The sequence below is a fragment of the Moritella viscosa genome (genome assembly GCF_900120065.1).
GTDB lineage: Bacteria > Pseudomonadota > Gammaproteobacteria > Enterobacterales > Moritellaceae > Moritella > Moritella viscosa.
Map to the genome: position 1 here is coordinate 1 of NZ_FPLG01000012.1, position 57,671 is coordinate 57,671.

Annotated in this window: 56 protein-coding genes and 1 pseudogene (1 of these 57 running past the window's edge); 36 read left to right on the top strand and 21 right to left on the bottom strand. The window is 39.0% G+C overall.

What is annotated here, in order from left to right:
- From BT797_RS01795 to fhuF, 5 genes are all read left to right on the top strand, one after another.
- On the top strand, positions 1-2,181 hold a 2,181-nt coding region (locus BT797_RS01795; RefSeq protein ID WP_211705418.1), incomplete at its 5' end, for a condensation domain-containing protein.
- A gap of 87 nt (positions 2,182-2,268) precedes the next feature.
- Entirely contained in the window at positions 2,269-4,536 is a 2,268-nt protein-coding gene (locus tag BT797_RS01800) for a TonB-dependent siderophore receptor (RefSeq protein WP_211705421.1), read from the top strand.
- The gene (locus BT797_RS01805; RefSeq protein ID WP_045109077.1) at positions 4,526-5,503 is read left to right on the top strand and encodes a GNAT family N-acetyltransferase; all 978 of its coding nucleotides are present in this window, start codon (positions 4,526-4,528) and stop codon (positions 5,501-5,503) included. Before BT797_RS01800 ends, BT797_RS01805 begins: the two co-directional genes overlap by 11 nt.
- Positions 5,504-5,575: 72 nt before the next feature.
- Entirely contained in the window at positions 5,576-6,871 is a 1,296-nt protein-coding gene (locus tag BT797_RS01810; RefSeq protein WP_045109078.1) for a lysine N(6)-hydroxylase/L-ornithine N(5)-oxygenase family protein, read from the top strand.
- A 14-nt stretch (positions 6,872-6,885) separates the two neighbouring features.
- Positions 6,886-7,599, top strand: a complete 714-nt coding sequence (fhuF, locus tag BT797_RS01815; RefSeq protein WP_075470955.1) for a siderophore-iron reductase FhuF — start codon at positions 6,886-6,888, stop codon at positions 7,597-7,599.
- Between the two features lie 43 nt (positions 7,600-7,642).
- On the opposite strand, the gene BT797_RS01820 is transcribed toward fhuF, so the two are convergent.
- Together BT797_RS01820 and BT797_RS01825 are read right to left on the bottom strand one after the other, a co-directional pair.
- Positions 7,643-9,076, bottom strand: a complete 1,434-nt coding sequence (locus tag BT797_RS01820) for an FAD-dependent oxidoreductase (RefSeq protein WP_045109080.1) — start codon at positions 9,074-9,076, stop codon at positions 7,643-7,645.
- Between the two features lie 130 nt (positions 9,077-9,206).
- Positions 9,207-9,830 (bottom strand): LysE family translocator, encoded by a 624-nt coding sequence (locus BT797_RS01825; protein WP_370429900.1) that lies wholly within the window; start codon positions 9,828-9,830, stop codon positions 9,207-9,209.
- 226 nt (positions 9,831-10,056) lie between these two features.
- Here BT797_RS01825 and BT797_RS01830 point away from each other — a divergent pair, with 226 nt between their 5' ends.
- Complete coding sequence (locus BT797_RS01830) at positions 10,057-11,247, top strand: hypothetical protein (RefSeq protein ID WP_045109082.1); 1,191 nt, start codon at positions 10,057-10,059, stop codon at positions 11,245-11,247.
- A gap of 86 nt (positions 11,248-11,333) precedes the next feature.
- Here the strand turns inward: BT797_RS01830 and BT797_RS01835 are convergent, their stop codons facing one another.
- The 6 genes and pseudogenes from BT797_RS01835 to BT797_RS01860 form a co-directional block, all read right to left on the bottom strand.
- A complete protein-coding gene (locus tag BT797_RS01835) occupies positions 11,334-12,719 on the bottom strand; it encodes a sodium-dependent transporter (protein ID WP_045109083.1) in 1,386 nt (461 codons plus the stop codon).
- Positions 12,720-13,090: 371 nt separating this feature from the next.
- Positions 13,091-13,573, bottom strand: coding sequence for an SRPBCC family protein (locus BT797_RS01840; protein WP_045109084.1), 483 nt, complete (start codon positions 13,571-13,573; stop codon positions 13,091-13,093).
- Between the two features lie 240 nt (positions 13,574-13,813).
- Entirely contained in the window at positions 13,814-14,248 is a 435-nt protein-coding gene (locus tag BT797_RS01845; RefSeq protein ID WP_045109085.1) for an Rrf2 family transcriptional regulator, read from the bottom strand.
- A gap of 58 nt (positions 14,249-14,306) precedes the next feature.
- Positions 14,307-14,807 (bottom strand): hypothetical protein, encoded by a 501-nt coding sequence (locus BT797_RS01850; RefSeq protein WP_045109086.1) that lies wholly within the window; start codon positions 14,805-14,807, stop codon positions 14,307-14,309.
- 165 nt (positions 14,808-14,972) lie between these two features.
- Positions 14,973-16,471 (bottom strand): annotated as a pseudogene (locus BT797_RS01855) (FMN-binding glutamate synthase family protein).
- A gap of 101 nt (positions 16,472-16,572) precedes the next feature.
- Entirely contained in the window at positions 16,573-17,103 is a 531-nt protein-coding gene (locus BT797_RS01860; protein ID WP_139291617.1) for an NUDIX hydrolase, read from the bottom strand.
- Positions 17,104-17,339: 236 nt separating this feature from the next.
- Here BT797_RS01860 and trpR point away from each other — a divergent pair, with 236 nt between their 5' ends.
- From trpR to BT797_RS01880, 4 genes are all read left to right on the top strand, one after another.
- Positions 17,340-17,669, top strand: a complete 330-nt coding sequence (gene trpR, locus BT797_RS01865) for a trp operon repressor (protein ID WP_244534092.1) — start codon at positions 17,340-17,342, stop codon at positions 17,667-17,669.
- A 4-nt stretch (positions 17,670-17,673) separates the two neighbouring features.
- Entirely contained in the window at positions 17,674-18,915 is a 1,242-nt protein-coding gene (locus BT797_RS01870) for an aromatic amino acid transporter (RefSeq protein WP_045109088.1), read from the top strand.
- 247 nt (positions 18,916-19,162) lie between these two features.
- The gene (locus BT797_RS01875) at positions 19,163-20,056 is read left to right on the top strand and encodes an endonuclease/exonuclease/phosphatase family protein (protein WP_075470957.1); all 894 of its coding nucleotides are present in this window, start codon (positions 19,163-19,165) and stop codon (positions 20,054-20,056) included.
- A gap of 36 nt (positions 20,057-20,092) precedes the next feature.
- Positions 20,093-20,533: an acyl-CoA thioesterase gene (locus tag BT797_RS01880; protein ID WP_075470958.1), complete on the top strand. Its 441-nt coding sequence runs from the start codon at positions 20,093-20,095 to the stop codon at positions 20,531-20,533.
- A 53-nt stretch (positions 20,534-20,586) separates the two neighbouring features.
- On the opposite strand, the gene BT797_RS01885 is transcribed toward BT797_RS01880, so the two are convergent.
- A complete protein-coding gene (locus BT797_RS01885; protein WP_244534093.1) occupies positions 20,587-21,030 on the bottom strand; it encodes a DUF3010 family protein in 444 nt (147 codons plus the stop codon).
- A 135-nt stretch (positions 21,031-21,165) separates the two neighbouring features.
- Here BT797_RS01885 and BT797_RS01890 point away from each other — a divergent pair, with 135 nt between their 5' ends.
- The gene (locus BT797_RS01890) at positions 21,166-21,831 is read left to right on the top strand and encodes an alpha/beta hydrolase (RefSeq protein WP_045109092.1); all 666 of its coding nucleotides are present in this window, start codon (positions 21,166-21,168) and stop codon (positions 21,829-21,831) included.
- 159 nt (positions 21,832-21,990) lie between these two features.
- Positions 21,991-22,443, top strand: coding sequence for a hypothetical protein (locus tag BT797_RS01895; RefSeq protein WP_075470960.1), 453 nt, complete (start codon positions 21,991-21,993; stop codon positions 22,441-22,443).
- A 54-nt stretch (positions 22,444-22,497) separates the two neighbouring features.
- Here the strand turns inward: BT797_RS01895 and BT797_RS01900 are convergent, their stop codons facing one another.
- On the bottom strand, positions 22,498-23,241 hold the full coding sequence (locus BT797_RS01900; RefSeq protein ID WP_045109094.1) for a methylenetetrahydrofolate reductase: 744 nt from the start codon (positions 23,239-23,241) through the stop codon (positions 22,498-22,500).
- A gap of 113 nt (positions 23,242-23,354) precedes the next feature.
- Positions 23,355-24,206 carry a deoxyribonuclease IV gene (nfo, locus tag BT797_RS01905; RefSeq protein WP_045112385.1) on the bottom strand — a complete coding sequence of 284 codons (852 nt, stop codon included), beginning with the start codon at positions 24,204-24,206 and terminating at the stop codon, positions 23,355-23,357.
- A gap of 121 nt (positions 24,207-24,327) precedes the next feature.
- Between nfo and ung the strand changes: the two genes are divergently transcribed.
- Both ung and BT797_RS01915 read left to right on the top strand, forming a co-directional pair.
- The gene (ung, locus tag BT797_RS01910) at positions 24,328-25,008 is read left to right on the top strand and encodes a uracil-DNA glycosylase (RefSeq protein ID WP_075470961.1); all 681 of its coding nucleotides are present in this window, start codon (positions 24,328-24,330) and stop codon (positions 25,006-25,008) included.
- Between the two features lie 87 nt (positions 25,009-25,095).
- Complete coding sequence (locus BT797_RS01915) at positions 25,096-25,677, top strand: hemerythrin domain-containing protein (protein WP_075470962.1); 582 nt, start codon at positions 25,096-25,098, stop codon at positions 25,675-25,677.
- Between the two features lie 57 nt (positions 25,678-25,734).
- Here the strand turns inward: BT797_RS01915 and BT797_RS01920 are convergent, their stop codons facing one another.
- Positions 25,735-25,902 carry a DUF3545 family protein gene (locus tag BT797_RS01920; protein WP_075470963.1) on the bottom strand — a complete coding sequence of 56 codons (168 nt, stop codon included), beginning with the start codon at positions 25,900-25,902 and terminating at the stop codon, positions 25,735-25,737.
- Positions 25,903-26,222: 320 nt separating this feature from the next.
- Between BT797_RS01920 and BT797_RS01925 the strand changes: the two genes are divergently transcribed.
- On the top strand, positions 26,223-27,638 hold the full coding sequence (locus tag BT797_RS01925) for an alanine/glycine:cation symporter family protein (RefSeq protein ID WP_045109097.1): 1,416 nt from the start codon (positions 26,223-26,225) through the stop codon (positions 27,636-27,638).
- Between the two features lie 199 nt (positions 27,639-27,837).
- Entirely contained in the window at positions 27,838-28,389 is a 552-nt protein-coding gene (locus BT797_RS01930; protein WP_045109098.1) for a chalcone isomerase family protein, read from the top strand.
- Positions 28,390-28,532: 143 nt separating this feature from the next.
- On the opposite strand, the gene BT797_RS01935 is transcribed toward BT797_RS01930, so the two are convergent.
- Together BT797_RS01935 and gloB are read right to left on the bottom strand one after the other, a co-directional pair.
- Positions 28,533-30,137, bottom strand: a complete 1,605-nt coding sequence (locus BT797_RS01935) for a LysM peptidoglycan-binding domain-containing protein (RefSeq protein WP_045109099.1) — start codon at positions 30,135-30,137, stop codon at positions 28,533-28,535.
- Between the two features lie 94 nt (positions 30,138-30,231).
- Positions 30,232-31,008 carry a hydroxyacylglutathione hydrolase gene (gloB, locus tag BT797_RS01940; protein ID WP_075470964.1) on the bottom strand — a complete coding sequence of 259 codons (777 nt, stop codon included), beginning with the start codon at positions 31,006-31,008 and terminating at the stop codon, positions 30,232-30,234.
- A 131-nt stretch (positions 31,009-31,139) separates the two neighbouring features.
- On the opposite strand from gloB, the gene BT797_RS01945 reads away from it, so the two are divergent.
- The 13 genes from BT797_RS01945 (at position 31,140) to BT797_RS02005 (ending at position 44,733) form a co-directional block, all read left to right on the top strand.
- The gene (locus BT797_RS01945) at positions 31,140-31,823 is read left to right on the top strand and encodes a class I SAM-dependent methyltransferase (RefSeq protein WP_045109101.1); all 684 of its coding nucleotides are present in this window, start codon (positions 31,140-31,142) and stop codon (positions 31,821-31,823) included.
- Between the two features lie 91 nt (positions 31,824-31,914).
- A complete protein-coding gene (dnaQ, locus tag BT797_RS01950; RefSeq protein ID WP_045109102.1) occupies positions 31,915-32,655 on the top strand; it encodes a DNA polymerase III subunit epsilon in 741 nt (246 codons plus the stop codon).
- Positions 32,656-32,668: 13 nt separating this feature from the next.
- Positions 32,669-34,006, top strand: coding sequence for a TIGR03503 family protein (locus BT797_RS01955; protein ID WP_075470965.1), 1,338 nt, complete (start codon positions 32,669-32,671; stop codon positions 34,004-34,006).
- Positions 34,007-34,234: 228 nt separating this feature from the next.
- Positions 34,235-34,660 (top strand): nucleoside-diphosphate kinase, encoded by a 426-nt coding sequence (ndk, locus tag BT797_RS01960; RefSeq protein ID WP_045109104.1) that lies wholly within the window; start codon positions 34,235-34,237, stop codon positions 34,658-34,660.
- Between the two features lie 369 nt (positions 34,661-35,029).
- Complete coding sequence (rlmN, locus tag BT797_RS01965; RefSeq protein ID WP_045109105.1) at positions 35,030-36,145, top strand: dual-specificity RNA methyltransferase RlmN; 1,116 nt, start codon at positions 35,030-35,032, stop codon at positions 36,143-36,145.
- A gap of 25 nt (positions 36,146-36,170) precedes the next feature.
- Positions 36,171-36,941 (top strand): type IV pilus biogenesis/stability protein PilW, encoded by a 771-nt coding sequence (pilW, locus tag BT797_RS01970; RefSeq protein ID WP_045109106.1) that lies wholly within the window; start codon positions 36,171-36,173, stop codon positions 36,939-36,941.
- Positions 36,931-37,857 (top strand): RodZ domain-containing protein, encoded by a 927-nt coding sequence (locus tag BT797_RS01975; protein WP_045109107.1) that lies wholly within the window; start codon positions 36,931-36,933, stop codon positions 37,855-37,857. The genes pilW and BT797_RS01975 overlap by 11 nt, the downstream gene beginning before the upstream one ends.
- Positions 37,858-37,873: 16 nt before the next feature.
- Entirely contained in the window at positions 37,874-38,992 is a 1,119-nt protein-coding gene (gene ispG, locus BT797_RS01980) for a flavodoxin-dependent (E)-4-hydroxy-3-methylbut-2-enyl-diphosphate synthase (protein ID WP_075470966.1), read from the top strand.
- A gap of 123 nt (positions 38,993-39,115) precedes the next feature.
- Entirely contained in the window at positions 39,116-40,396 is a 1,281-nt protein-coding gene (hisS, locus tag BT797_RS01985) for a histidine--tRNA ligase (protein WP_045109109.1), read from the top strand.
- A 41-nt stretch (positions 40,397-40,437) separates the two neighbouring features.
- Positions 40,438-41,109, top strand: a complete 672-nt coding sequence (locus tag BT797_RS01990) for a YfgM family protein (RefSeq protein ID WP_075470967.1) — start codon at positions 40,438-40,440, stop codon at positions 41,107-41,109.
- On the top strand, positions 41,099-42,289 hold the full coding sequence (gene bamB, locus BT797_RS01995; RefSeq protein WP_045109111.1) for an outer membrane protein assembly factor BamB: 1,191 nt from the start codon (positions 41,099-41,101) through the stop codon (positions 42,287-42,289). Before BT797_RS01990 ends, bamB begins: the two co-directional genes overlap by 11 nt.
- A gap of 111 nt (positions 42,290-42,400) precedes the next feature.
- On the top strand, positions 42,401-43,873 hold the full coding sequence (gene der / locus BT797_RS02000) for a ribosome biogenesis GTPase Der (protein ID WP_045109112.1): 1,473 nt from the start codon (positions 42,401-42,403) through the stop codon (positions 43,871-43,873).
- Positions 43,874-44,148: 275 nt separating this feature from the next.
- Positions 44,149-44,733 carry a flavodoxin family protein gene (locus BT797_RS02005; protein WP_045109113.1) on the top strand — a complete coding sequence of 195 codons (585 nt, stop codon included), beginning with the start codon at positions 44,149-44,151 and terminating at the stop codon, positions 44,731-44,733.
- 37 nt (positions 44,734-44,770) lie between these two features.
- On the opposite strand, the gene BT797_RS02010 is transcribed toward BT797_RS02005, so the two are convergent.
- A complete protein-coding gene (locus tag BT797_RS02010; protein ID WP_045109114.1) occupies positions 44,771-45,232 on the bottom strand; it encodes a GAF domain-containing protein in 462 nt (153 codons plus the stop codon).
- 303 nt (positions 45,233-45,535) lie between these two features.
- Here BT797_RS02010 and BT797_RS02015 point away from each other — a divergent pair, with 303 nt between their 5' ends.
- On the top strand, positions 45,536-45,997 hold the full coding sequence (locus BT797_RS02015; RefSeq protein WP_045109115.1) for a tRNA-uridine aminocarboxypropyltransferase: 462 nt from the start codon (positions 45,536-45,538) through the stop codon (positions 45,995-45,997).
- Here BT797_RS02015 and BT797_RS02020 read toward each other — a convergent pair.
- Positions 45,978-47,036 (bottom strand): AraC family transcriptional regulator, encoded by a 1,059-nt coding sequence (locus BT797_RS02020; protein ID WP_045112386.1) that lies wholly within the window; start codon positions 47,034-47,036, stop codon positions 45,978-45,980. The genes BT797_RS02015 and BT797_RS02020 overlap by 20 nt on opposite strands.
- A gap of 192 nt (positions 47,037-47,228) precedes the next feature.
- Here BT797_RS02020 and BT797_RS02025 point away from each other — a divergent pair, with 192 nt between their 5' ends.
- From BT797_RS02025 to BT797_RS02035, 3 genes are all read left to right on the top strand, one after another.
- Complete coding sequence (locus BT797_RS02025) at positions 47,229-49,271, top strand: oxidoreductase (RefSeq protein ID WP_045109116.1); 2,043 nt, start codon at positions 47,229-47,231, stop codon at positions 49,269-49,271.
- Positions 49,272-49,466: 195 nt separating this feature from the next.
- Positions 49,467-49,808 (top strand): hypothetical protein, encoded by a 342-nt coding sequence (locus BT797_RS02030; RefSeq protein ID WP_045112387.1) that lies wholly within the window; start codon positions 49,467-49,469, stop codon positions 49,806-49,808.
- 91 nt (positions 49,809-49,899) lie between these two features.
- A complete protein-coding gene (locus tag BT797_RS02035; RefSeq protein WP_369814937.1) occupies positions 49,900-50,166 on the top strand; it encodes a DUF5062 family protein in 267 nt (88 codons plus the stop codon).
- A 58-nt stretch (positions 50,167-50,224) separates the two neighbouring features.
- Here the strand turns inward: BT797_RS02035 and BT797_RS02040 are convergent, their stop codons facing one another.
- From BT797_RS02040 to BT797_RS02060, 5 genes are all read right to left on the bottom strand, one after another.
- A complete protein-coding gene (locus BT797_RS02040; protein WP_075470968.1) occupies positions 50,225-51,061 on the bottom strand; it encodes a patatin-like phospholipase family protein in 837 nt (278 codons plus the stop codon).
- Between the two features lie 243 nt (positions 51,062-51,304).
- Complete coding sequence (locus tag BT797_RS02045; protein ID WP_244534095.1) at positions 51,305-52,312, bottom strand: alpha/beta fold hydrolase; 1,008 nt, start codon at positions 52,310-52,312, stop codon at positions 51,305-51,307.
- A gap of 266 nt (positions 52,313-52,578) precedes the next feature.
- Positions 52,579-53,382 (bottom strand): inositol-1-monophosphatase, encoded by an 804-nt coding sequence (suhB, locus tag BT797_RS02050; protein ID WP_045109119.1) that lies wholly within the window; start codon positions 53,380-53,382, stop codon positions 52,579-52,581.
- Between the two features lie 191 nt (positions 53,383-53,573).
- Entirely contained in the window at positions 53,574-54,554 is a 981-nt protein-coding gene (locus BT797_RS02055) for a lipase secretion chaperone (RefSeq protein ID WP_045109120.1), read from the bottom strand.
- A gap of 2 nt (positions 54,555-54,556) precedes the next feature.
- The gene (locus tag BT797_RS02060; protein ID WP_045109121.1) at positions 54,557-55,501 is read right to left on the bottom strand and encodes an esterase/lipase family protein; all 945 of its coding nucleotides are present in this window, start codon (positions 55,499-55,501) and stop codon (positions 54,557-54,559) included.
- Positions 55,502-55,796: 295 nt separating this feature from the next.
- Between BT797_RS02060 and trmJ the strand changes: the two genes are divergently transcribed.
- The 3 genes from trmJ to BT797_RS02075 form a co-directional block, all read left to right on the top strand.
- Complete coding sequence (gene trmJ / locus BT797_RS02065; RefSeq protein WP_045109122.1) at positions 55,797-56,513, top strand: tRNA (cytosine(32)/uridine(32)-2'-O)-methyltransferase TrmJ; 717 nt, start codon at positions 55,797-55,799, stop codon at positions 56,511-56,513.
- A 112-nt stretch (positions 56,514-56,625) separates the two neighbouring features.
- Positions 56,626-57,099, top strand: coding sequence for an Rrf2 family transcriptional regulator (locus tag BT797_RS02070; protein WP_045109123.1), 474 nt, complete (start codon positions 56,626-56,628; stop codon positions 57,097-57,099).
- 88 nt (positions 57,100-57,187) lie between these two features.
- Positions 57,188-57,671, top strand: the beginning of a protein-coding gene (locus tag BT797_RS02075) for an IscS subfamily cysteine desulfurase (RefSeq protein WP_045109124.1). Its footprint extends 731 nt past the window's final position; 484 of the gene's 1,215 nt are visible here — the first part of the coding sequence; the start codon lies at positions 57,188-57,190; its stop codon lies beyond the right edge, outside the window.

The following is a 57,671-nucleotide window of genomic DNA, read 5'->3' on the forward strand; positions in this document are numbered from 1 at the left end:
TTAACGCCAAAAGATATTTTCGAACAGCCAGTTCTTAAACAGCTTGCAGCTTTGTTGCAAGAAATCACCGAACAGAAGGCACAGTTATTACCGACGTCTGAATTTGCATTAATGCCAATTCAACAACATTTTTTCTCACAACAACCAGCAGAACCGTCTCACTGGAACCAGCATGTTTGTGTTGAGTTAAAGCAAGATATGAATGTTGATGCGTTAGCTAAATCATTACATTCTGTTGTTGCCCATCATCCCGCACTTCGTCTTAAATTTAGTCATGGAAATAAAGGGTGGGTACAGCAATATACTGATGTTATTTCATCTGATTTATTATGGAACTGTAAGATTGATGATGATGCTGAATTTTCTGTATTAGCATTAGAACTACAGCAAAGTTTGAACATTTATAAAGGTGATTTGCTACGTGCTGCGCTAATAAAACAGCCACAAAAAGCGGACCGACTATTACTGGTTATTCATCACCTTGCTATAGATGGTTTTTCATGGCGAATATTGTTTGATGATTTATGGTCGGCTTATCAACAGCTCAGTACTATGCAAGAAATACAATTGCCTGCTGTGTCAGCAAATTATAATCAAGTCATTGAGCAACTGAATATTTGGACTCGAACCTTAGATATGCAACAGCAGCGTGAATATTGGTTTGCACAAGGGTCATCTTCATCTCTACCTCTTCCGATTTATAAGAATAGACGAACGGTAAGTGTCAAATTAGGTATTGAAGATACACAAATATTATTGCGTAAAACCGTCGGTCAATTAAATGTACCAACACCAAACCTATTAATTACCAGCTTAGTGCAAACGTTAGCATCGGTGGATAAACCAGATCTACATTTATATTTGGAAGGGCATGGTCGAGAAGAAAGCGTATTTGGTGCGCTTGATTTAAGCCGAACAATGGGTTGGATGACGAGTCTTTATCCGATTAAATTAAGTTGGTCTGCATATGCTGAGACTTGTCTAGAGTCGATAACTCAGCGCTTGAATGAGGCTCAACAAGATGGCGGTATTGGTTACGGTGCCGTGATGTCTTATGAATCTTCAAAGATCTCGGTTAATGCGGATATCACATTTAATTATTTAGGTCAGTATGTCGATAATGGTTTTTCACATTGGTGTAAACCGATTGTTGCTGGTGGCCCTCCACAATCTGATTTAAACCCAATGCTTACCCCGTTAGTTATTAATGCACAAATTACGGAAGGGCAATTAAGTTTAGATTGGGAATATGCACATACACACCATACTGAAAATGAAGTGACCCAGTGGGCGAATGACTTTGTCGTTAATTTACAAAAATGGCTAGGCCGTATCGGTAACAATACTGAGATTAAGGCAGATCTACGCCTATTAGAACCACTCAATCAACCTTGTGGTACTGAACCTGCTATTTTTTGTATTCATCCCGTTACGGGAAGAACGACAGGGTATCAATTGTTAGCTGAAAGATTAGCAGGTAAGCGCCATCTAATTGGTATCCAGTCACGGAGTTTTATTGACGATGGTTGGTTTGATGCATCTTTATCGGCGATGGCCGAGAGCTATTATCAAACGATTAAGTCGGTACAAAATGAAGGTCCTTATTATTTACTTGGTTGGTCTTTAGGCGGCGCGCTGTGTTTGGAAGTTGCAGCTAAGTTAGAAGCGAATAAACAGGACGTTGCTTTTATTGGATTACTTGATTGTTATGTACCTGGATTTGAGGTTGCTGACGATCAATGGGACTCACCTAAAGCGCAACAAAAACTGATGGAACATTTAAGTTTATTACTCTCCCCATTAAGTCAGTATCAGTCTCAGCAATGTCTTAAATTATTAAATGAAAGTAGTCCTGAACTGTGGCCTTCTCAGTTTGATATGTGGTTATCGACAATGCCTGTTTCTCGCCATATGGCAGAAAATGCACAGCAAGTCTTGTTTAGTTGGGCCATTGAGCAGCACATGAGAGCAATCTGTGCTGGCTATCAACTTGCTAGCGTGGATAGAAAAGTTGAAAGTTGGTGGGCTGCTAATCCTGAGGGGAGAGCTCAGCAGTTAAGCTCGGGACTAGAAAGTATTAACTCGCTAGAGTCTAAAAAAATTGTAAATAGCGATCATTTAGGCATTGTTCGAAATGAAGGCGTTATATCAGATTTAACTGTTCGTTTATTGAATCAGTAAACGGCGGTCATTTTAAAAGGTTAAACCTAACCTTTTAGCGGATTGATAATCATTATCAATATTATAATCATATGTATTGGAGTATTTATGTTGTTTAAAAACCAGCGGATGGACGCATTTGTTAGCCATAAATTTGTAAAAAAATCTTTGGCTACAGCTGTAATAATGGGATTAATGGTAAATTCTGTATCAGCAAATACGAATGAAAATTCGGAAGAAGAAATTGTTGTTACTGCAGAATTTAGTAATCCAATTGGCCCCGATTTTGGTTATGTTGGTGAAAATAGCATGACAGCAACCAAAACGGATATGCCAATAAGCAAAACGCCAAGAGCAGTATCTGTTGTGACAAGAGAACAGATGGATGATCGAGCGTCTGTGAGTGTGGCTGATGCTTTGCAATATACCCCGAGTATTCAGGCCAATTTTTATGGTGAAGATAACAAGCAAGATTGGTTTGTTATTCGTGGTTTTAATCAGGCTAATGATGGTTTGTATCAAGACGGAACGAGAGTCGATTCGTCAAGCTTTTATAGCTATCAAGTCGACCCGTTTGGCTTAGAACGTGTTGAGATATTACGTGGTCCAGCATCGGTATTGTACGGACAAAACCCTCCAGGCGGTGTGATTAATGTGATTAGTAAACGACCTCAACATGGTGGTAGTTTTGGCTTCGTATCGGTGGATTATGGCACCAATGATCGTCAGCAATTAAGCTTGGATCTTGGCAGTGATATCACTGATGACATCGCTTGGCGTTTAGTTGCTTTAGGTCGTAAAAATGGCACTGATGTTGACAATGTTGAAGCTGAACGAATCTATCTTGCCCCATCAGTGAGTGTTAACTTTAGTGACAATACTAACCTAACGGTACTTGCGAGTTATCAGAAAGACGACTCAGACCCTTATTTACAGTTTTTACCGATGGAAGGGTCATTAACTGAAAATGAGAATGGCTTCATTGGTGATGATGTTGCTATTGGTAACCCTGGTTATGAAAAATTTGAGCGTACTCAAGCTGCATTAGGTTATGAATTTAGTCATAAGTTTAATGAGTCAGTTCAGTTTGCTCAATCTGTGCGTTATAGCCAATTAGATATTGATTTAAAACAGATGTATGCACTTGGTTATGCTCAAGATTTTGGTCTGGAAGCAACAAGAACCAATATCGTACGAGGCTTATCAAGTGAAGAGGGGAAATCGAAAAGTTTTTCTGCGGATAATCGCTTAATTTATAAGTTTAATACGGGTAAATTAGAGCACACATTATTATCTGGTATTGATTATCGCTGGCTTGATATAAAAGGGCAAAGCTTTGGTGGTCGCGTTCTCGTCGCTGACGGAAATACGCCGATTAAAGTTCCAACCCCATATCCAGGTATATATCTTGATACTTATAATCCACTATTCAATCCGTACAATCCGAGTTATACAGACAATGTTACTTTATTAAATGGGACTACTTTCCAACCTGTAACAGATGCAGACCGTGAAACGAAAACAAGTGAAAAGCATCAACTGGGTGGTTATTTACAAGAGCATATGTTGATTAATGATAGAGTTGCTATCACGTTAGGTGTTCGTTTTGATGATACAAAATCTACCTTTGAAAATAAATCAACCAGTGCAAAGCAAGTAGTTAGTAACCAAGAGTGGACGAAAAGTGCAGGGGTGGCTTATATCTTTGAGAATGGATTAACGCCATATGCTAATTATGCCGAACACTTCCAACCGGTTCTTAAATTGGACAAAAATGGAAATTCAGCTCTACCAGAGAGCGGAGAACAATTTGAAATTGGTCTGAAATATTTACCACAATCTTTCGATGGTTCCTTTAATGCGGCGTTGTTCCAAATCAACAAAGAGAATATGGCGACCTCGGATGCAGCTGGTAATTTACTTCAAATTGGTGAAGTTGAAAATAAAGGTATTGAGTTAGAAGCCGTTGCTAATGTGACTTCGGGGCTAAGTTTAGTTGCTAATGCAACTTTCATGGACTCAGAAATTGTTAAAGATAATGATGCCTCTAAGGTGGGTAACCGTCCAATGCAGGTCGCGAATACACTTGCATCAGCTTGGGCTAACTATCGTTTCTTTGGTAACAGCCTAGAAGGTTTAGCGATTGGTGTTGGTGGCCGTTATGTTGGCGAAACTTATGCTGACGATACTGAAACAACAAAGGTAGCTGATTTTACGTTAATGGATGCAACGGTGAGTTACACCATTAACAATATGAAGATCCAAATTGCAGCTAAAAATCTTATGGATAAAGAGTATGTGTCAACTTGTGGTTATGGTAATTGTTTCTATGGTAATGGCCGTAATATGATTGCGAGCCTTAGCTATGCTTGGTAATTCTACCATTGAGTATCCGCAGCCTTCAGGGCTGCGGGTAACACTTGCTACACATAATCACTGGCAAGTTTACCAACAAGACCACGTTATATTCAGCGGCATTCTTATATCGCCGACTAAGTTTCAATTAAATAGAGAACATTTACAGGGGGCGTTATTGCTGCCTGTGTGTCATGCGATATTCAGTACTATCCCTACGCTTGAATGTATTAGTTTAGAGGCCGAAAATCCTTTGGTTAATACTGATTACATGCAAAGAACGTCGGATGGGGAATATTTGTTATTTAAGCCGATGTTATGGCAGTTAGGTGAGTTGTGGTTAGCACAACCTGAATCGAAGCCATTTCCACATATGCAAGTACTTGATAGTGCTGGTTATCACCCATTACGAGCGCACCCACTGACTGGCGACCTATATCACCGATATATTCCAGAGTTAAAGTCGTGGATAAAGTTGCGAACACTTGATATCGACAGAGATCTAGCGCTTTTTAACCGCTGGCAAAATGATGAGCGTGTTGCGGCTTTCTGGGAACAAAAAGGAACATTAGATGAACATCGGGATTATTTGCAAGCACAGCTAAACGATCCTAAAAATCAAATAATCATCGCTTCTTTTGACGAACAACCATTTGCTTATTTTGAAGTGTATTGGACCAAAGAAGATCGGATCGCGCCTTATTATACTGCTGGTGATTATGATCGTGGTATTCACATGCTTGTTGGAGAGGATAAACATCGAGGTCCGCATAAAGTATCAGCTTGGTTAAGCTCGTTGTGCCATTACATTTATTTATCTGATCCCCGTACATTGAGAATCGTCAGTGAACCGAGAGCAGATAATGAAAAAATGATTAATTATTTACAACAACAGCATTTCTCTAAGCAAAAAGAATTTTTATTTTCGCATAAACGAGCAGCATTGATGCTGCAGTTTAGAGACAGTTTTTTTACTCAGTTTAAATAAACATAAAAGTATATAAATTAAATGGCAATTGATTGTAATGCATAAAATGCATTACAAGGAGTGAGGTAAGATATGTTAAATAAAGCAACAATATACGATGTAATTGGCATAGGTTTTGGTCCCGCTAATTTAGCTGTGGCAATCGCAATGCAAGAGTCATCGGTAAATGAACAAAGCATGAGCTACTGTTTTTTAGAAAAGAAACCAGTATTTGAATGGCATGGCGGCATGTTGCTAGATGGCACAAGAATGCAGATATCTTTTTTGAAAGATTTAGTTACACAGCGTAATCCGTTAAGCCATTATACTTTTGTGAATTATTTACATCAGCATAATCGATTAAATTCATTTATTAACCTCAGCTCGTATTCACCTAGCCGAATAGAATTTAATGACTATTTATCTTGGGCTGCGAGCCATTTTTCAGAACATGTAGATTACGGTGCTAATGTTGTTGCCGTTGAACCTGTTGAAGTTGAAGGTGAAGTTGATATTGTTAAGGTTGTATCGTTAAATGCCCAAGGTATTGAAGATATTCGTTATACTCGGAATCTAATTGTTGGTGTTGGAGGCGCAGCTAAATTACCGGACCAATTTTTAGAGCACCGTAGTGATAAAGTCATCCATTCTTCAGGGTATAAAATCTGGCGGAAGACGTTTAAAACCGAAAATAATAAGCCTAAAGTTGCTATTGTTGGCGCAGGGCAAAGTGCCGCAGAAATTTTTGTTGAATTATGTAACGACTATCCTGATGGTGAAATTAATCTGGTTAATAGAGGGCGGGCGATTTATCCCGCAGATGATAGTCCATTTGTAAATGAGATATTTAATCCTGAGTTTACAGATGAAATTTATTCGTATGCACCTGAGGAACGTGATTCAGTGATCCAAAGGTACAGTGGTACTAATTATTCGGTTGTCGATAAACCAGAAATTGAAGCGATTTATGAGCGATTATACTTACAGGAAGTGACAGGTAAAGGTGAACATAAATATTTACCTTTACATGAGATATCTGAAGTCGCAATAGCTAAAAACCATGTCGCAATGAGGCTTCATAATACTTCTACACAAACTAAAGTTTGGCATGATTATGATGCTATTGTACTTGCTACTGGTTACCATTATAACAGTTTTAATACATTGCTTGATGAGTTAAAGCCGTGGATGTATATGGATAATGTGGAACGTTGCTACCGTATTCCTCTAAAAGATGGGTGTAATGTAAATGTATTTTTACAAGGTTGCTGTGAATCGACGCATGGTTTAAGTGATACCTTATTGTCGATATTAGCGGTCAGGTCCCAAGAAATTGTGAATTGTTTAGTGGAAAGAATCTCCGAATCTAAAAACAATGTTTGTGTTTAGATTAGGGTGATATTTTGAGTCTTCCTATATTAGCTCCCCTTTTCCAGGGGGAGTTTAAACAATACGCGAATATATTTCGTTTTCCGGCGGGTAATAATACCTCATTGCCGGCCTCGGTTTTATTAGAGCCTAGTTTTGTTAAGGAACAATTGGAGCTATTTAGACCTGATTGTGACGCGACCTTACATGCAGAGGTTCTATCTGAATGGAGCAAATATTATTTCATCCGTATTTTAGCACCTGTTATCGTTGCTAATGTGTTACTAAGACATGCGTTACCTGTGTGTTTATCTGAGCTTGAATTAATTTTTGGCAACGATGGGACAGTCCATGGTTTTGTAGTTGAAGAACAAGGGACCACTATTATAACGACTGATGTGAGCCGTTATGAGAGTTTAGTCGAATATAACTTAAAACCACTAATCGAGTCATGGGCATTACATTTTTCAGTACCAATTAAGATTCTATGGGTTAATGCCGCCAGATATATCAATTGGATTAATGTTCAACTCGAACTGGCGGGGATGGATGGAGAGATATGTAAAGCAGTAAATCAATTATTAGAACATCGATATATTAATGACAAGATAAATCCGATGTTTGGATGTTATCGCTTAAAGCGAATAGCAGGTAAGCCTGTACAAATAAGGCGTAATTGCTGTTTGCGTTATCGGTTACCGATGACAGAGCTTTGTGATGACTGCCCAAGATTACTTGAACCCAAATAATATATTCAAGTAATCGACAGCCATCCTTGGCTACTAACCATGATCAGATCTTAGCAAGTGATGTTGGGTAGTTTCTATCGTGAGCAATCTCACAAGCAAGTTTGTTGATATCACTTTCAGATAAAGCGGTGAAATTGGCATTTACATTACGGCACTCTGTTAATTGCTCATGTGAGTAATCAAATAGTTTATGTATAATTTGATCTGCTACTGTGAGTGCTGACGATGCTTTAACTATTTCGGCTCTAGCATATTGCTGCCCTTCAAAAGAGACGTCATAAGCGCGTAGAGATACATCATTACCTGGTATTTGTTGCGCGCCAAATAATGGCCTTCCTGCGGTTTTTGCGTTGTTAAAGCTAGGGATAAAATGACTGATATGGTGAATAGCTTTTTGCGTACGGCTATCAGACTCTTCTTTATCCCAACCTTGGACTAGCTTGTTGATGAAGCTTTTATCTAGTTTAGGTTGGGCACTGTCATTGGTACTCTTAGCTAAGCCATTTTTAAATAACGTGATCTCTTCAGTCATTCCGTGTAATTGGAAATAGCCATCAGGGTAAGGTGTTAATTGCGCCATACCTTCAGGTGTCCCTCGTTCGCCGTGAAAGACAACTTCTGGCCAGCGTTCACTTTGTTCCCAATGCGTAATGTAGGCAGCCTTAAATTCAACCATTCGTTCTTTTGGTGTATCTGCCATGTCATCAATAACACCAGTTCTATAACCACAAGCATTAATTAAATAATCAACTTCGGTTGTTGTCTGTTTATCGTTTTCAGCATGTGTGATTAACCAGGTCTTATCCGCAGTGTAAGCAACGTTTATCACTTTGTTGTTAACCAATAAGTTGCAAGACTTTGAGGCATTCAAACTAAGTTCTGTACTTGCTGCGATACGGAATAAACTTAAACCGTACTCTTGAACCATCAATAATGGAAATTTAACTGAATCGAGATCAAGTGTTTTGGCAAGCGGGATCATCCAGTCGGAGAATTGCGCTATCTCAGACGGTTGTGATTCTTTTTTTAATCGTTCGAGATCATGGCGGGTAAACATTTGATAATAATCGTCGGGATCACCGAGTACTTTATTGCTTTCATCAGCTTGAATTAACGCTTTGTAACGTTGAGTTAACAATTTAAGTCGTGGTAATAATGTTTCTATATTACTTTCATCGCGTTGAGGGATTGCAATTACGGTTGGACGCTTATTAATGCAATGCGGATAGATCTTCATTGTCGCGATTGACTGTTCTAATAACGTAAGGCATTGCTCGTCGGAAATATCAGGGTAAAGATTGCCGCCAGCATGTAAATGACATACCGGAGGGCCATTGACTAAGCTAACCCCTTCTTCAAATAAGGTTACATTTATGTCTAATCCAGCCAAACGTAATGCGATTGTACTACCGGCGATACCACCGCCGATAACCGCAATGCGTTTTGATTTTAAAGTAGACGGTACGTTATTAATCATTCTCTTCGCAACGTATAAATAATTAGATAATTTATTATGCCAATTATTTATACCTGAATGAAACTTATTTTTAGTTAAAGTGTATTTATACTAAGCAAATAGCGAAGATATTTGTGTATTAGCAGGTACTTTATCCCGTTGCTAACCAGATCCCCACAAATACCATCAACGAACCAGCAATTTTATTGAGTAAGCGGACATTATTACCTTTTTGTAAAAAGAGACGTAGTGTTTGTCCACCACTCGCATACATTAATAAACAGCTGAACTCGGTAATAAGAATAATTCCAACGAGTACTGACAGTTGTGGTGTTAATGCTTGGGTAGGATTAATAAAAGGCGGCAATAGCGAGATCATAAATACCCAACCTTTTGGGTTTGCTATTGCTGTCACAAAACCTTGGCTAGCTAATTGAATTGGCTTCATTGTAGTTTCAGGATCTGGGTTATCAGAAATAGCGAGTTTACCCTTTGAACGCCACATTTGAATACCAAGGTAAATAAGGTAACTACCACCAAGGTATTTGAGAGCTGAAAATGCGTTTGGGTATTTTAACATTATTGTTGCTACGCCAATAACAGCTAAAATGGCAACTAAACCCACGCCGAGTAATTCTCCCCACATCATGTGAAGGCTGCGCTTTACGCCAATTGTCATGCCTAATGTCATCGATAATGTCATACACATACCTGGCGTAATAGAAACGAAGAAAAAGGTAGGGATAAAAAGTGCTATAAGTTGTAAATCAATGATGGGCATTAGGTAAACTTAGTTATTAGGGTTGCGCTTGATAATATCATCATCAGCTTTCGATATTCTATTGTTGAATGAATATAAATTAGCCATTTTTAACTTTAGGAACTTAATCAAGCGATTCATTTTTAAATTTAGCCAAGTATAGGTTTAAAAATTAATCCTTAAGCCTATACTTATCAATCACAGCAATTGTATTTAGAATTTAGACTGGAATGACGCTTTAATGATAAAATTTATTACCTCTCCGCAAGACATGCGCTTATCTGATGTTGAAACTGCACAATATGATCAAATCGTAGATTATGTTACTGAAATAAGCTTAAACCTAATGGCTGTTAAAGTGACGAACCGACCTGAAGATTTTCTTGGCTGGTGTAATGAATTATACAATTACGCGCGTTACGGCATTAATATGGAATTGCTTGATGCAAAGCATGAAAAACCGTTACAAAAATTATTGCAGTTATTAGAAAAGTCGATCACTTGCCGTCAGGTTAAAACATCACGTATAACACCTTGGCCTTTTCTAAAAAACTTCATGCTTGATCAAACTGATCGCCAAGCATTAGGTGAACGTCTTCGCTTACTAAACTATATCAGCTCATTACGTATAAGCACGTTAGCAGATATGTCTGATCTTGAACGTCTCGCATTTGCTGGTAAACATTTAGCTGCGCACGAACCTGCGAAGTTTGATTTTGATGTTGAATTATTTGGCAGTACTCGTGGTTCAAAAGGTTTCCACGAATTGTTGCAACATACCCCATCCCTTCTTGATGACGCTTTAGCGGCGATCCCGTTAGAAGGCGAAGTGAGCGAAGCGGATTATAAAGAGTTTGTAAAATGTTATACAGCGGCTTTTGCTACCTTAGATAAAGGCAAAGCAGGTTTATTTGTTGCGACTCGTTTATTGGCAATGCGCCGACCTGATGTATTCATGGTATTAACAGCATCAAAAGTAGATGCACTTTGCCAAGGTTTTGGTCTTGTTAAACTAAATGCAACAGACTTTACACGTTACTGGGTTGATATCATTGAAGCGATTCATCGCCAACCATGGTTTAAATCGGCACAGCCAGAAGATGCAACGGAACTTGAGCTATGGAATAACCGTGTCGTGTTATTTGATCTGTTCTTTTTTGTGGATAAAGATTTCGCTGCTAAATCAAATTATTTAAAATTGAAAAATAAGCCAATGGTTGTTCGTAGTACAGCGGGTGGCCGTACTCGTACAGCGGGTGCTGTTCGTCAAAAGCGTACTAAAGAAAGCGCAACAGAAGCGGTAGAGCGTTTACTTGCAGAACCAGGGTTACCTGCTTACTTACAAGGTAAACGAGACTCTATGATTATTGAAGTTGAAAAAGGTAAAAGTGCAACAGAAGTAATGCTGTTAATTAGAGCAATCTTTGGTTAGTGCTTATTGAAATTTTAGTTATTAACGATTAAATCATAGAAATAAAAAAGGCTTCATTATGAAGCCTTTTTAGTATTTATTGTTTATTAAAGGCTAATTAGACCTACAGCTTGCAAGAATACAATTGCAATTGCCACTGGTGATAAATAACGTAGACAGAAGAGCACAGCTTTATAAGCACCTTCTGATAAACCAAACTCTTCACGAGTGATTTTTTCATTTACTACCCAGCCGACTAATACTGCTGTGAATAGGCCTGCAAGTGGTAACATGATATTTGCTGTCAGTTTATCTAAAGCATCAAAGTAGCTTAGCCCCATAACAACATCTTGAGCCCAAGGTGCACCACTGAGTGAGAACACAGTTAGTAGTGATAGACCCCAAATAGTACAGCCTGCTACGATTGTTGCTTTAGCACGGCTCAAACCAAGACGTTCATTTAAGTAGGCTACTGGTGATTCAAGTAGTGCGATCACAGATGTGAAAGCAGCGAATGTTACCATGATGAAGAATAGCGTACCAAACAGTGTTCCTAGAGGCATTTGACCAAACGCGATAGGTAATGAAACGAATAGTAGACCAGGACCTGCAGAAGGCTCCATACCGTTAGCAAATACGATTGGGAAGATAGCCATACCTGCGATAAGTGCTACCGCTGTATCCATGATCGCGATCCAGATCGATGTTCTTGCGATTGATGTGCCTTCAGGCATGTATGCACCGTAAACCATCATGATGCCTGATGATAAACTTAGAGTGAAGAATGCATGACCTAGTGCAGTTAGCACACCATCAATTGATAGCTTAGAGAAATCTGGCGAGAACATGAATTGTGCTGCTTCACCAAAATTGCCGGTTGCCGCTGCGTAAACCATGATGATCGTTAATAAGATTAGCAGTAGGGGCATTAGGTAGGTAACGGCTTTTTCTAAACCTGCATTAACACCACGAATTAATACTAACATTGCAGCGACAATTGTAATTGAAGACCATAAAATTAGTTGGGTGGTATCAGTAATTAAACCTGTGAATAGCGCACCAATTTCATCTTTATGAGAAACTTCAGAACCTGCTGTTGCAAGGAAGTCGCCGCTCATGCCAAAGAAGATGTAAGCTGCTGCCCAACCTGCAATAACGATATAGAAACTTAAAATTAATGAACCTGCGATAACACCCGACGCCCCCAGTAGAGACCAGATGCTTGAACCGCCAGACTCTTTTGCAACTGTCGCTGAAGCATTTGCTGGTGACGTACGAGCTCGTTTACCAATCATTACTTCTGCCATCATGACAGGAATACCGATTAGTAGAATACAAAACAGGTAGACAAGAACGAACGCTCCACCACCATTTTCACCCATGATGTAGGGGAATTTCCAAAGATTACCTAAACCTACAGCCGCGCCTGCTGCTGCAAGTACGTATTTAAATTCGCTAGACCAGCGACTGTCAATTGTTGTGCTTGTTGTCATTTTCCCATCCTGGGTTATGTATATGGTTATGTACATACTAATAACATATTAAAAACACCGATATAAGTGCTTTAATCAGATGATAACTCTAAAATGCTTGTTATTTGTTTACTTAAACCTTTGAATTATTCACTTGATAGTTTTATATGTCACTAAATAATCTAAGTGTGGAATTAAATGCTTATATTTCGAGTGTGTGCTGTATATTGCAGTTTTTTGCTACATTTGTGTGAACGAACTGTTGGTTGTTTGTTTTTTATTCTAAAGTTCGTAAGGTGAAATTTGGGGAGTGAGCGGGAGAGCAATGAAGCTGAATTAGTGCCCTAACTTAGCTTCATTGCGATTTTTAAACTTATTATATGAAGATCGAATTAAGCTGTTGTAGCTACCTTCGATAATGTTTTAGCTAAGTTTTTGATATAAGTATTTGTTAATGTTTCAAATTCAACTTTAACAACTGGCTTCAAACCGATACCAGCCAGACTTGGTAGTGGAATTGTAATCACAGCATCTGTTAATAAGTTAATATCACATCCAGTACTGGTCTCTGTTATGATCCATTTACCAGATACTTGTGCACTATTATTAGCCGTTTCACGAGGTTCCCAAACAATGGATTTACTCGCAGCATCACAGGTATATTCGCATGCATAAATTGTTTGAAGTTGAATCGGACCTAGACCAATTTTTTTCATTTCCCAGCGGTAAGTGTTTGCAGCTTCTTCGATCAAATGTTCTAGATCTGGAAAATGGCTGGTTGAAGCCGGAACGTCAGCTAAAAGCTTATAAACGGTATCTATATCTGCAGGTACTGTAAATTTTTTATTTAGTTGAATTTTTACGTCGAAAGCCATTTCAAATGATCCTTTATTTAATAATAGTGTTAATTATTCTAGGCTTAACGCGCTAGATGTATAATTCTGCCGCTTACATTGCACCAGATGAATATTGTTGTCAATAATGAACTATCAATTTTGAGGTATATGTTGTGGCGGTATTTATCTTCAAATATTGTCAGTTAAATACGCCTACATATACCTTTAGCCGGGGTGATTATAAGTTACACAAGACTATATAAAGCTGCATAATGACTATCATGCTTGTTTTGTATAAGGTAGCGATTCAAATTGATATGTATCATTGAGTAAATCAGTCAGATAATATTGATCTAGTGTTTTTAGGAAAGCTTCAATGCCTGTTTCTAGTACTTTTTTTAATTGATAAATTGGTACAATGTCGCTGTCACTTGCGTTGGCATCGATACCTTTTAAATTATTTTCTAGCGCTCGGACTAGCTGACCAATATTTATTTCTGATGCGGGTTTTGCTAACCATATACCGCCATTTTTACCTCTCGATGATTCTATATAGTTGAGAGCTGACAGGTGTGCTATGACTTTAGCAATATGGTTTCGTGATGCGTCATACACATTAGCTACTTCCGCAGAACTTGAGCGTTGTCCTTTTGGAAGAGTGGATAAATACATGAGTGTGCGTATGCCAAAATCTGTATAAGTCGTTATCTTCACTTTAGTCACCATTGCAAATGTTATCGTAAGTTAATTATGCGCAAATTACTCTAGAAATTTATACCAACTCTTTTTCTGCTTTTATCATTATGACGTCTTCACCATATTCTTGAAGAAAACGTTTAAACCCTTCGAGTAATTCTCTTGGATGACTAAACTGGCAGTAAGTAACTGGATAATCTTGATCTAATTCTTTTAAAAGTGGGCTTTTGATTGGTGCTCCTCGCCAGACTGCAAAAAAAACTGGCTTCGGATGGATGGAGCTTAAATTATAAGAAAGTTCATAAGCATCGCTATCATTAGATGATGTGTGGATATAAAGCAACGCATCAACAACCGATAATAAACGTAAACGGTAATGACGATAATTAGCAGGTGTGAAAATGATCCCTGTTTGTCGCTGAAAAGCTTGCTGGTAATCACCTTGTTCTTCACTTAGATTGAAAGGAAGGAATTCAAGACCGTCGATATTATGCTGTAAAAAAGTAATCACATTATCTAAAATCTTCAAGTGGTCTTTATGAATATCCCCCACATCTTGTTTGACTAACAGTTTCATTTTTATTCCCTTTCCTGACGATCGTTAAAAATCGGTTGTTAGGAATACTGTTATACACGGAACTATTAGAATTATTAATCAAGAGCTTGAGATATTTTAGCCTAGATTTAAGATTGATTAAAAAGTATTAAAAAATTAAAATCTAGGCTCATGTATTCGGCTTGTTTATTCGATAGGATAGAGTTTATCAAGTGCGATAGATAACCCATTTTCAGTGACAATACGTACATGATCACGACGTAGTTTCCTTGGTTCATTAACACCGCATGAATGAGCGATTAGACCAACACCGTAATGAATGTATTTGTTATAATTTGCAACCCGCAGTGCTTTATCTTGAACATCTAATCCTTCTTGCAGTTTTGGGTTGTGGGTTGTGATACCTGTTGGGCAAGTATTCTTATTACATTGTAATGCTTGAATACAACCTAGCGCGAACATGTTTCCACGTGCGGAAACAATAAAATCGGCGCCGACGGCTAATGCCCAAGCGACTTTTGATGGGGTGATCAGTTTTCCTGACGCGATGACTTTAATTTGGTCTCGTAAATTGTATTTTTCCAGCATATTAACAAGTAAAGGTAAGCTTTCTTTTAGAGGTAAACCCACATAATCCATGAGTGGTTGTGGCGCTGCGCCTGTACCACCATCTGCACTGTCTAACGTCATAAAATTGGGCGCTGACTCGGGACCACGTTCGATTATTTCTGTTAATAATTCTGCTATCCATTGAGTATGACCTAATACAAATTTAAACCCGACTGGCTTACCTGTTACTTGGCGAATACGTGCGACCATATCCAGTATATCACCAACATTTTTTACTTCTGGATGAGCGTTTGGACTGATGGAGTCTTCACCGACGGGAATACCTCGAATTTTTGCTATTTCTAGTGTGACCTTTTTACCGGGTAATATGCCTCCCTTACCTGGTTTAGCCCCTTGGCTTAGTTTTATTTCAAACATTTTAACTTGTTCTATTTCGGCAATTGATTTTAATTTTTCATCACTTAAATGACCGTATTTATCTCGCACGCCATATTTTGCTGTGCCTATTTGATAAACGAGATCGGCACCGCCGGCAAGATGATGAACGGATAGGCCGCCTTCACCCGTATTTAACCAGCAACCGGCTTCTTTTGCACCATAGGATAATGCTAATACAGCAGGTCTTGAAATAGCACCATAACTCATGGCCGAAATATTAAAGACTGAATTTGTTACGTATGGATATGGGCAATTGGGACCCAAGGTAATAGTTTGTGGGGCGATCGCATCTTCGGCTAATGTTGGAAAGGCACAATTCATAAACATGATAGTACCTACTTGATTGAGATTACGTGTCGAGCCAAACGCGAGGGTGCGGTCAACATTTTTTGCCGCGCGATAAACCCAAGACCGTTCAGCTCGGTTGAAAGGCATTTCTTCACGATCTTGTGCAAAAAATACTGACGGAAGAATTCTCCTTGTTTTTCAAATAGGTATCGAAATCGTCCGATGACTGGATAGTTATGGCGAATAGCCTGTTTAGTTTGTCTTTTATCTACGATATACATGTAGATAACACTAATTATTCCACCGAAGAGGAGTAAAATGAATAGCCCTGTCATAATATCAAGGCCGAACAGTAGCATGTCAATTTGTGATTTAAATTCCGGTTGCATAGGTAATACCTTTATTGAACTCTACCCTTAAGTTAAGAATACAATAAAGGGAGCTGCACAACTAATCACAATTCCATAATGACTTTATGGAGGCTAATGGACTATTTTGTAACGATATCTTTGGCTATTTTTTGTAGTAGGTAGGTTTCTCGCTCAATTGATAGGCCAGCTCTAGGGTGGCTAGCTATGACGTCAAGGTTATGTGCAATCGCATCGTGGATATTGATCCATAGCGCGCTAACGCCATTTTTTATTTCATTTTCTTCTAAGCGTGGTGTGCCTAATTGTTTGTTGGCATTACAAGTAAAGCAATAGGATAGCATTTGGATACTATCAAAGCCGTCTTTGTACCAAGGGCGAAGTTCTTCGTAACTACCGTAAGGTACTACGTTATGAATATTTTCGGCGCCTGTTTCTTCTTCAACTTCTCGGATTAAACCGGTAATGATGTCTTCATCGTCATGCAATCCGCCACCCGGTAAACTGTAATCATGGTAGCGCGCAGTGAAGATCAATAAGATCTCTTCACCTTGAGTAATAATGCCGCGTGTTGCGACCCGTTGGTCAGTATTTTTAGGTGCGGTTACATCTGGATGGATAGTAGAACGAAGGACGGGCATTTGGTTGATCATTATAAATGGCTCTTATGATTGTTTAACTTGCAGCTAAGATCGGTTTATTTCTACTGTTCTTAGCTATATCACTGTAATGCGTTTTTCGAATCTTGCATTCCATTGCGTAAATGCTGTATGTCATCACGCATTGGAACTCGAATTAGCCATATAGTAGCATATTCGTAAAAAAGACTCTGTAAAGGTGTTTACTTGTATTGATAACTAAATTATTAATTTGCTTAGAGTAATTAAACTTGATATTTCAGCGTGTAATGCTGTACCATTACGCCATTGCAGTGTTAATGCGTAGTTTTTATATTATGATCAATGAATTACTTTTAGATATATCCAGTAAAGACGATATTTCACTGGTTCTGCCATTGCTGCTTTCGTCAGAAGAATTAAATGCTATTAATGCTCGTGTTTTGGTTTATAAAGAACTTTTACTTGGCGAGCGATCACAGCGTGAAATAGCGAAAATACACAATATTAGTATTGCCACTATTACTCGAGGTTCAAATAATTTGAAATCAATGAGTAATATTGAAAAAGAATTATTACAAACATTATTAATTAGGAAGTAGGTTTATGTCTGAAGTCATGACTGCAAATCAAGAAGTGCAGCCATCCTCACTTGGTGGTGTATTTATTATTACGGGTACAAGTATTGGTGCCGGTATGTTTTCATTACCAGTATTAACATCAAACATGTGGTTTGGTTGGGCAGTCCTATTTTTGTGTGTATCTTGGTTCTGTATGTACAGTTCAGCACTTTACTTACTTGAAGCGAACCAAAAATTTAAGCATGGTGTTAATTTTGATTCTATGACGAAGGCTTTATTACCAACATCATTACGCATGTTGAATGGTTTGTCGGTGATGTTTGTCAGTTATATCTTAGTATATGCCTATATTTCGGGTGGTGGCTCGATGTTGGGGCACAGCTTGCAATCGGGTTTAGATATTGAGATTGATCAGTCTGTCGCTAGTTTTATTTTTGCGGTATTACTGGGCTTGATTGTTAGCTTTAGTACTAAAGCGGTTGATCGTTTTACTTCTGCAATGTTAGGTGGGATGGTGATTACTTTTAGCATCGCTATTTTCAGCTTGCTTAGTGGAGCAAATTTTTCTTTATTACAACCATTTGCTGAGATGACAGAACGTTTACCTTATAGTTGGGCTGCAATACCTTCATTAATGGTGTGTTTTGGTTTTCATTCTAATATTCCAAGTCTGGTTAAATATTATAAAAAAGACAGCGCGAAAGTCGTTAATTCCATCCGTTACGGAAGTTTGTTAGCACTGACTATATATATCATCTGGCTGCTTGCGAGTTTTACTGTGATTGGTCGTGATGGATTTGCTTCTGTTATTGCCGAAGGTGGCAATATGGGGGCACTCGTTTCTGCGTTAGAGTCTACGGGATCAGGTGCTACATTAGCGATTACGTTACAACTATTTGCTAATTTTGCTGTAGCAACATCGTTTTTGGGTGTGGCATTAGGTTTATTTGATTTTCTTACTGATTTATTGAAACTTAATGATACCTTGTCTGGTCGTAGTAAAACGGCTTTAGTGACATTTGTACCGCCAATGATAGGCGGTGTGCTATTTCCAAATGGTTTTATCTACGCCATTGGTTATGCGGGCTTCGCTGCCGCTGTATTTGCTTTGTTTACACCTGTCGCACTCGCTTTTCAGGCGCGTAAGCATTTACCAACCACTGACTTTCTTGTTACTGGTGGTTATACACGTATGGCGGTTGTGATTATATTTGCCGTTTGTGTGGTTACCTTTCAAGTATTGTCTATGATGGGGATGCTAGCGTAAGTACGTTAATTAATAGTATGACCGCCGTTAATGAGTATGTTATTAACGGCGGGTTAGTTGATTATAAGTTAATTAAAATGTGATTAGGCTTAAGTTTTTGAAATTAATCTCTATTTGTATTATTTAGTGCTTTATTTTGTCACTTTTTTGAGATATGACACTATTTTGAAACAATAATGATATTAGTTTTGAATTAATTCTATTTTATTCAGTATAATAAGATATATTTTGATTATGTGATATGAACATGAATTATACCTTTTCTCGCGCGGCCATTATTTTTACCTTTGCCTTCTCTTTATCGGGCTGTTTTGATATTGCTGACACGCCAAAATTAAACTCTTCATGGGAAGCTACTGGCTCAACATCAAGTAAGAGCGAGCAATTCGGTTTTATTAATGACTCTACAAGCACATGTCCTACCTTTTTAACGAATAACAGCACTGATATTGAACAGATTTCATTACCTGCTGAATTTAGTATTGTGGATTGGAATATTTATAAGCAACAGGGTGATGATTGGCGTTCAGAGTTAACTACATTAATTGAACAAAATGATTTGATCGTCTTACAAGAAGCTAAATTAAGCTTCTTGTTACATCAATTAATGCAGCAGTATGGGTTAAGTTGGACACAAGTTGAAGCTTTTAGTATTTATAAGCAGTCGATGGGTGTATTAACAGCAAGTAAAATAGAACCGATATCAGTGTGTAAACAAGCATTAGCGGAGCCTTGGATTCGTTTTCCTAAATCGTCGTTGATTAGTTATTACCCTTGGACGGGCAGTGATAAACCACTGCTTGTTGCTAATATGCACATGATTAATTTTACACTGGGTGTTGATGAATTTAATCAGCAATTAGAAAGCGTAATTTCTGTGATTCGTCAGCATCAGGGACCTGTCATTATGGCTGGTGATTTCAATACTTGGACAAATAAGCGCTTGAGCAGGCTGATTGAGGTAACGGCAAGTGTTGAGTTACGACAATTGGTTTATCAAAACGATGTGCGTGAAACTGCATTTGGTCATCCCCTCGATGATATTTATTTTAGAGGGTTGCAACAAATAAGTGCCTCATCTTATGAAACAACAACATCCGATCATAACCCGATTGTTGCGCGTTTTGGCCCTTTGTTTTAGCTCTTTGTTTTAGTTATGATTAATGGAATGAATTTTATGGATAAATTTAAACAGCTGTATCCGATTATTGTCGATGACATTGTACGCTGGGGTGACATGGATGCCTTTAGTCACGTTAATAATACCGTGTATTTCCGTTATTTTGAACAAGCGCGGATTGGTTATTTTGATCAAATTAAGGCAATGGAATACATGCAAGCGCATGGTATTGGTCCAATTTTAGCCGCGACGAATTGTCGCTTTAAAGCACCACTTAAATCCCCTGATACTATTCAAATTGGCGCTACAGTGTCAGAGTTTTCTGAACATAAACTTATCATGAAGTATGCGGTGTGGAGTAATACGTTACAGCGTGTTGTTGCAGAAGGCGAAGGGGTAATTGTTTTTGTGGATTATCGAGAGCATAAGAAAATGCCCGTACCGGTAGATATCGTAGATAAAATAAAACAGTTACAACCAGCATTATTTACGGCATAGCGATGGCGGGATAAAGCAGGCTAAGTTAACTTAGCCTGCTAATAATCTTATACTTAAAGCGCGTTATTTGCCGCTTGTTCGTTTAAAAATAGGCAACCAAGTGTGAATGCATTCTGTTGGAATTTTTTCAGGCCAGTTTCAGAAAATTCAACGAAGATCGGGTGATCTTGTAGTAGTTGCTTGTAGTACGTTTGTGAAATCATGCTCACTTCTACGCTATTTACAAGTTGGATAGCTGCTTCTGCTTTAAAGCTTGTAGAACTACCACTAAATTTACCTTTAGTAAGACGTTCTTTGATCACCACATGTTCAATTTTATAATCTTGCATTAGTTGGGCAAATTCTTTATGAAACTGACGCATTTGATACGCTTCAGTTGAACTTGCTAAGGTAATTTTTCTTTTACGGCATTCAATAAGTTCAAACATTCCATCTTTTAAAGAAAGGAAACATAGATTTACTTCATTGCCTGCTAGTTCAACACTACAAATTTTCATTAAATAACTCACCATAAATAAAGATAACTTCGCTATTATAACCACTTTATTGCCAGTTAACATGGTTATCGTTGTTTCGTTGTGAATTTATACGATGACCTATCCTCTAAAAACAACTTATTGTAAGGAAACATAATGACATATTTACCTTGTGTTGAAATTGAACCTAATCTTCCGGCAAATGCGAGCGTTATTTGGTTACATGGACTTGGCGCTAACGGTCATGATTTTGCCCCTGTAGTCCCTATGATCACATTACCCGTCGAACATCAAGTGCGCTATGTTTTTCCGCATGCACCAGACATTAAGGTAACCATTAATAATGGTTACAAAATGCCAGCATGGTATGACATCTTAGAAATGACACTTGAGCGAAAAATTGATATGCCAGGTCTGATGATAAGTGTGGAGCAAGTACAGCATTTGATCCAACGAGAGATTGACCGAGGTATTGATAGTACGCGTATTATTGTTGCTGGTTTTTCCCAAGGTGGTGCAGTGGCATATCAAAGTGCCCTCACATTTCAGAAGCCATTAGCTGGATTAATGGTGATGTCGAGTTACTTTGCAACGTATAAAACGATTGAGGTACACAAGAATAACCTTACATTACCGATTCATGTTTACCATGGTAGTGCTGATCCTGTTGTTGCTGAGTCTCTTGGATTAGATGCCGTAAAATATTTAGAAGCCTTAGGTTATGAGCCTCGCTATAGTCGCTACCCTGCAGAGCATACTGTTACACCACAACAAATAAATGACATATCACAGCATATAACGCAGTTTTTATCGATAAATTAGTATGTTAGATCGTATTTAACCCAGTTTTCATGTGATGTGTTTCAATTGATAATCGTCTTTTATTTTACAATTAAGATCACAAGGATCCAAGTTCTGCTCTCATTTATGACTATTACACCTATGCTTAATAGTTCCTAGTATCAATAGTAAGATTTAACAATGCGTCAGAATAAAAACAGTAACGTAACTAATGATGTTGTTAACAATAATGTATTGATTGATAACTGTGTTGCTATTAATGATATTCATAATCCAGATATTAAATCTTCAAAAAAGGCCGATGGTGATACTGTTGAAATTACGTTAGCGACTAAAATGAATGTTGTTCGACAGATTTGGCTTGCAGGATTAGGTGCATACGGTAATAGCATTGATGGACTAAATATAGCCGGTGAAAAATCGTCTATGTTTTTTGAGGAGCTATTACGTCAAGGTGAAAAGGTTGATAAGACGTTTAAGTTGCATACTGCCGGTGAATATATATCTTTGCATGGATTAGAAACCTTGATCCAATGGACGTATACTAAATTAACAGGCGTTGAAAGTGACAGAATTACACAATTGAATAATAAGCTTGATAACTTGCTTACGCTGTTAGAAGATAAAAAGTAAACCACTTAGGTAATAATTAAGTGGTTTACTTATTTCTGTTAAACGGCAATGTCGTTAATCTTCCGCGAGTAATTTGCTAAGGTATTCGCTGGCATTCGCTCTAATTGGCATAAAATAGACATTATCATTTTTGGCTTGCACTTTTTTGATCATTGCTCGGCCAAAATTAATATTCCATTCTTTAGTTGCTTCGAAATCACTTGGAAAGACAACGTCATTTTTGTTTTCCCAGTAGGACTTACTTGTTTCACTGTGAATTGGACTCATACCCCAAAATACTTCTGTATCCTGTAGCATATCCATGTATAAATCGAGAAATTTCAAATCAAAAAATGGTTGAGTGAAAAAGCCGTCAACACCAGCATCAATTTTGTCGTGAATATAATCGAGTTCTTTACGCATACTGGTTCGATATTGATCGATGGCAGCGTAAACCTTCATATATGGCAGTTCTTTTTTGATAATTCGGATAAGTTCACATGATGTATTACGGTAGGTTCGATGTGAAATATCTTGCGGTGGATCGCCTTCGACGACAAGTACTGAATTGATTTTACTATGACGGAAAAAATCAGTTAATGGAAAGCCGTTTCTTAAATCAAAATCGATAGCACGCAAATGAGGGATTACCTCATCAAACTTATCTTGTAGACGATCGCAAGCATCCCAGCTGCGAACATCAAAGCGAAGTAAGTCTGGAATATTTAGCGTATTTATTTGACTAAATTGGCTGACTTCTTCGACTTCAGTGTTTAAGGTTTCCCATGTACGGGGTACAAGCTCTATTGAGTATTTCAAATTACATCCCTATCTGTTATCAACAGTCCTCGTTGATAATCCTTTTTATACCCAAACTCGGCTCCGCGCGTTTGGGCCTTTATAACAATTGATATAATTTGTATTACTATATCTTATTTATGTGTGGCTAACTGCTGTAACCAGGCTATTTCATTAGCCCAAATAGTATCATCTATTGTTTCCAATACTATAGGTATACCATTAAAGCGTTCATCCTGCATGATAAATTTAAAGGCATCTTCGCCAATATAACCTTGACCTAAGCTGTGATGGCGATCAACTTTGGTGCCTAGCTCGACTTTGCTGTCATTAATGTGCATACCAGCTAGGTATTCAAAGCCCACAATACTTGAGAAATCATTAAAGGTTTTTTCACAGGCTTCAAAAGTACGTAAATCATAACCTGCGACAAAGGTATGGCAAGTATCAATACACACACCTACACGACTCTTATCATCTACTTGTTCAATGATGTCGGCAAGGTGCTCAAAACTATAGCCCAAGTTAGTCCCTTGACCTGCGGTGTTTTCGATAACGGCTTTGACAGACGTCGATTTTTCAAGCGCAAGATTAATTGATTCTGCTACGCGTTTTAAACTTTCCGATTCCGATATTTTTTTTAAGTGACTACCAGGATGAAAGTTAAGCAAGGTTAAACCTAGCTGTTCGCAACGGTGAATTTCATCATAAAAGGCATTACGCGATTTTTCTAATGCCTCTGCTTCTGGGTGCCCAAGGTTAATTAAGTAAGAATCGTGTGGTAAAATTTGTGCCGAGGTAAAATTGTAGCGTTTGCAATTGGCTTTAAATTTACGAATATCATCGGGACTTAGTGCTTTTGCATCCCAACGACGTTGATTCTTGGTAAATAGAGCAAATGCGGTTGCACCTAAATCGTGGGCATTTTTAGGGGCATTCCACACACCGCCAGCTGCAGATACGTGCGCACCAATAAACTTAGTCATTTTTTGCTCCATTATTTTCGGAATTCCTCGTTTTTAATCAATTTAATGACAAAACAGTTTTAAAGGAGGCTTTTTACGATAAAATTAGGTTTTTGGCAATGCTAATTTTTGGGATCTATTAATGAAAACTTGGTCAGAATTTTTGTTGCACGAACAGCAGCAAGCTTATTATTTAGAGTTACAAAATTTTATTTCGACTGAAAGAGCAGCAGGGAAAACCATCTATCCTAAAGAAGCCGATGTATTTCAAGCTTTTTCATTAACCCCTTTAAGTGATGTGAAAGTGGTTATATTGGGGCAGGACCCTTACCACGGACCCGAACAAGCACATGGATTATGTTTTTCGGTATTGCCAGGCATTAAGATCCCGCCTTCATTACGAAATATGTATAAAGAGTTAACGACTGATCTCGAAAACTTTACAGCACCTGATCATGGTTATTTAGTGGAGTGGGCACAACAAGGTATTTTAATGTTAAATACAGTGCTTACTGTTGAGCAGGCTAAAGCCCATTCGCATGCTAAATCAGGTTGGGAGACGTTTACGGATCATGTGGTCGAATTGCTAAATCAGCAAGATGAAGAGATCATTTTTGTATTATGGGGCAATCATGCGAAGAAGAAGGGCCGTCATATTGATCGTCGTCGACATCATGTTTTGGAAGGTGTGCACCCATCGCCATTGTCTGCAAGTCGGGGGTTCTTTGGCTGTCAGCATTTTTCTTCTATTAATACACGTTTACAATCACGTCATCAGAAAACTATTAATTGGCAAGTCAGTGGCATTGACAGCTTGCTATAACTGAATCGGTAAACGTGAACCTGATCAAAGTGACTATTACTATATGGGTATACTATGAAGGGAGGTAATTTTCATATTGGAGTTTGTATGTTATCTCTCATTATTAAAGATCATGCACAAGTAGATCAGCTGTTAAATGTATTAACTGAGCAGTTAGCAGAACTTGAGTCTGAGCAGCAAGGTGTTAATTTCACACTGATGGGTGATATCGTTAATTATTTACGTAATTATATTGAGCGATACCATCACCCAAAAGAAGATCTTATTTACTCGTATTATCTTGAGCATTATGTTGAAGATGCAGCTATGCCGAATAGATTAGCGAGTGAACATCAAAGCTTAAACTTTCTTAGCCGTGAATTATCAAGTTCATTAAATATGATTCAACTTGATTCCGTCATGCCGTTTGGTGAACTTGCGGCACAGTTAAAAGGGTTTATTAATAAGCAGCGTACGCATATTCAATATGAAACGAATGTCGTGATGCCACTCATGGCGGAGAAATTTACCCCTGATGATTGGTGTCATATTGAACATTTGTGGAAAAATGGCTCTTCACAAGAACGACAGGCTACTGCTGAGTTTAATGATACGTACAACCGACTAAAACAGCAGATCACTCAGGCTGGGTTTACTTGCGAAGCAGAAGAAGATCTTTGTTTGGTATAGATAGCGAGATTTCATTCATGTTACGATAAAAAAACCGCATTAAATGCGGTTTTTTATTTAAGCAATAAGATCGGAATAATAACTTAAAGGATCGTTATAACCATCCATTTCCTTTTTTAAGCTTAGCTTGTCTTTTATCGCTTCAATCTCACGCCATTTTCGTTTTGAAGACGATTTTGTTTCTTTTTTTGTATTTTCTATCGACACTTGATTTATTCCTTCCATGGGATCACCTTTGTTATGATAGTTACCCTTTCTCTATAACATTTTTTTAATGCCCTTAGTCATATTTTACTTAATATTTGAGTTATAGGTCACGTAAAAAGGTCTAAAATGAAAAAGATATAAAATAGTTTATGTAAAAAATGATATGAATATTTTACATATATGTATCTAGTTAGGGTTGGTATTGCGGCTTCGGTAATTTTAACGCCTGTTTATTAACAATTTACTGGTTTTTTATGTTATATTCCGCGCCTCGTTTAGCTGGTGGTGTTACATTTACTGCCATCTATGGACTTTAATAATATTGTGGAAAAGAAAATATGACGGAAGTTATCGACTTTATCAATGGGCTGCTGTGGGGCTCTGTACTGATTTATTTACTTATCGGTACAGGTCTGTATTTTACCTTTAAATTAGGTTTTATTCAGTTCCGCCATTTTACTCACATGTTCTCTGTTCTTGCTGGTAGCCGTAAAAGCAGCACTGAAGGTGTATCATCATTTCAAGCGCTATGTACAAGTTTAGCTGCGCGTGTTGGTACTGGTAACCTTGCTGGTGTTGCGGTTGCAATTACTGCTGGTGGCCCTGGTGCGGTATTCTGGATGTGGCTTATTGCCGTTATTGGTATGGCGACTAGTTTTGCAGAAAGTTCATTAGCACAATTATTCAAAACAAAAGATACTGACGGTAACTTCCGTGGTGGTCCTGCTTACTACATGGAAAAAGGTTTAGGCCGTCGTTGGATGGGCGTTGTCTTCTCTATCTGCTTAATCGTTGCATTTGGTTTGGTATTTAACGCTGTTCAGTCTGATGCAATTGCAAACTCAATGCACAATGCATTTGGCTTTGATAAAGCTATTGTTGGTATTGTATTAGTTGTATTTACAAGCTTTATCATTTTTGGTGGTCTACGTGTGATCGGCGCATTTGCTGAAATCGTGGTTCCATTCATGGCGCTTGCTTATATTCTGATTGCGTTTGTTGTTGTTGCAATGAATATTTCAGAACTACCTGCCGTTCTCGAACTTATCGTTAAATCTGCATTTGGCTTAGAAGAAGCTGCTGGTGGCGCTTTAGGTGTTGCTATGATGCAAGGTATTAAGCGTGGTTTATTCTCGAATGAAGCTGGTATGGGTAGTGCGCCGAATGCTGCTGCAAGTGCGGCACCATTCCCGAATCACCCTGCATCACAAGGCTATGTTCAGATGCTAGGTGTGTTCATTGATACTATCGTTATCTGTACTGCGACTGCGTCTATCATTCTACTTTCTGATCTTGGTGATACATCAGGTGTTGGCGGAATCGAATTAACTCAGCATGCCTTGTCATCTCATGTCGGCGATTGGGGTAGTACCTTTGTTGCTATTGCAATCTTATTCTTCGCATTTACGTCAATTGTTGCGAACTATTCATACGCAGAAACAAGCATCTTATTCTTGAATCGTGATTCAAAAGTGATGGTATGGATCTTCCGTGCTGCTGTTTTAGGTATGGTTATGTTTGGTGCAGTTGCTAAATCAGATCTGATTTGGAATATGGCTGATGCATCAATGGGCTTAATGGCGCTGGTTAATATTATTGCCATCTTAATGCTGTCTAAGTATGTGTTCATCGTAGCGAAAGATTACAACAAACAACTCGCTGAAGGTAAGACTCCTACATTTGATAGTGCTGAATACCCTGAAATCGATAAAAAGATTAACAGTGAAATTTGGAATTCTAAATTTAAAAAGTAGCATTTTTAGTTACGTTAAATTAGCATTGTAAAATTAGAAAAAGCCACTTATTACTGTAATAAGTGGCTTTTTTATTAGGTATTAATTCAGTTGTAATTAAATGGTATTAAATTGATGTAATATAAAGATTTAGAGTTTTAGCTCTAGCTTCTTTATGGTTAAATTAAAACTTTAATACTGACCTACATAGGATTAAGTCATGAATAAATTAGCAACTCTAACGTCAGCAGTGCTATTAAGTTTCTCTGTAAATGCTGCACAGGAAGTGTCAGGCGTTTCAGTTCCAGATAATGTATCTCTCGAAGGCACCTCACTCAATTATCAAGGCGCGGGTGTTCGTAGTAAATTTTTTATTGATCTGTACGTCGGTTCGCTATTTACACAAAAAGCGAATAAGGATGTCGTAAAAAGCCAAGATGTAAGTGCTATTCGTCTGAATATTATCTCTGGATTGATTACGTCAGATAAAATGGTATCGGCGATTAATGACGGCTTTGATGGTGCCACTGAAGGTAATACAGCACCAATTTCAGCTGAAATTGCAGAATTTATTGGTGTGTTTAGCGAAGAGATTGTTAAAGGTGATCAATTTACTTTAGTGAGTACGCCAGGAAAAGGTTTGGTTACATATAAAAATAATGAAAAGCTATCAACGATTAATAATGACGATTTTCGTCAAGCTGTGTTGTCTATCTGGTTAGGTGATAAGCCTGCTGATGATGATCTGAAAGACGATATGCTTGGTTTATAATTTACGTTTTAACGAGTGTTAAAATATGCAAATTAAGCGTAGTAAAAATGGCTTACGGTTAAGAATGAAATCTTAGCGTAAGCCATTTTTTATATATGCATTTTAAGCTGTAAATGCGTGATGAGCTGATATTGATGAGTTGACTAGGTATTTACTTTTGTTACATCAATATAGAGGCGCAATGCTTGCCCTGGTTGGATATACTTCTGATTAGCCAGTCCATTCCATCTTACAAGGTCTTTAACTTTTACATTAAACTTATTTGCAATACGTGCAAGCGAGTCGCCTTGACGGACTTTATAGGTAATATTACGCATAATACCTTTGCCATTAGCGCTGCCTTGTTTTTTACCTTGCCAAACCACGAGCTTTTGATTGATCTTCAGCGCATCTTTAGGTGCGATATTATTCCATTTAGCCAAACTTTTGTAGTCAACTTTATAGGCCCGTGAAATATCCCATAAGTTATCCCCTGATTGCACCTTATGCACAACTTTAAAACGGCCTGCTGGTTTTTCTTGGCGGCGCGAGATACGTGATGATTCGCTAAATTTATAATAATCGAGTTCTTTCGCTGCCATTGGGATGAGTAAAGCTTGGCCAATTTTGATCATGTTGCTGTTTAGATTATTAACCGAGGCAATGATTTTAGTTGAAGTATTATAGTTTTGCGCAATCTCGCTTAGACTATCGCCTGACTTCACTTTATAGCGAACCCAGTTTAGACGACCTTTTGCGTCCGTTCTTGCTAATGCAGTTTTAAATTTTTCTACATTACCATTAGGAATTAACAACGTATGTGGTCCATCTGGCGCTGTTGCCCATTGGTTGAAACCTGGATTAAGACGTTGTAGCTGAGCGACTTCCATGCCAGCTAAATCAGCTGCAAGCGCTAAATCTATTTGGCTGTCAACGTCAACTTGCTGAATTGCAGGCTCGTTATCAATTACAGGCAGTGTGACATTGTATTTTTCTGGGTTCTGTAAAATATCAGCAAGTGCTAATAATTTTGGAACGTATGCCTCTGTTTCTTTTGGCAGAGACAGGGACCAGAAATCAGTCGGTAGACCGGATTTTTGGTTACGCTTAATAGAACGCCCTACGCGACCTTCACCGGAATTGTAAGAGGCAAGAGCATGCAGCCAGTCGCCTTTGAATCGGCGGTTCAGGTATTCCATATAGGTTAATGCGGCGCTGGTTGATGCCAGTACATCACGACGGCCATCGTACCACCAGTTTTGTTCGAGGCCGAAACGTTTCGCTGTACCAGGAACGAATTGCCACATACCCGATGCACTGCCGTGTGAGTAGGCAAAGGGGTCAAATGCACTTTCGACGACTGGTAATAGCGCTAGTTCTAGCGGTAAGTTACGACGTTCGAGTTCTTCAACGATAAGGTATAGAAATGGTTCAGCGCGCTGTGATACTGTTTTTAAGTGCTGTGGATGCTTTAAGTACCAATTACGGTGTTTTGCAATACGCGCATTATCGGGAATAGGAATGAGCATTTGTTCAGAAATGCGAACCCAAACATTATCAATAGGTTCGACGGTTATGTCTTCAGTAACAATTAGTTTCGCAATTTTCTCTTCTGTAATACTATCTAAACCGCTCTTTTTATTGCTGGCTTCTTGAGATTGGGCTACGACAGGCTTTATAGTAGTTTGCTCATCGTTACTACGATCTTCAGGCGTCATTTGACACCCGGTCAGTAATATCAATACCGGAATGGATAATTTAAATTTCATATTCGTCTTATATTAGTGAACAACCCCGGTATGCTAATCGCCAAGGGAAAACAAAGCAAGTGTCTCATTTCGGGTATGTGTGCTTACTTTTGGGTTAAAAATGATCTTTCCAGACTCTTAATGCAGTGAACACCGCTTGTTCGCTGGTGAGAATATCAAGCAGTTTATTCTCCATCGCCATGCGCACTGTTGCTTCGTTGGTGCGTAAAAAAACATTGATCTGCTTTTCATTTTTAAGACTGTTGGGGACGGTTGGTAGTCCTTGTTGACGTAATTTCGCTGTATGTTCGATGTGTTTTTTTAGCGCTATATTTTGTGGTTCGACGGCATAGCAAAACATTAAATTAGCTTGGGTATATTCGTGAGCAGGGTATACCTGAATTTTTTCATCTAAGGCTTTTATACGTTGTAATGATGAAAATAACGCTGCAGCAGTACCATCAAGGATGCGACCACAGCTACCTGAGAATAGGGTATCTCCAGAAAATAACATGGTTTGGTTATAATAAACGACGTGTTCACGTTTGTGTCCTGGTGTCGCCATAACGGTTAAAGCTAAACTATTATCTAATAAGTTTAATTGGCTATTTTCGGTGACTAAGGTGACCGGAGCCTCTACATCGATAGGAATGGAGGAGTAGATATTAACGGGTTGGGTTGATGCGGCCAGAATGTCACTAATACCATCAATATGATCATAATGGTGATGAGTAATTAAAATGGCATCGAGAATCAGGTTCTGTTGATTCATTACTTGTAATACCGCTTCGGCTTGGCCTGGATCGACGATACAGCAGTGATTATTTTCAGTATTTTTGATTAGCCAAACATAATTGTCGCTAAATGTTGGTATAGAAATGACTTCAAGCATTGCATCGTTCTCTTTATGGGATTATCTTTAATTAGATATAAAACAAAATTTTAGCGGATATAGCCGTGTTAATAAAACCTGCACATCATAAGCATGAGATAACAATTCCCCATTCTTGGAGTGATCTGCCAATGGGAGGATGGCTTGCGAGTCAAATTCAAGCTCGGCTTGATGTCTGGAGCCCGAAAATATTTGGTTATCATTTACTAAAACTAGGTTCGCTAAGTGGTGAGCTTAATTGTTTTGGTAGCAGTATACAACACCAGGTCACAGCAACGTCAGAACAAGGCATGGGCGGGGTATTTATTGATCCTTCGCATTTACCCTTTCAAGAAAATTGTATTGATGCTTGTATTTTAACCCAATCATTAGATTTCTCTGCCGATCCGCATCAAGTATTGCGAGAGGTTGAGCGAGTCTTAACGGGTGATGGCTACTTGATCCTAAGTGGTTATAATCCGCTGTCATTATGTGGTTTAGTTAAACTACTTGGAGTGAAGCGTAACCATCCACCCTGGTCGGGTCGAATGTTTACCCCCGCACGTATTAAAGATTGGCTTGAATTACTCGGTTTTGAAATTATTCAAGATGATCGCTTTGGCTTTACGTCTTTTTTAGGTAAAAAGCCATTAACTTGGTGGTCTGAGAGTATAGGTCAAATGCATTTTCCTTCATTTTTATCGGTCTACTTTATTGTTGCACGTAAACGTCGAGCGCCGATATCACCAGTTAAGAACTGGTGGCAAGTGAGTCGAGCGAATCGCCGTTTTATGCCGACTGGCGCAACACAAAAATTACCACATAAATCCTCTTAGCCTTATCTTGACGATTTTACGACTGTTATCAGGTGAATCGAACGCTAATTCATATTAGAATAGCGACAGTTTAATTTAGGTGGTGAGATTTATGTCGTTGGACAATGCAGAGTTAATACAGGGCGCTGGTCGTATAATCGTTTTTGATACAGAAACAACCGGTATGAATACTGGCGCAGGTGGTGTACACATTGGTCACCGCGTGATTGAAATTGGTTGTATTGAGTTGATTAATCGCCGGCCTACGGGGCGTACTTATCATGTTTATATCAAGCCTGACCGTTTAGTTGATCCAGAGGCGGTTGCTGTACACGGTATTACCGATGAATTCTTACAAGACAAGCCCGCTTTCTCTACCATCGCAGATGAGTTTATTGCTTTTATTGATGGCGCAGAGCTGGTGGCTCACAATGCGTCGTTTGATATTAACTTTCTGGATCATGAATTTAGATTACTAAATAAAGGTCTACCTGAAACTAAAGAAATTTGTAAGATTACCGATACATTAGCTATCGCTAAGAAACTTTTCCCGGGTAAACGAAACAACTTAGATGTGTTGTGCACCCGTTATGGTATTGATAATTCGCACCGTACCCTGCATGGGGCATTACTGGATGCGGAGATTTTGGCAGAAGTCTATCTGTTTATGACAGGTGGCCAAACTAAATTGAATTTATCGCAAGATGGTGCCAACTCACAAGTTGGGAATGGTATTCGTCGACTTGCTGCAACCCGAACATCATTGAAAGTGGTGCAGGCAACAGATGATGAATTGAAAGCGCATAATGAACGACTTGGCATCGTTGGTGATGCATTGTGGCAAGTACACTAGAGTAAGGACAAAAATGCGTAATATTTGGTTGTTATTGGCATTTATTGGTGCAGTTAGCATCAGTACCTTTGCTTCAGCTAAAAGTGTGTATCAAACTAATGTTTATCAGACAAATGATATCGCGTTATTGGATAACCGCTTTCGTGTTGATTACGGAATTAAGAAAATAACGTTTATTATTGCGCGTGAACGTTTTTCTAAAGCGGTAATTTTGGTTCGTCCCGACGGTAGTAAGGTTTATATTTGGGATAAGTCTGATCGTGTTCATTGGATTGAAGGTAAAGAGCATGACATTATAACCATTGAAAATCCAATGCCTGGACCTTGGCAAGCCCTTGGTAAGATCCAAGGCGATAACCGTATTCAACTATTGTCAGACGTGAAACTGCAAGTTACTCGTTTACCTATTCAGCTTTATAGTGGTGAACGTTTAAAAGTGAGTGGTGAACTACATCATTTAAAAAAACGCCTTAATGCAACGTATTTACGTGATACAGAATTGATCATGACTGCTTATGGTTATAACCGAACAGAAGACGAAAATTTCAATTTTACCTCTCAAGAATTGGCAAAGTTTAATGATAAAGGTGTGTTTTACGATGAAATACCTGAAGATGGTATTTTCACTACTTTTTTGCAATTGGATCTAGCTACTGGTAAGTATAAGTTTGAAGTCGCGGTAAAAAATCATGCTTTTACCCGTAGTTTTAATCAAGATGTGGTTATTTTTCCTCGGCCAATAAAAACCCAGATGCTGCCTTTGTTAGCCGATAATGATCCACAATTAAAACTTACCTTTGATATTGAAGAGCTACAGCCCGAAAGTATTGCGATTAAAGGCCGCTTAGCATCAGTTAATGGCGGGCCAAGTACTGATTTTATTATTTATGGCGAAGCCAATATAAGTGAGCAGGTTTATACGTTTGAACGGCCGTCTGATATTGGTGGTTATGATATTGAATTAGTTTTGTTTGCAACAACGAAAGCGGGACGAGAAATAACGATCAATATGCCACCGGAAGCATTTGTTATCCCTAAACCTATCATCATTGATAGCGCGTTAATCCCGATAGCAACTGCATCTCAGGCTAATGCTACCGATGAGATTGCTGATGGTTTAGAAGCACCTGAAAGTGAATGGAATTTATTATTGTGGGTGGTAGGTAGTTTGCTAGCCTTACTCATTCTAGCTGTCGGAGTATTATTTAGTATGAAGTTTTGGCAAAAACGTAAATTTGAAAAGGTAATTTCTAATCAAACTGAAGCTGATATTAACCCAGCAGAGCCAAGGAATAAAAATGATGGACTAAATAAGATGACAGACTTGGATCTTAATTCACTCGATAAATAGTTTGATATTTAATCAATTAGGCGATGTATCAGATTTGTGGTGGATAAGGTTCGCATTACGCGGTATTTCATAGGTCTTTAGCGATTAACACTTGTTTAAAAATTGTAATGCAATTAAAGTCAATGTTAATAAGATAACCTTTATTTTGAAAGGTTATCTTATCGATGAACTGTTCAACTTAGGTAGTCAAACTAAGATAGTAAACTTCTCAAATTAAGGTCAAAAATTATGGCAATTCAACGCACTTTTTCTATTGTTAAGCCTGATGCAGTAAGAAAAAATTTAATTGGTGCTATTTACTCTCGTATTGAAGCTTGTGGTTTAAGTGTTGTTGCAGCAAAAATGCTTCACCTTACCCGTGAGCAAGCTGAAGGTTTTTATGCAGAACATAAAGGGAAAGAATTCTTTGAACCTTTAATGGACTTTATGACGTCTGGTCCTATCATGGTACAAGTATTAGAAGGTGAAAATGCCATCACTTTTTATCGTGAATTAATGGGGGCGACTAACCCTGAAAAAGCGGCCGCAGGCACATTACGTTGTGATTATGCTGAGAGCATGCGTTTGAATGCGGTGCATGGTTCGGATAGTGAAGAATCTGCAGCACGCGAAATAGCTTACTTCTTTACTGAAAATGAAGTTTGTTCACGTTAATTTTATAGTCTAGCGGGTTGTAAAGACATTACGTGTCTATGCGTGATTGATTTACTGCCCGATTTTATGATTTTATCCAGCTGTTACAACCTCCTGTCATATTATATTTATTTCCTTTTTATCGCGGATATTCAGTCTTAATGATTGTTATCTCACCCTAATCTTGGATATTGAAAAGAACGGGTAATAAATTATTTTGTTTAATTCGGTTAATGCGCTAGCGTCTAGGCGTTAAACTTTGTACAATCCCGCGCCCTGAAACCTCAATTTTAGCATCGTCTTTTTTATCCAACTATTCTTAAAATATTGTTTAAAATTGAGTCTTAAATTGTTTCAAACCGAATAAAATAAATGACAGAGGCTCACTTCATGAGTAATAAAAAAATTAATCTATTAGACTTAGATCGCAAAGCAATGCGCCAATATTTTGCTGACATAGGCGAAAAACCATTCCGTGCCGATCAAGTAATGAAATGGATCTATCATGAAGGCTGTGATGATATTAATGAAATGACTAACTTGAATAAAAAGTTACGTGAAAAATTATTACGTGAAACTGTTATTGAAGCGCCTGAAATTAGCCAAGAACAACGTAGTGATGATGGCACAATTAAATGGGCATTAAAAGTGGACGGTCAAGAATATGAAACTGTTTATATTCCTGATGGTGATCGCGCTACACTTTGTGTATCGTCACAAGTTGGTTGTGCACTAGAATGTACATTCTGCTCGACGGCACAACAAGGTTTTAACCGTAACCTGCGTGTATCAGAAATTATTGGTCAAGTATGGCGTGCCACACAAGTTATCGGTTTTAACAATAAGAAACGTGCAATCACCAATGTTGTAATGATGGGTATGGGTGAGCCATTGCTTAACATGACAAACTTGGTACCTGCATTGAACTTGATGTTAGACGATTACGGCTTTGGTTTATCAAAACGTCGTGTAACTGTATCTACGTCAGGAGTTGTACCTGCTTTAGATAAATTAGCTGATTCAATTGATGTTGCATTAGCAATTTCATTACACGCGCCTAATGATGTATTGCGTGATGAACTTGTACCGATCAATAAAAAGTATAATATTGAAACGTTATTGGCATCAGTTAAAAACTATATCGGTAAATCTAATGCCAATCGTAAAAAAGTAACGATTGAGTATGTATTACTTGATCACGTGAATGATTCAACTGATCAAGCTCATGAATTAGCGCATTTATTAAAAGATACGCCGTGTAAAATTAACTTGATTCCATTTAATCCGTTCCCAGGCAGTGATTATGGTAAACCGAGTAATAGTCGTATCGATCGCTTTAATAAAGTGCTGATGGAATACGAAAATACGGTAACAATTCGTAAAACCCGTGGTGATGATATTGATGCGGCTTGTGGGCAATTGGCCGGTGATGTCATCGACAGAACGAAAAGAACATTAAAAAAACGGATGCAAGGTGAAGCGATTTCAGTCAAGATGAGTGACTGATACTTTTGACTAGATGGATTTAGGCATGAAACGTTTCGCTGTAGTAGGATTGATGATAGTAGCACTGGCTGGATGTAGCACACAAAGTTACATTGAAACCAGTGCTGGTTTGAGTGATAATTCGGTTGATAAAACAGCAGCGGCCCGAAGCCGTTTAGCCTTAGCCTTAAAGTATATTGAAATTGAAAACTATCAAGAAGCGAAAATTAATCTTGATAAAGCCGTTCATTATGTACCAGATGATGCGGATATTTATTTAGCTTATGCGTATTACTATCAGAAGGTAAAAGAGCATAAACAAGCCGAAAAAGCTTATTTACATGCTCTTTCTTTTGCCCCTGATAATGGGGATATTCATAATAACTTTGGTGTATTCCTATGTGGAATAGCGCGTTTTGATGAAGCTGAAAGTGAGTTTTTAACTGCAATTGCGTCTCCTAGTTATAATAAAATTGCGAATAGTTATGAAAATGCGGGGCAATGCGCACTTGAAAATGACGAAAAATCGCAGGCATTAACCTATTTACAGTCATCTCTCGCATATGCACCGCAAAATTTAGACGTACGGTTATCAGTTACAGAATTACACTATATGCTGGCCGATTATGCGGTGGCCAAGCAACAATTAACAAAATATGAGTCAGTAGCTAAGGTAACCGCACGCAGTCTTTGGTTGGGTTTTAATATTGCAGACAAACAGAATAATTTGGCGGCTGCTGAAGTATACAGTCGCCAATTATTAGCCCAATTTCCGTTAGCGATCCAAACACAAAAATATATTACAAATGACTATTGATTTAGAAACCTTAAAAAATGCAGATAAACCCGCCGAATTGAAAGAGAATATTGACGTGATAACTGCTGGTCAGATATTACGAGATGCGCGTATTGCATTAGGTATTAGCGTGCAGCAAGTCAGTGATAATATTAACTTAAAATTATCTGTTATTAACAACATTGAAAAAAATGTGCTCGATAAAGATATTTCACCAACCTTTATGCGCGGCTATATTCGTTGTTACTCCCGCTATTTAAACATTACCGAAGATGATGTGCTTCGCGCTTATGATTGCCATAATGGCACATGTGGACAACAAGCCGAGCTACAAAGCTTCTCTCGTCGAACAAAGCTTGAAGCATATGATAACCGCTTAATGCTCGTCAGTTACGGTATCGTCGGTTTTATGCTTGTCATATTCTTAATTTGGGGATTAGGCGGTGATGAAGCTGACATTGTTGTCCCTGACTCTGTAGCAACACAAACTATCGAATCAGTTGCATCACCTGAAGTCATTGGTGCTGTAACTGTTATTGAGGAAGAAGCGCCTTTATTTGTTGATCCGGAACAAGAAATTACTGAGTCAACTGTCGACTCGGTAGAAAAGCCTGCGTTACCTATTGTCGTTGAACAACCTGCTGAGACTCTATCTGTTGCCACTAATATCCTTGATAATAAAGTGATTGTACCTCAGTCGTTGGTACTCACATTTGCGGGTGATTGCTGGGTGCAAATTAAAGACAGCAACGGTAAAACGCTTTCGACAGGTGTGAGAAAAGCCGGTCAGAAAATTCAATTACAAGGTTTAGCACCATTATCAATTAAACTTGGCGCACCAGAGCAAGTAACAATGAGTTATGCCGGTGAGTCAGTTGATTTATCAACCTTTAGACAGGGTCAACTTGCTAAATTTAAATTACCTTTTGAAGCTTAATTAACGAGTTATAAATATGCATCAGGAAAGTCCAATTATTCGCCGCCAATCAAAACAGATTATGGTTGGTAAGGTACCTGTTGGTGGCAATGCACCGATTGCAGTACAGTCAATGACAAATACATTGACGACGGATGTGGCAGCAACCGTTGCTCAGATTAAAGCATTGGAAGCCGTTGGTGCTGATATTGTGCGTGTTTCTGTACCTACAATGGATGCGGCAGAAGCATTTAAACAAATTAAACAACAAGTTGATGTCCCACTTGTTGCGGATATTCACTTCGATTACCGTATCGCACTTAAAGTGGCTGAGTACGGCGTTGATTGCTTGCGTATAAACCCTGGTAATATCGGTAACGAAAGTCGCATTCGCTCTGTAGTTGATTGTGCCAAAGATATGAATATTCCAATTCGTATTGGTGTTAACGGTGGCTCATTAGAGCGTGAGATCCAAGAAAAATATGGTGAACCGACACCTGCTGCGTTGGTTGAATCTGCAATGCGTCATGTTGATATTCTTGAACGCTTGAATTTTGATCAATTTAAAGTCAGCGTAAAAGCATCGGACGTGTTCCTTGCTGTTGAATCTTATCGCCAATTAGCGAAAAAGATCGAACAACCATTGCATTTGGGTATTACTGAAGCAGGTGGCTTCAGAAGTGGTGCGGTTAAGTCATCAGTTGGCCTTGGCATGTTATTAGCCGAAGGCATCGGCGATACATTACGTATTTCTTTGGCGGCCGATCCAGTTGAAGAAATTCGAGTTGGTTTTGATATTCTAAAATCATTACGCATCCGTAGCCGTGGTATTAACTTTATTGCTTGTCCGACCTGTTCTCGCCAAGAGTTTGATGTAATCAGTACCGTAAATGCACTTGAAGAGCGTTTAGAAGATATTATTATCCCAATGGACGTGTCTATTATCGGTTGTGTGGTCAATGGACCGGGTGAAGCGGAAGCTGTACAAATTGGCGTGACGGGCGGCAGTAATAAGAGCGGTTACTATCTTGATGGAAAACGTCAGAAAGAACGCTTTGATAATAATGATATGATTGATCAGCTAGAGGCTAAAATTCGTGCAAAAGCAGCGATGATGGACCCTGAAAATATCATTGTAACTGACGCTAAAGCGTAATTTTATCGTAAAGGTGTTGAAATGAGGATAAATATCCGACTAACACCTTTGAATATTTTACCTTGACGTAGAAACTCCTTATAATCTGGGGTCATATGTCTTTTTTAATTTTCGAGAGTGACCGTGGCTAAACCAATCCAAGCAATTCGTGGCATGAATGATTGCTTACCAGAACAAACGCCGGTATGGCAAAAAGTAGAATCAGTATTACGTGATACTGTTGCAGCCTATGGCTACTCTGAAATTCGTATGCCAATCGTTGAATCTACGCATTTATTTAAGCGTGCGATTGGTGAAGTAACAGACGTTGTTGAAAAAGAAATGTACACGTTTGATGATCGTAACGGTGATAGCCTAACGCTACGCCCTGAAGGCACAGCATCGACAGTACGCGCTGGTATTCAAAATGGTTTGCTTTATAACCAAGAGCGTCGTATGTGGTACATAGGTCCTATGTTCCGTCACGAACGTCCTCAAAAAGGTCGTTACCGTCAATTCCACCAGTTTGGTGTTGAAATATTTGGTCTTAAAGGTGCGGATACTGACGCGGAAGTTATTTTATTAACGGCGCGTCTGTGGAAACTACTTGGTATTGAGCAACACGTGAAATTGCAGCTGAACTCTTTAGGTTCGTCTGAAGAACGTAGTGCGCATAAAGAAGCACTAATTAGCTTCTTAGAAGGCTTTAAAGACCAGCTTGATGAAGAAAGCCAACGTCGCATGTACACCAACCCATTACGCGTACTAGATAGTAAGAATCAAAATGTTCAAGCATTGCTTAATGATGCCCCAAGCTTAGCGGATTACTACGGTGAAGAAACTAAAGCGCATTTCGATGGTCTATGTAAAATGTTAGATAGCGCAGGCGTTAACTACCAAATCAATGACCGTTTAGTTCGTGGCCTTGATTATTATAACTACACTGTATTTGAATGGGTGACAGAAAGTTTAGGCGCACAAGGTACTGTGTGTGGTGGTGGTCGTTATGATGGCTTAGTTGAACAGTTGGGTGGCAAAGCAACACCAGCAGTTGGTTTTGCATTGGGTATCGAACGTTTAGTATTATTATTAGAAACGTTAGAGTTAACGACTGATATTGCTGGCGCTGTTGATGTTTATATCGCAGCATTAGGCGAAGGTGCTGATATTCATGGTATGTTATTAGCTGAACAGTTACGCGATCAAATGCCGAATGTGAAATTTATGATGCATAACGGCGGCGGTAACTTTAAGAAACAACTTAAACGAGCTGATCAAAATGGCGCTAAAGTAGCACTTATTTTGGGCAGCGACGAAATCGAAAACAAACAAGTGACTGTGAAAGATCTGACTGGTAAGACAGAGCAGGAAACTATCGCAGTAACTGAATTAGTAAACCAATTAACAACGCGACTAAACAAGTAATCAATACTGTTTGTTAGTGTTCAAAAAATTAAGGGTGAGACGTGGAAGGTTACGCTACTGAAGAACAACAAGTTGAAGCGCTGAAATCATGGTGGAAGTCCCATGGTAATGCGGTTATTTTTGGTACTGTACTAGGCCTAGCTGGCTTAGTTGGTTTTCGTTATTACAATGATAGCCAGTTAACAGCACAAGAAGAACTCTCGGCTGCTTATGATACGGTTGTGACTGAATTATCTGAAAATGGACTTGCAGCAAAGGCGACAACTCAGACGTTTATTGATGCGAACAGCGGTAATGCTTATGCAACATTAAGTGCATTACAACTTGCTGCTGAAGCCGTGAAAAAACAAGATTTTACGGAAGCTGAAAAGCAACTTAGCTGGGTAGCGAAAAACAGTAATCAAGCAAGTATTTTACCGATTGCTAATATTCGTCTAGCACGAGTTCAAGCGCAACTACAAAACTTTGATGCTGCACTGGCGACACTGGATAAAGTGACACTTGATACATTTACGAGCAAGAAAGCAGAAGTTAAAGGTGATATCTATGTACAGCAAGGCGATTTAAACGCGGCTCGTAGTGCTTATGAAACTGCTTTAGCGGGTGTCGGTGCGAATACTCAGTTGCTACAATTAAAACTTGATGATCTTGCTATTGTAGACGTTGCAGATGATCTTGATGCTGCAATGGCAGGAGAGCTGGATGACCAATAAGCTGAGAACATTCACAGCAGCTGCGGTTTTTTCGGTTTTTTTACAAGGTTGTTCTTTATTTAGTAATGATGAGGACGTGTATTCACCACTGCCTGTCATTCAAGCTGAATTCGCGCCAGAAATTGAATGGCGTAAGAGCATTGGTTCGGGTGTTGGCGAGTATTACTCACAGACGCGAACCTTACTTGTAAATGATCAGATTTTTGCCGCAAGTCGTGCCGGTTTAGTGAAAGCATTGGACCCTATTTCAGGTGATGAAATTTGGACTCAAGACTTATCTGAACAAGCGGTATTCAACCGTTTTGATGACAGTGATGATGCGTTACTGTCGGGTGGGATCGCGGCTGGTTATGGCATGGTATTTGTTGGTAGTGAAAATGCAGTATTATTTGCGTTAAACGACAAAACCGGTGAGGTGATCTGGCAAGTTGAAACCGATGGTGAAGTGATCGCGAGTCCTGTGGTTGATGAAGGTCTCGTTATTATCCAAACTGGCAGTGGTAGCTTAGTTGGTTTTGACGTTCAGACGGGTGAACAGCGTTGGATCCAAAGCTCAGAATTACCTGCTTTGACTTTACGTGGTAATAATTCGCCAATCACCACCAATGGAGCAGCGATTTATGGTCGCAGTGATGGTAAACTAGCGGCAGTATTTCTTGCTAATGGTCGCTTGATCTGGGAAGTGAATGTTGCGAAGCCAAAAGGCGCGAATGACATTGACCGTCTCGTTGATGTTAATGGCCAAGCAGTAGCACGTGGCTCCGATGTTTATACATCCGCTTTTAATGGCGAGTTAATGGCCATAGAATTACGTTCTGGTAAGGTACTTTGGAAACGTGCTTACGCGTCGGTAAAAGATCTTACTGTGGCAGGTTTCGAGCTGTTTTTAACTGATACGGAAGGTCGTATTCATGCAATTGACCGTCGTAATGGCCTTACTTTATGGTCACAGAATCGCTTAGCACTACGTGGTGTAACTGCGCCAGTTGTCTCGGGTAACAATATTGTTGTCGGTGATAAAGAAGGCTATCTGCACTGGTTAGATCGTAAAACAGGTAAGTTAGTTGCACAACAATTAATTGATAGTGATGGACTATTTTCTAAAGCATTGAACTCAGAAAAATACCTCTATGTTCAAAGTCGCAGTGGTGAATTGGTTGCTGTAAAGAAACCAATTTAAATCCCTAGATAGAATACCATCAACATAATTTATTGCGCCGAGAGGCGCATTTTGTCCTTTTAAATAAGTGACTTTCATTTTACTAGAGCCGTATTGAGGCTGAGGTTATATATGACCCCTGTAATTGCATTGGTTGGACGCCCTAATGTTGGTAAATCAACATTGTTCAACCGTTTAACTCGTACCCGGGACGCACTTGTTGCCGATTTCCCAGGGTTAACTCGTGACCGTAAATATGGACAAGCTAACTTAGCTGGTCGTGAGTTCATTGTAGTTGATACCGGCGGTATTAACGGCGATGAAGAAGGGATTGATGCAAAAATGGCTGATCAGTCGCTACTTGCGATTGAAGAAGCTGATGCCGTATTATTTTTAGTGGATGCTCGAGCGGGTTTAACTGTTTCTGACCAAGCAATTGCTGAACATTTGCGTAAGCAAGAGAAGAAAGTATTTCTTGTTGCGAATAAAGTAGATGGCCTAGATGGCGATGTTGCTGTTGCTGAATTCTATGCGCTTGCACTTGGTGATATTTACCAAATTGCTGCATCGCAAGGACGTGGTACAAACATTCTTATTGAAGAAGCATTAGCACATGTTGAAGTTGCTGACCTTGAAGATGAGGAAGAGTTTTCTGACGCAGACCCCTTTGTAAATGGTGAGTTATTACCAGAAGAAGAGGAAAGTGAGGAACGCGACGAAGACTATGCGAGTTTACCGATTAAGTTAGCGATGATTGGTTGTCCTAACGTTGGTAAATCAACGCTAGTTAACCGTATCTTAGGTGAAGAGCGTGTTGTTGTTTATGATATGCCGGGTACGACTCGTGACAGTATTTACATACCGATGGAGCGTGACGGTCGTAATTACATGCTTATCGATACTGCAGGTGTACGTCGTCGTAAAAATATCAATGAAGCGGTTGAGAAATTCTCGATTGTTAAAGCATTACAAGCAATTGATGATGCGAACGTTGTATTAATGGTATTTGATGCACGCGTTGGTGTAACTGCACAAGATCTAACCTTGTTAGGCTTTGCTATTAACTCTGGTCGTTCAATCGTGATTGCTGTGAACAAGTGGGATGGTTTGGATACTGATGTGAAAGATCGCATTAAATCTGAATTAGATCGTCGCTTAGGCTTTATTGATTTTGCACGTATCCATTTCATCTCTGCATTACACGGTACTGGTGTTGGCCACTTGTTTGAATCGATCACAGAAGCATTCGATTCATCAACTAAACGTGTATCAACGTCTATGTTAACGCGTATTGTACGTATGGCTGTGGATGATCATCAACCACCAATGCATGCTGGTCGTCGTGTTAAGCTACGTTATGCGCATGCGGGTGGCTATAATCCACCATTGATTGTTGTGCATGGTAATCAAGTAACCAAATTAGCGAATTCATATCGCCGTTATTTGATCAACTACTTCCGTCGTTCATTAAAAATCATGGGTACACCGATTAAGGTTGAATTCCGTGACAGTGACAATCCGTTTGCAGATAAGAAAAATAGCTTATCATTATCGCAACAGAAAAAACGTCGCCGTATGATGTCGCATTATAAGAGTAAAAAATAATAGCGTCAGTTGTTATTGATAGAAAGGCCTGTTTTTACAGGCCTTTTTTTATACTTAAAAATCAGTAACAGGAATATTTAAATCATATTTGCGGTGTTTAACTGTATACCTTGGCGCAAAGACTGATACTATTTGTGATTAACTGAATACCTGTATTTAAGCTGCAGATATTCATTGCCGCACTACACTATTAGTAGTGCTAGATGTAAATATAATAGTGCTAGATGTAAATAGGGATATAGGTTAATGAATATGGATAGCGTGAGAGGTTTTGTTTGACCATAGTTGCAGTCGTGTATTTTTCGGTGTCAGGTTCAACTCAAGCCCTGGCTCGAGAAGTGATCTCAGGTATTAATACTGTTGAAGATGTTAAAGTCATTGAATGTCAGATACAAGCTTGGGACATGTTTGAAGGCCGTTTTGATAATGATGAATTGATGTGTTTACTGGATAATGCAGATGCAATTATATTTGGCTCGCCAACCTATATGGGCGGTGTTGCAGGTCAGTTTAAAGCATTTGCCGATGCGACAAGTGAGCGTTGGGATAGCCAACAATGGCGTAATAAATTTGCTGGTGGTTTTACCGTTGGTAGTTGCCTTAACGGTGATCAGGCAAATACGGTTCAATATATGGCGACGTTAGCCAGCCAGCATGGCATGTTATGGATTGGGCTCGATATTGCGGGTGGTTATAATAGCGTGGGGCTAAATCGTCTCGGATGCCAGTTAGGTGTTGTTGGGCATAATCCTGAAGGGGAAGTTCACCGCAGTGATCTGGATACCGCGAAATACTTAGGGCGTCGTATAGCGATTATAACAAAGACCTGTGCTTATGAATTACAGGCCTTATCGTTATAATTATACTCATTAATATCGGCGGTGAATAATGGTCTTTTTAGGCTGATAGACGCTTAACGAGCTGGTTAACCAGTAACTCTGCGCCAGCTAAGTCATCTTGATCAAAACGGGCAATACTTGGACTGTCTATATCTAGCACTCCGATCAATTTATCGTGAACAATAATCGGCACCACGATTTCTGAGTTACTTGCTGCATCACAGGCTATATGGCCTGGGAAGTCATGCACATCCGTCACTAATTGTGTCTGTAATGTACTTGCAGCTGTACCGCAAACCCCTCGGCCAACCGGAATACGAATACAAGCAGGCAGACCTTGGAAAGGACCTAATACTAATTCGTCATTTTCGTAAAGATAAAACCCCGCCCAATTAATATCTTCTAGCTCCATGAATAATAAAGCACTCAAGTTAGCTAAGTTAGCAATTAAATTTGTTTCTTCAGCCATTAAAGCGTCAGCTTGTTGAGCCAGGCGCTGATAAAGTTGGATCTTAGACATGTATTCCCTTTATGGATAGATAAGATGAAATGTAAGATACACCTTATCGATGGTAATAATATGTATCTTATCTAATGATTATATTGTCATAAAGATAATATTGGATTTAGCGGATTCGTTAGGGCTAAAAAAGAGTGATAGGATGTAGCGTAATTTACTGATAATGTGTTTACTAAATGCGAACATAATAGCTCCTCGTTATATTTACAGCTTAGTTGAGACCCACTGTAGAGTATAATGATAGCGGTTACTTTACCTCTTATTTAGTATTTATCCTATTTTATCGACTGAAGTTAGAAATTCATGCATATATACCTTGTTACCCACGAGAGAGAATTTTCGCGCCGCAGTAATACTGGAAAATTAGTTCAACAGTTTCTCCCCAACGAAACAAGTGTTGTGCCTTGGCGTCGTAAAGAACCCGATAGTAAATTGTTAACTGCGATCAAATCCGGTCGGGTGGCAATACTTGCACCTGATGCAGAACACGAGCATGACATACATGATTTTGATGGCCTTGTATTACTGGATAGTACATGGCAAGAGGCACGTAAAATGTATCGTCAAAGCGAGTATTTGCAAGACTTACCTAAGATCACCTTGAATGCGAAGCAAGCGTCAGAATTCATTTTACGTGCTAATCAACTAGAAGGGGGACTCAGTACCGTTGAGTGTGTGATCGAGTTATTACGTCTGCAACAACGGCATACCGAAGCCGAGCAGCTGGTATTAGAATTTAAGACATTTATTCGCGCTTGTTTATAAACATTTGTCGGTAATTCTTTGGTGTACTCTCTGTCCAGCGTCGAAAGGCTTTATAAAATGCAGCTGGTGTGGCAAAGCCCAATAAATATGATATTTCACTGAAGGTAAGCTGGGTATCACGGACATAACTCAATGCCAGACCTTTTCTTGTTTTATCCATGATACCTTGATAGTTAGTATTTTCTTTGTATAAGCGGCGTCTTAACGTCCAAGCTGATGTCCCTAGAAGTGCCGCTACTTGATTGATATCGGGCATGCTACCCACCAGATTATGACTGACTTTTTCGATAACCTTCGTTTGCCAATCTTGATTTTGTTGCAGCTGTTGTAGCCCATTTTGACATAACTGCTGGGCTTGCAGATAACTGCTCATACAGGCATCGGGTAATGGCGTTTCGATATGCTGACTATCCAATACTAAGCCATTAAATGTAGAATCAAAAATAACTGGGCATTGAAAAAATGCGTGATAGCATTCGCTGTTCTTTGGTTCTGGGTATTCAATATGGACTGCTTTGACAATATTAACAGACTGGGTTAAGTGCATGGCTCGAGAGGTCAGTAAGGTGAACCAGCTTGCCAAGACAGAATCAACCACAAAATAATTATAGGGGTTATACGGGGCAATCGAATAAAAGGTGAGTGTCGGCTCTGGCGTTGTGATAAACGTTGAATGACCTCGTACATTTTGACTTAACAAACTTTCATATTGGGCGAGTACTTGTGCCATAGTGCTAATATTATTGGCAGACATACAGGCAAATCCCAGCATACCATAATGTTGAAAGCAGACATTTTCACCCATTACTAAGCCCAGGTCTTCGCGCCCCGTTTGCTGCATTAACTCAAAACCTATACGCATATATTTTGGAATAGATAAGCGACCATGATGGGCACTTAGCTGCGCGATGGAGACATTATATTTGGTTAGAATAGGATTGATATCGCAACTGAGCTTATTACTGGTTAAACTCATTTGCTGCAAAAAGTTAACCGAAATATCCCCTAAGCTTACTTTTGAGCCTATTGTTTCCGTCATTGAATCCATATCCATCATCACACATGCTAGTCAAAAGCTCACCTTTGCTAACTAAAGATAATTAATTGTATATCATAAGCATTGTATCCGTCGTGCTTTAACGCTACTTTTAACAAAATAAGAACGAATAAATTTTTAATAAAATAAAAATAATAAACTCTGAACCAAATAGCTAAAGCAATGGGGTGAACAATGTCAGCACAAAATAATTATCCAAATTTATTAACACCACTCGATCTGGGTTTTACCCAATTGAAAAATCGCGTATTAATGGGTTCCATGCATACAGGACTTGAAGAAGTCAGTAATGGTTTTACACGTATGGCAGCTTATTTTGCCGAACGTGCGGCGGGTGGTGTAGGCTTGATTGTGACTGGCGGTATTGGACCTAATCCTGAAGGCGCAGTGTTTCAAGGTGGCTCTAAAATGGATACCGTTGAAGAAGCTGAAGCGCATAAAGAAGTAACCGCTGCGGTGCATGAAGCGGGTGGTAAAATTTGTATGCAGATTTTGCATGCTGGTCGTTATGCGTATAGTAAGCAACCTGTCGCACCATCAGCAATCCAAGCCCCGATTAACCCTGCACGTCCACGTGCGCTAACAACGGAAGAAGTATATCAACAGGTCGCTGCATTTGTTAACTGCGCCGGACTTGCGCAATCAGCTAACTATGATGGTGTTGAGATCATGGGGTCGGAAGGTTATTTGATTAACCAGTTTATTGTTGAACACACCAATCAACGTGACGATGAATGGGGTGGCAGTTTCGAAAACCGTATCCGTTTTCCCGTTGAAATTGTAAGGCAGGTACGCGAAAAGGTCGGCACTGATTTTATTATTATTTATCGTTTGTCTATGCTGGATCTGATTGAAAAAGGCAGCTCTTGGCAAGAAGTGGTGGCGCTGGCAAAAGCCATTGAGAAAGCGGGGGCGACTATCATTAATACCGGTATTGGTTGGCATGAAGCTCGTGTTCCAACGATCGTCACTAAAGTGCCAAGAGCCGCATTTACAAAAGTGACCGCCAAATTAAAAGGGGAAGTATCGATCCCGTTGATTACGACAAACCGCATTAATACCCCCGAGATTGCAGAATCAGTGCTGGAGCAAGGTCATGCAGACATGGTGTCGATGGCGCGTCCATTCTTAGCTGATCCTGAGTTTGTTAATAAAGCTGTAGCGGGTAAAAGTGATGAAATCAATACTTGTATTGGTTGTAACCAAGCGTGCTTAGATCATACTTTCAGTATGAAATTGACCTCTTGTTTAGTTAATCCTCGCGCCTGCCGTGAAACAGAACTTACTTATATGAAATCATCGGTGAGCAAACGCATTGCTGTGGTTGGAGCTGGTCCTGCTGGTTTAGCATTTGCAACCGTTGCAGCCCAGCGTGGACACAAAGTAACTATTTTTGATGATAAGTCTGAGCTGGGTGGACAGTTTAATATTGCTAAGCAAGTACCTGGTAAAGAAGAGTTTTATGAGACATTACGTTACTTTACGACGATGACGACAAAGTTTGGTGTAGAAATTATGTTGAATAAACGTGTTTCAGCGGATGAGCTTATCGCTAACGGTTTTGATGACGTGGTATTAGCGACCGGTATTGCACCACGCACACCGGCTATTGAGGGGATTGGTCATAACAAAGTATTGTCTTACCTTGATGTGTTACGAGATAAAAAATCGGTAGGGAGTAAGGTTGCTATTATTGGTGCTGGTGGTATTGGTTTTGATGTCGCGGAATACCTTGCCCATGATCACCAATCAACAGCGCCAACAGCCAGTCAGGATATTGATACCTTTATGCGTGAATGGGGCGTTGATCTAACAATGCAAAATCGTGGTGGTTTAATGGCTGCTGAAAAATCATCTGCGGCACGTGAAATTTACTTATTACAACGCAAAGCCAGCAAGGTTGGTGCTGGATTGGGTAAAACCTCTGGTTGGGTTCATAGAGCCGGCCTAGCGAGTAAGAAGGTGGTCATGATGAACAGTGTTGAGTATGTTAAAGTTGATGACCAAGGTTTGCATATTCAGGTTGCTGGTGAACCACAGGTATTGAATGTTGATAATATTATCGTATGTGCTGGGCAAGACCCATTGCGAGAGCTACAAGCGCAGTTAGTAGCTGCTAAGCAGCAAGTACACTTGATTGGTGGCGCAGATGTGGCTGCTGAGTTAGATGCTAAGCGCGCGATAAAGCAAGGTTCTGAGTTAGCTGCAACAATTTAAAGTGAATAAATAAGGTTTATATTCATAAAAATCTCAGTGGGTCTTATCCGCTGAGATTTTCATTTTTGCAGGATAAAATGGCTGTTATGCATGATAAATGATAAAAAATAGAATGAATTAACCAAATATGAGTGCCATAGTTAAAATTTGTTCTACTCTTTGAAATGGAATTTAACTTTTATGATGAGTGTAACAATGCCTAAAAAACTCTGTTATTTATTAGAACTGCCAGATTCTAAGGTGACATTCAGTGTCTTACTCATGGCTGATAACGTTTGCTTGTCTGTTGCAGGTATTGATGAGTGTTATGCCATTGAGCGCCTCATGATCGTTGAAAATCCGAGTGCGCAATTACAAGGTTATTATATTTGTGATTACGCAACACCAGTCTGGTCCCTCGAAGATCTATCATTGCAGGATATCGGTTTGCTTTCTGCTAACTTTGGTTTGTTAATTGAACATGAATATAATGATATCTACGCGATGGAAGCACATCACGTCATTGATTCTGAAAAATATCAATCAATTAAAACCTGATTTATAATTTAAATTTCACATTTATTTGTTCTTAATCGTGCTATAACAGTGTGTACTCAGCGAGATTAGCTGTCTGTTATGTGAAGAGGGAATGATGGCAAAACTGAAAAATGAAAAGAAATTATTTAAAGCTGCGATCGCATTAGGTACTCAGTATCTACAGCAACGCGGTAGTACATTTACAACGACAGATCCAGAAGACGTTAAAGCGCAATATATCTATAAAGCTTTAGTGTTTGATAAACTGATGCAACCTCTGGCTAAAGATCAAGAAACGACTCTTAATATTAAACATAAATTAGCCATTTGGATTTCTCGAAAATTACCGGCTGACCACCCTTTACTTACCAGCGAATAATAATGCAATGTTGGACTGAATACGTTATATAACGTGTTCAGCCCATTTCTATTAGTGCTTAATGACGTTGTAAGAATAACGTCGCGGCTTTAATACCTGCACTATAATCGCCTTCGAGTGTATTAACCTGACGTGTTAACGTGGGGGTTTGCAGTTCTTTATCAGGTGCAATTTCGATAATATTAACCCCAGCTGGTGGATTACGCATAAATTCGCAAGTACTGTTGTATTTTTTGCTGTAATTATCAAGTAATTTAGTGAGTACCGTATCGTGCCTAACCCAGAACGTAAGTAGGCGTTCTAAAACGGATAATTTTTCTACCCAGCGTCGAGTTCTGGTCCTGATCACAATAATATTTTTCGCACCTAAATCTACCGCCTTCTTTACTGGTATAGGATCAACTAAGCCACCATCAATATGGATATCATTTCCTAGTTTTACTCCGGGACGAAAAACGATAGGTAGCGCGCATGATGCGATGATTTGTTGAAACCATTGGTTGGGCTCGGCTATTTGATAACTTACTTGACCTTTTGATCTATCACAGCTGGTGATAACAAATGGGCGTGAGTTTAGCCGTCGTTTCGCTTTGTCAAGGTCTATGGGATCATGTAATTCTAATAAATCATGTAACTCTCTAAGTTCCATGGCATTTCCGCCCCTTAAAAATCGAGTCCAATTGACAAAAGTCGTTGATTTAGCCAGATGATTAATGAGCCTAACTGAATATTTTTTTTGTCCTGCGATAAACGCGGAGAGGTTTAGCGTCCCTGCTGAACTACCAATAAACAGATCGAAGGGGTCATACCCATGTTCTAAAAAGGTATCTAACACTCCTGCGGTAAATACGCTACGCATACCTCCACCTTCTACAACAAGTGCTGTTTTTATCATAGCAACCTCGATATATTGCGCTTGCTTTCACAAGCCTAGAGTAAATACCAATATTTGGTAGTATTTGTCTTATTTGATAAATATATTTATCGTTGATAAGTATCGGGTAGTACTGTGACAACTAAATTAAGCAGGGATGATGATACGGTGACAAAAACTAGAATTGCGAGACTAATAATGAGGAATTATATGGTTAATAGCATATAAAAAATGCTAATAACCACGTATTATTGAATAGCAGAATTATTTTAAATTAATGAAAGTTAATGCATCATTGAGCGTTTGTTGTGGGATCTCTTCCATTGGCACATGACCTGCGTTTGGATAAATAATTAAGCTGGACCCCGGTATGTTTTGCAACCATTGCTCGCTAAGTTTCTGTGGTACCCAAATGTCTTTGTTACCCCACATTAATAAAGTCGGAGCTGTGATGGTCGCAAAGTCTAATGGTGTTTTTTGGCTATTCTTTTCATCTAACATCGCAATGGTATTGGCATAAGCCTGTTTTGCTCCAGGGCGTAAAGAGAGATGAATATAACGGTCCATATTTTCTTTGGTGATGAGATCTTGATCTCCGTATACGTCCTTAACTCCCATTGCGATAATGAAAGGAGGAAATACATTGGCTGCCAGTGTATTGATACCGGGCATACTGGCAAAGCTTAAAATAAACGGCAGATCCTGTGGTGCGCCTGCAGGATCAATGAGGATCAGTTTTTTGATTTTATCAGGGTAGTTCGCTGCATAATGAGCTGAAATATAACCACCGAGAGAATTGCCTACCAGAATAAAGTCATCGAGTTTCAATTGGGTAATAAACTGCTCAAAAGATGAGTGTAATAGCGCTTCAGAGAAATCATTGGGATTTTCTGGACCACCAGTTAACCCAAAGCCTGGCATATCAAGACTGATGATCCGGTACTTATCTGCTAAGCCTTTATTCCATTCCTTCCAGGTATGTAGTGATGATAAAATACCATGTATTAATACAATTGGCTGACCATTAGGATTACCTTCGTCACGGTAATGGATGCGCATTCCATTAACATCCATCCATTGTGACTCTTCGTTGGCGTACAAGGCATTGAGATCTTCTATCGGCATTTCGCCAAGCCCCCAAACGCTACCCACACTTGGGCTTGCTGCGACAGCCTGCTGCATACTGGAACAGCCTACTAAGCTAAGGCTTGCGGTAACACTTAAGACCACTGCTAGCGGTAATATTTTAGGTCGTTTAAATTTTATCATCATCACTGTTTCATCCTTGAAATCCAGGTTGTTTGTGCAAAAAAATGAACAAAGTAGTTAATCATAAACGAGTTTATTTTAAACTAATGCCTAATATGATGACTTAGTGTCATTATGAAATATTTGATCAGTAAATGGTGAGTCACAATATCATGGTGATGTAACGTAGTGTAGTCATTTCAAATAAAAAAGGCCCAGTACTTGTAATAAGTACTGGGCCTTTTTTTACTTAATTCTTTGTACTAAATAACCTAACGCTAGCGCCAATATTATTTAGCTAGAGATTCAGTCAGGTTAGGACGGATCTTAGCAAGCATATCTTTAAGTACGCGTGGTGATGCAGCAACTGAGTTACCAGATTTGAAGAAATCATGGCCGCCAGCGAAATCAGTTACGATTGCGCCTGATTCAGTAGCAATTAAGTTACCTGCTGCAGTTTCCCAAGGTTTTTGACCCATGCTCCATAAACCGTCGATACGACCAGCTGCTAGGTAAGCAAGGTTAAGTGCTGGGCAACCAGCTGCACGGATATCAGAACATTCAGAGAATAATGCACCAAAGATGTTTAGGTAAGTTTCTTGCTGGTGCTTCATGTTGTGTGGGAAGCTAGTAGCAAGAACAGTGCCTGATAAATCTTTAGCTGAGCCTGCACGTAAACGGTAACCGTTTAATTGTGCGCCTTTACCACGACAAGCTGAGAAGATTTCATCACCGATAGCATCAAAGATAACAGCAACTTCAGCTTTACCTTTAACGTGTAAAGCGATAGATACTGCGAAATGTGGAATACCTTTAACAAAGTTAGTTGTACCGTTTAGTGGGTCAATGATCCACTGGTAGTCTGTATCTGTACCAGTTGTAGCACCGCTTTCTTTTGCGATGATAGTATGCTCTGGGTAGGCTTTTTTAATTGTAGCGATAATAGCTGCTTCAGCTTCTTTGTCTACGTTAGTCACAAAATCATTTGTGCCTTTTTGCTCTACTTTAGTCTTGCTTGGATCACCATAAGCTTTTACGATTATGTTACCTGCGTCACGCGCAGCACGGATCGCGATTGTTAGCATCGGATGCATACTATTACCACCAAATTTTTGAAAGAACGGGATTTAGGGCGCGGAGTATACCAACTTTATTAAAATGTTCAAAATTTATTTTATCTTATTTTAAATGCGCTAGGACTAAGTGTCGAAGCGTATATCCATACACCTTAGTTTCATATAATGCCAGACGATAAAAATCGTGATGAGATAGGTGGCATTATGGATTATAGATCATCTATATATTCAAGGGACTTAATGCGCTTTTGCTCTGAGTGAGAAAAGAATGAGTCTCTTAGAGCGCTTATGTGAATGTCCTTATTTAGATTATTAGAATCGCTTAGGATATCTCTTCGCTGGCCTAGATAGGCGTTTATTTTGTTATCTAGTTCAGCTTCTTGATGTTCAAGCTCTGTCATCCTTACTGCGACTTCTGGTCCTCCCAATGCTTCATAAGCAAGGTACCGCTGCTGTTCATCGTCATAGTTTGCAATTTTATTTAGTTCAGTACTAACAAGGCCACTTTTATAAACACGACTAATTTCTTCTGGGAAGTTAGATAACTCTTCTATAAATAGGTAGTTATATTCTTCTTGAGATGTTGAAATCGATTTTAAATATAGTTTTTTGATGGTTACTTGCCGATGTAAGTTTTCATTATTAAAGAGTAATTTCTGCTCTTCAGCATTAAATAGGACTAATTGTCTATCTTTTAACTCACTATCAAGGCGTTCCAAGTTATCCATATTCGGAGTTTGATCCACTTCTACCGAGAGTAAAGATTGTTTATATAACAGAAAACGTTCGAATAAATCATAGTCTGCTGTGCTATATTTACTTGGATTATCAGTGATAAATTGTTTGACGTTCGCTTTTAATTGTTCAATATCCATTTCAGTTTCATTAAAACCAGATAGAAAATAGTCAAACATATCTCGTAATGATGTTTGATCAACCTCTGTGTCTTGCTGGGATTGCGATTGGAGCCGTGAGCTATCGACGCTGGTTGTTAATGGAATTATATCTTCATCTTTGACAATTACCTCTGTCTCTACCCCTGTTTTATTTTTTTTTAGCATCGTACTAGAGAGAGAGAGTGGCTGAATTGCCTTTACTGCCTGCTTATTCATTGGTTTATTAGCTGATGTTATATAGGCTACACTAGTAGCTACTGCGATAATTGTGATTACTAGTGTAGCTTTTTTCATTATTATAAACCTTGTCGTTTTAAGCGGTTAGCATGTTGACGGTAAAGACTTGGAACTGATAGGAATAATGCTGTATGTCCTAGTACCTGATTGATTTCATCAACATGATTCATTCGATAGACTCCAATCACTTTACCTAAGTGGGTGCTACAAACACTGACCATACCATCATTCTTTTCACCATTAAATGCGAGTAAGCTGACTGCTTTTAGAGGTAAATCAACAAGTGCATCTTTAGGGCTAGTTATCAGTCTATTACCTGTCCAAGAGTAATAGTATACTTTGTTCAGTACACCATTAACTGTACTTGTTACTACAGGTTCTCCTTCACCACATGCTGTTGTTGGCACACCTTCTGGATATTTTTCATTAAATTCAAGTGATTTATATGTAGTTAATGCTTTTAAAGCGCCAACAGGATCAACTGGCAGTTCTGAACCACCGGATAAGAATTGCGCTATCTGTGATACGAAGCCGATAATAGCTGTACCAGCAGTATTAACTAATGTCCCATCTGGAGCTACGCTGTAGAATAAATCTGCGAATTTAGACCCCTTATTTACACCACCAATGCTTGTTACTGAAGCAACGAGTTCTGGAGCTACCGACGCCACATAACGGGCTGTGGGTCCACCATGACTATGTCCAATAAGGTTAACTTTACTCGCCCCACTCTTAGCTAAAAATGCTTTGACTTGTTTTAAAAGTTGCTCACCTCGGATTTCGGTTGTGTTACTTGTAGATACTTGTGGAGTAAAAACGGTTGCACCATCTTTTCTTAATGTTTGGGATATTTTGTAGAAATAGTCAAGACCTCGAATATTATCAAACCCCAAAAAACCATGTACGAGTACAATTGGATATTTAGTTTCAGTATAATTTGCAGCATTTGCATAATTGAGAAATGTTGTCGATAACATTATTGCGATCATCATTAATCGTTTCATTTTTCCATCCTTAGGTTAACTTTAGTTATATGAAATCGTTGGAGTTTATTATTACGGGACAGTGTGTCGTATTCAATAAGGGTTATGTAAAAAAGAGATGTAAGTCAAAGTAAAAGTAAAAATAGATGAGAATAAGCAGAAGAGGTATTGGTATTGAAACAAGATATACCTTGTTTACTGTGATAGAATCCGCGACCAGTAAATTAACAACTCCAGTAATAGTCTAACCATTATTTTAAACTCGTCGTTTAAATGGCCTTTTTCTATTATGTGTCTTTTTAGGTATTCATTAATTATGTTAGCAAACGTAAAAGTTGTATTAGTCGGTACATCTCATCCTGGTAATATTGGTTCAGCTGCTCGTGCAATGAAAACAATGGGCTTCACGCAATTGGTTTTAGTTGCACCTTTATGTGAGATTGATGAAAAATCAGTAGCCTTAGCTGCAGGTGCCGCAGATGTATTAGAAAATGCAATCATCGTCGATACCTTAGAAGAAGCAGTAACAGACTGTGGCCTTGTTATTGGTACAAGTGCGCGTTCACGTACGCTGCAATGGCCAATGCTTGATTCGCGTGAAGCGGGTTTAAAGCTAATTGAAGAAGTGCCTAATTACCCTGTTGCATTGGTGTTTGGTCGTGAGCGTATTGGTTTGACCAATGATGAGCTACAAAAATGTACTTATCATGTGTGTGTTTCTGCAAACCCTGAATATAGCTCATTAAATTTAGCCATGGCCGTACAGATTTTAACGTACGAAACACGTATGGCATACCTTGCTACTAATACGTATCCAGAACAAGATAATCCGTATCCAAAGCAAGCGGAACTGGAAATGTTCCATACTCATCTTGAAGAAACATTATGGGATACTGGTTTTATTAACAAAGCTCACCCTGGAATTGTAATGAATCGTTTACGTCGATTGTTTACACGCGCTCGCCCTGAAGCGGTTGAGTTAAATATTTTACGTGGTGCATTAGTATCTATTCAGCGTAATTTGAAAAAATAGCTAACCACTACCTAGCCCTAAAGTAATACCTGAGTGAATTGGTCAGGTATATACTTGACCAATTAAGTCGGGTATGTAACCATAACCCTAAATAACAGTTTTAGAGGTTGCTATGCGATTGACATCGAAGGGGCGTTACGCAGTTACAGCTATGATTGATCTTGCATTGCACGCAGAACTTAAACCTGTACCACTGGCTGAAATATCCGAACGACAAAGTATTTCATTGTCGTATTTGGAACAGTTGTTTTCTCGACTACGTCGAAAGAAACTGGTAGCAAGTGCGAGAGGACCTGGTGGTGGCTATAAGTTAGGCATGTTACCTGGGCTTATTTCTGTTGGCATGATCATTGACGCAGTTGATGAAAATGTAAAAGCGACTAAGTGTGATTCTGCAGGTGGTTGTAATGATGGGAAACGCTGTTTAACGCATTCACTTTGGGATGATTTAAGTGAACGGATTAGTGATTTTCTTGATAACATATCACTTGCTGATTTGATGGCAAATAATGAGATAAAGCAGATTGTCAACGAACAAGATCATGATCGTCAAATGTTAAATAAAATTGATGTAAATATTCTTTGATAATTGTTTAATAAAAACATAATAGAATTATAATTATAAGTATGAACACTGTTAGCGGTTTAACCGTGTTGTATGGAGCAATGACTAGATGAAAAAACCTATTTATTTGGATTATTCAGCCACTACGCCTGTAGATCCACGTGTAGCAGAAAAAATGATGCAATGCTTAACTATGGACGGCATTTTTGGTAACCCTGCGTCTCGTTCACATCGTTTCGGCTGGCAAGCTGAAGAAGCGGTAGACATTGCTCGTAACCAAATTGCAGATTTAGTAAATGCAGATCCACGTGAAGTTGTTATCACATCGGGTGCCACTGAATCAAACAATCTTGCTATTAAAGGTGCTGCGCATTTTTATAAGAAGAAAGGCAAGCATATCATTACAAGTAAAATCGAGCATAAAGCTGTGCTTGATACTTGTCGCCAACTTGAGCGTGAAGGATACGAAGTTACTTATTTAGACCCGACTTCTGAAGGTCTAATTACGGTTGAAACCCTTGAAGCTGCAATTCGTGAAGATACAATCATTGTTAGTATCATGCACGTGAATAACGAAATCGGTGCGATTAATG

What these genes read in the sequence shown, in the direction of transcription:
- ispG (WP_075470966.1), top strand. Translation starts at nt 37,874, where the DNA reads ATGCATCAGGAAAGTCCAATTATTCGCCGCCAATCAAAACAGATTATG.
- BT797_RS01945 (WP_045109101.1), top strand. Translation starts at nt 31,140, where the DNA reads ATGGGAGGATGGCTTGCGAGTCAAATTCAAGCTCGGCTTGATGTCTGG.
- BT797_RS01915 (WP_075470962.1), top strand. Translation starts at nt 25,096, where the DNA reads ATGTTATCTCTCATTATTAAAGATCATGCACAAGTAGATCAGCTGTTA.
- BT797_RS01920 (WP_075470963.1), bottom strand. Translation starts at nt 25,902, where the DNA reads ATGGAAGGAATAAATCAAGTGTCGATAGAAAATACAAAAAAAGAAACA.
- BT797_RS02025 (WP_045109116.1), top strand. Translation starts at nt 47,229, where the DNA reads ATGTCAGCACAAAATAATTATCCAAATTTATTAACACCACTCGATCTG.
- gloB (WP_075470964.1), bottom strand. Translation starts at nt 31,008, where the DNA reads ATGCTTGAAGTCATTTCTATACCAACATTTAGCGACAATTATGTTTGG.
- BT797_RS02070 (WP_045109123.1), top strand. Translation starts at nt 56,626, where the DNA reads ATGCGATTGACATCGAAGGGGCGTTACGCAGTTACAGCTATGATTGAT.
- suhB (WP_045109119.1), bottom strand. Translation starts at nt 53,382, where the DNA reads ATGCATCCGATGCTAACAATCGCGATCCGTGCTGCGCGTGACGCAGGT.
- BT797_RS01820 (WP_045109080.1), bottom strand. Translation starts at nt 9,076, where the DNA reads ATGATTAATAACGTACCGTCTACTTTAAAATCAAAACGCATTGCGGTT.
- BT797_RS02035 (WP_369814937.1), top strand. Translation starts at nt 49,900, where the DNA reads ATGATGGCAAAACTGAAAAATGAAAAGAAATTATTTAAAGCTGCGATC.
- BT797_RS01875 (WP_075470957.1), top strand. Translation starts at nt 19,163, where the DNA reads ATGAATTATACCTTTTCTCGCGCGGCCATTATTTTTACCTTTGCCTTC.
- BT797_RS01935 (WP_045109099.1), bottom strand. Translation starts at nt 30,137, where the DNA reads ATGAAATTTAAATTATCCATTCCGGTATTGATATTACTGACCGGGTGT.
- BT797_RS01925 (WP_045109097.1), top strand. Translation starts at nt 26,223, where the DNA reads ATGACGGAAGTTATCGACTTTATCAATGGGCTGCTGTGGGGCTCTGTA.
- BT797_RS01890 (WP_045109092.1), top strand. Translation starts at nt 21,166, where the DNA reads ATGACATATTTACCTTGTGTTGAAATTGAACCTAATCTTCCGGCAAAT.
- bamB (WP_045109111.1), top strand. Translation starts at nt 41,099, where the DNA reads ATGACCAATAAGCTGAGAACATTCACAGCAGCTGCGGTTTTTTCGGTT.
- BT797_RS02055 (WP_045109120.1), bottom strand. Translation starts at nt 54,554, where the DNA reads ATGAAAAAAGCTACACTAGTAATCACAATTATCGCAGTAGCTACTAGT.
- BT797_RS01895 (WP_075470960.1), top strand. Translation starts at nt 21,991, where the DNA reads ATGCGTCAGAATAAAAACAGTAACGTAACTAATGATGTTGTTAACAAT.
- BT797_RS02030 (WP_045112387.1), top strand. Translation starts at nt 49,467, where the DNA reads ATGCCTAAAAAACTCTGTTATTTATTAGAACTGCCAGATTCTAAGGTG.
- BT797_RS01885 (WP_244534093.1), bottom strand. Translation starts at nt 21,030, where the DNA reads ATGAAAATTTGTAGTGTTGAACTAGCAGGCAATGAAGTAAATCTATGT.
- BT797_RS01810 (WP_045109078.1), top strand. Translation starts at nt 5,576, where the DNA reads ATGTTAAATAAAGCAACAATATACGATGTAATTGGCATAGGTTTTGGT.
- BT797_RS02015 (WP_045109115.1), top strand. Translation starts at nt 45,536, where the DNA reads ATGCATATATACCTTGTTACCCACGAGAGAGAATTTTCGCGCCGCAGT.
- pilW (WP_045109106.1), top strand. Translation starts at nt 36,171, where the DNA reads ATGAAACGTTTCGCTGTAGTAGGATTGATGATAGTAGCACTGGCTGGA.
- BT797_RS02060 (WP_045109121.1), bottom strand. Translation starts at nt 55,501, where the DNA reads ATGAAACGATTAATGATGATCGCAATAATGTTATCGACAACATTTCTC.
- BT797_RS01800 (WP_211705421.1), top strand. Translation starts at nt 2,269, where the DNA reads ATGTTGTTTAAAAACCAGCGGATGGACGCATTTGTTAGCCATAAATTT.
- BT797_RS01870 (WP_045109088.1), top strand. Translation starts at nt 17,674, where the DNA reads ATGTCTGAAGTCATGACTGCAAATCAAGAAGTGCAGCCATCCTCACTT.
- BT797_RS01805 (WP_045109077.1), top strand. Translation starts at nt 4,526, where the DNA reads ATGCTTGGTAATTCTACCATTGAGTATCCGCAGCCTTCAGGGCTGCGG.
- rlmN (WP_045109105.1), top strand. Translation starts at nt 35,030, where the DNA reads ATGAGTAATAAAAAAATTAATCTATTAGACTTAGATCGCAAAGCAATG.
- BT797_RS01860 (WP_139291617.1), bottom strand. Translation starts at nt 17,103, where the DNA reads ATGATCAACCAAATGCCCGTCCTTCGTTCTACTATCCATCCAGATGTA.
- BT797_RS01880 (WP_075470958.1), top strand. Translation starts at nt 20,093, where the DNA reads ATGGATAAATTTAAACAGCTGTATCCGATTATTGTCGATGACATTGTA.
- trmJ (WP_045109122.1), top strand. Translation starts at nt 55,797, where the DNA reads ATGTTAGCAAACGTAAAAGTTGTATTAGTCGGTACATCTCATCCTGGT.
- BT797_RS01975 (WP_045109107.1), top strand. Translation starts at nt 36,931, where the DNA reads ATGACTATTGATTTAGAAACCTTAAAAAATGCAGATAAACCCGCCGAA.
- BT797_RS02020 (WP_045112386.1), bottom strand. Translation starts at nt 47,036, where the DNA reads ATGACGGAAACAATAGGCTCAAAAGTAAGCTTAGGGGATATTTCGGTT.
- BT797_RS02045 (WP_244534095.1), bottom strand. Translation starts at nt 52,312, where the DNA reads ATGATGATAAAATTTAAACGACCTAAAATATTACCGCTAGCAGTGGTC.
- BT797_RS02010 (WP_045109114.1), bottom strand. Translation starts at nt 45,232, where the DNA reads ATGTCTAAGATCCAACTTTATCAGCGCCTGGCTCAACAAGCTGACGCT.
- BT797_RS01850 (WP_045109086.1), bottom strand. Translation starts at nt 14,807, where the DNA reads ATGAAACTGTTAGTCAAACAAGATGTGGGGGATATTCATAAAGACCAC.
- BT797_RS01830 (WP_045109082.1), top strand. Translation starts at nt 10,057, where the DNA reads ATGATAAAATTTATTACCTCTCCGCAAGACATGCGCTTATCTGATGTT.
- nfo (WP_045112385.1), bottom strand. Translation starts at nt 24,206, where the DNA reads ATGACTAAGTTTATTGGTGCGCACGTATCTGCAGCTGGCGGTGTGTGG.
- ndk (WP_045109104.1), top strand. Translation starts at nt 34,235, where the DNA reads ATGGCAATTCAACGCACTTTTTCTATTGTTAAGCCTGATGCAGTAAGA.
- BT797_RS01835 (WP_045109083.1), bottom strand. Translation starts at nt 12,719, where the DNA reads ATGACAACAAGCACAACAATTGACAGTCGCTGGTCTAGCGAATTTAAA.
- BT797_RS01840 (WP_045109084.1), bottom strand. Translation starts at nt 13,573, where the DNA reads ATGGCTTTCGACGTAAAAATTCAACTAAATAAAAAATTTACAGTACCT.
- BT797_RS02040 (WP_075470968.1), bottom strand. Translation starts at nt 51,061, where the DNA reads ATGATAAAAACAGCACTTGTTGTAGAAGGTGGAGGTATGCGTAGCGTA.
- ung (WP_075470961.1), top strand. Translation starts at nt 24,328, where the DNA reads ATGAAAACTTGGTCAGAATTTTTGTTGCACGAACAGCAGCAAGCTTAT.
- der (WP_045109112.1), top strand. Translation starts at nt 42,401, where the DNA reads ATGACCCCTGTAATTGCATTGGTTGGACGCCCTAATGTTGGTAAATCA.
- BT797_RS01955 (WP_075470965.1), top strand. Translation starts at nt 32,669, where the DNA reads ATGCGTAATATTTGGTTGTTATTGGCATTTATTGGTGCAGTTAGCATC.
- dnaQ (WP_045109102.1), top strand. Translation starts at nt 31,915, where the DNA reads ATGTCGTTGGACAATGCAGAGTTAATACAGGGCGCTGGTCGTATAATC.
- BT797_RS01930 (WP_045109098.1), top strand. Translation starts at nt 27,838, where the DNA reads ATGAATAAATTAGCAACTCTAACGTCAGCAGTGCTATTAAGTTTCTCT.